Raw genomic sequence first — 55,958 nt, forward strand, 5'->3', positions numbered from 1 at the left:
AGCTGCAAGCCGGGCATGCTAGCACGCGGGTTGCACGCCAGGCAGAAATATTTGGAAATTACGCCGCAGCGGTGAACTAACGCGGAAAAATTCCTATCAGACCTTGGGAAGCAACCTACTCTTGATGAGACCTTAACCCAAGGAGTAATTGGTTATGCGAGTTCCGTCTCTTCTGGCCCTGGCGGCCGCTGGGGCCCTGCTGCTGCCCATGGCTGCGAACGCCGGCAACTTCCCGGCCGGGAAGGAAGCTGCCTACATGACCCAGTGCACGCAAGTGGCTCAAGGCCAAGGCGTTGACGCTGCGACCGCGAAAAAACACTGCGACTGTGGCGCGCAAACCATCAAAAAGAATTTCACCGACGCGGAAATTGCCGACCTCGACAGCAACGATGGCGTGGACGCCAAGCTGATGCAGAAGGCCCAGATGGTCGTGAAACAGGCCTGTGCACCGAAGAGCTGAAACCTTAAAGCCAGAGCAGACCAGCCATTCTTTGAGCTGGATCAACATCCTGCGAAGGTAAAAGGCGCTAGATGCGCAGAATTAGACTATGATGTGTTCCGTGCTCCGTAGCCTCGGCCGCATTGCACCACTGAAAAAACTAAATGTTCTGGAGATTCACCCATGTCCAATCGCCAACAAGGCACCGTCAAATGGTTCAATGATGAGAAAGGCTACGGCTTCATCACCCCAGCAGGCGGCGGCGACGACCTGTTCGTTCACTTCAAGGCCATCGAATCTGACGGCTTCAAGAGCCTGAAAGAAGGCCAGACTGTTTCCTTCGTCGCCGAGCGCGGCCAGAAGGGCATGCAGGCTGCACAGGTTCGTCCGGAGTAATTCGGATAGCTGTAAAAAAACCCGCCCTTGTGGCGGGTTTTTTTATGGGTGCTGCATGGGTTGAAGGGGTTGGCCCATGCGGGCGCGGCTTTTTTTGTGGGAGCGGCCTTGTGTCGCGAAAGGGGCGCGTAGCGGCCCCAGGGTTTCAGCTCTGCAGCCTATAATGCCGGGGCCGCTTTGCGGCCCTTTCGCGACACAAGGCCGCTCCCACAAGGACCGCGTATCAACCGCAGTTGACGCGAACCACCTTGCCCTGCTCGTCCACATTCAGGTTCAAGCGCTCGGAGCGGTACTCCAGGGTAACCACGTCGTGCGGCTTGAGAATGCGGGCCATCTGCGAGCCACTGGCCTTGCGCGCCTGCTCCAGCAGCTCGGCGCTGGCCGGCTTGCCAATGGCGAAATCGGCGCCGCTGGCTTCGCAGCGGCCATCGTTGCCTGCCGGCGTGGCTGGCGCAGCGCCACCAGCAGAATTGCCACCAGTGCTGCAACCAGCCAGGACAGCAGCCACCGCCAGGGTTGCCAGGTAAGCACGGGTACGGAACATGAAGCCTCCTAAATCGGTCCGGGAACTGTCTGATCCGACAGTTCCGCTGATCTTTTGTTGCAAAACCGGTCAAGTCTGCCTGAACTCGCCAGCCGAGGCGAAAACGCAATCGTGACCGGATTTTGCACAACCCGCTGCGTTTGCCATATGCTTAAGCCGCAAGGTCACTGACGCAAAGTCATGATTTAGTGCAAGAAGTGGAGCGCACCCCGCCTCCATCGAACACCAGGGTCAGGTGTTCGCCCCTTCGTCCCGGGCCCCAAGCGAGAGCCTTTCATGAGCAGCCACAGCATCGAAGCCGATATCAAGGTCAAATGGGCCGAAGGCCAGAGCGCGTACAGCCCTGGCACGCCGGAGGAGTTGCTGCTGATTGCCATCGACCTGCTGGTGCGCGATCGCGGCGCCGAGGCGGCACGCAGCTTCTTCGACCAGGTGTTCGAGCGCTACGCGCCGCACACGGCTATTCCAATCGCGCCAAACGGGCGCTGAGCAGGTCGAACAGGCCCTGGGCATCGCCCTCCTCCACCCACATCACGTTGGCGGGCTGCTTGAGCACGCCGTACCAGTCGGCAAGGGTCTGGCCGAAGCTGGGGCCTTCGCGGCTGTCGATGCTCATATGGATGCGCCGGCCGCTGAACAGCTCGGGCTTGAGCAGGTAGGCGATGACGCTGGCGTCGTGCACCGGGCCGCCGGGCATGCCGTACAGGTCCATGTCGTGGGTGATGTAGGCGTTGAGGATATCCACCACCCGTTTGCTGGCCTGGTTGTTCACCGCCGCCAGTTGCTTGAGGCGGGCGTCGCTGGTCAGCAGTTTGTGGGTGACGTCCAGCGGCAGATAGATCAGTTGCACGCCGCTGGCCAGCACCACTTCGGCGGCATGTGGGTCGGCATAGAGGTTGAATTCCGCCGCCGGGGTGATGTTGCCGCCGTTGAAATGGGCACCGCCCATGACCACCACCTGCTTGATGCCTTTGGCGATGTCCGGGCGCTGGATCAGCGCCAGGGCCAGGTTGGTCTGTGGGCCGAGCATGGCGATGGTGATGCTGTGGGGCTTGGCGGTGCCAAGGGTGTCGACCAGGTATTGCACGGCATTGCCTTGGGCCAGCGGCGCTTTCGGTTCGTGGACCTGGATGCCGGTGAGGCCTTCTTCGCCGTGCACGTCGGCGGCGTAGATCGGCTTGCGTACCAGCGGGCGAGCGGCGCCGGCGTACACGGGGATGTCTTCGCGGCCGGCCCATTCGCGGGCCAGGCGGGCGTTGCGCGAGGTCTTTTCCAGGCGCACGTTGCCGGCCACGGTCGTGATGGCGCGGATGTTGAGCTCGTCGGGCGAGGCCATGGCCAGAAACAGCGCGACCACGTCGTCGGCGCCGGGGTCGGTGTCGATGATCAGGTCGATGGGGGCGGCCTGGAGGGTGGTGGCTGCAACCATGAGGGCGATTCCTTGTAGCAGGGGTTTGAGCATGGGTGGCACTCCTGTTGCCTGGATTGGTATTCCTGATACACCGCAAATCCCTGTGGGAGCGGGTTTACCCGCGAAGAAGGCAGCGCGGTGGATGGCACCGGCTTCGCCGGTGTTCGCGGGTGAACCCGCTCCCACAGGGGTTCTGCACTGGCTAGGACGACGAGCTAGAAAGTCACGCCGGAAATCAGCGCGATGTTGCTGTAGGGCTGGCACTCGCCAGTACGCACTACCGCACGGGCACTGCGTGTCAATGCCTTGAAATCTTCATGGCTCAGCCATTCGCGCTTGCCCAGCTTGCCCTTCAGCCGCTCGATCTCGACCAGCGCTGGCGGCACCACTTTCTGCATTTCTTCGGCCAGCACGTGGCGCTCTACCTGCAACTCGCTCAGCACAACCCGCAACACGCTGGCGAAGTCCGGCAGGCCAGGCGTGACGGCCAGGTCGATCAGTTCGACGCCCGGCGGCACCGGCAGCCCGGCATCGCCGATCACCAGGATGTCGCCATGCCCCATGCCGGCGATGGTCCGCGAGAGGGCAACGTTCAGCAGCGGGGTCTTCTTCATGGCGCAAGCTCCGCCAGGTAGGGAATCGACGGCTGGGCGCCGGCGCGGGTAACCGACAGGGCTGCGGCGCGCTGGCCGAAAGCGATGGCTTCGCCCTCCCCCAGGCCGCGCACCAGGCCAGCGGCAAAGCCGCCGATGAAGGTATCGCCGGCTGCCGTGGTGTCCAGCGGCTGTACCACCGGCGCAGGGAAGTGCTGATGGCCCTGCGGGGTGACCAGCAAGGCCCCTTGCGCGCCCAGGGTAATGATCACTTTGCCCGCGCCCAGTTGCAGCAAGCGCTCGCCGGCACGTCGGGCACTGTCCAGGTCAGTCACCGTCACGCCGGTCAGGGCTTCGGCCTCGCTTTCGTTGGGCGTCAGGTAGTCGATGTGGGCGAACCAGTCCGCCGGCAAGGGGCCGGTCGCCGGCGCCGGGTTCAGGATTACCCGCTTGCCCAGCTCGCGCCCTCTGGCCAGGGTCCAGGCCACGGTGTCGGCCGGTACTTCCAGCTGGCAGATGATCACTTCAGCCGCCTGCAGCAGCGCATCGAACCGCTGCACCGACTGCGGCGTCAGCAGGCCGTTGCCACCGGGGATGATGACGATGCAGTTCTGGCTGGCGGCATCCACGGTGATCAGCGCCACCCCGCTGGACACGCCCTGGCAGGTGGTGACGCCCTGGCAGTCGATGCCTTCCACATACAGGGCCCGGTGCAGTTGTCGACCATAGTCATCGTCGCCGACGTTGCCGATCATCGCCACGCTGCCGCCCAGGCGCGCCACGGCCACTGCCTGGTTGGCCCCCTTGCCGCCCGGCACGGTGAAAAAGCTTTCGCCGGGGAGTGTTTCGCCGGCCCGGGGCAGGCGCTGCGCGCGGGCCACCAGGTCCATGTTGAGGCTACCGACTACCACAACCTTGGCATTCATGACATTTCCTTAGCATCAGCGGTAATCGTTGAACAGGTCCGGGCGCGGCCCGGTGGACTCGCGCAGCACAATGCGCGGGGCGACGATGCGTTGCTCTGCCGCGCCCTGCCGGGGGGTGCCGATACGCGCCAGCAACAGCGACGCGGCGCTCTCGCCCAGCTCGCGAATCGACTGGCCCACCGTGGTCAACGGTGGGTACACGTAACGGCTGAGCTCGATGTCGTCGAAACCGATCACCGACAGCTCGCCGGGCACGTTGATATTGCGTTCGGCCGCGGCACGCAGCACACCGAAGCCGATCATGTCGTTGCCGGCAAAAATCGCCGTAGGCCGCTTGCCCTCCAGCAGCCGGCCTGCGGCTGCATGGCCGCCGGGGCTGGTGAAGTCGCAGTGCAGCACGCGGTCGCTGCGCACCGGCACACCGGCTTCGGCCATGGCGCGGCGGAAGCCGCTCAGGCGCAGCTGGGTCACACCGGTCTCGGCGGGGCCGCCGATGTAGGCGATGTCATGGTGACCAAGTTCCAGCAGGTGCTGGGTGGCCAGGAAGGCGCCCTGCTCGTGGTCGATGCGCACCAGGTCGGCATCGACACCGTCCAGTTCGCGGTCGACGATCACCATGGGCGTGCGCACACCAGCCAGGCTTTGCAGCAGGTCGCTGTCCTGCCCTACCGAAGCCACTACCAGGCCGTCGATGCGCTTTTCCAGCAGCACGCGCAGGTAGCTGCGCTGCTTTTGCGGGTTGTCGTCGGAGTTGCACAGGATCACGCAGTAGCCGTTGCGCTCGCAGGCGTCTTCGATGCCCCGCGCCAGCTCGGCGAAGTACGGGTTGACGCTGTTGGGTACCAGCAGGCCGATGGTGGCCGTGCTGCGCGCCTTCAGCGAGCGGGCCACGGCGCTGGGTACGTAGTCGAGTTCGGCGATGGCGGCTTCGACTTTCAACCGCACCTGCTCGCTGACCGGCCGGGTTTTGTTCAGCACATGGGACACGGTGGTGTAGGAAATGCCCGCCAGTGCCGCGACGTCTTTGATGGTTGCCATGTTTTCAGTTCCGCCGGCCTGCACGCCGGCTACGGTAAGTGTCGAGCACCACGGCGATGACAATCACCGCCCCGGTGATGATGCGTTTGGTCGGTTCGCTGGCACCGATCTGCGCCAGCCCTGCAGCCAGCACCGAAATGATCAGCACGCCAAAGAAGGTGCTGATGACCGAGCCGCGCCCGCCCATCAGGCTGGTACCGCCAATCACCACGGCGGCGATCACCTGCAGCTCCAGGCCGGAGCCTGCATTGGGGTCGGCGGCTTCCAGGCGCGAGATCTGGAACAGCGCGGCCAGGCCGGCGAGCAGGCCCATCAGGGCGAACACCAGCACCTTGTACGGGCGCGGGTCGATGCCGGCCAGGCGCACGGCCTCTTCGTTGGTACCGATGCCGATCAGGTAGCGGCCGAACACCGTGCGGGTCAGCACCAACTGGGCCAGCACGATCACCAGCAAGGCGATGATGAACGCCGGCGAGATGCCGAATGCGATGGGGTTGGAGAACCAGGCATAGGCATCGCCGATATAGGCGGTGCGCGAGTCGGTGAACTGGTAGGCCAGGCCGCGGGCCATTTCCAGCACCCCGAGCGAAACGATGAACGACGGAATGCGCCAGGCCACGGTGACGCCGCCGGTGATGCTGCCGGCCAGCGCGGCAACGGCCATGCCCAGCAGGGCCGAAGGCAGCACGCCCCAGCCCCAACCGAGGATCGCCACGCTGACCGTGGAGGCCGCCAGCGCCAGTACCGAGCCCACCGACAGGTCGATGCCGCCGATGATCAGCACGAAGGTCATGCCCACCGCCAGTATCATCAGGTCGGGGATCTGGTTGGCCAGGGTACTGAAGGTGTTGTACGACCAGAAGTGGCTGCTGAGGAACGAGAACAGCACGATCATCGCCAGCAAGGCGCCGGCCAGGCCCAGGTAGGTACCCAGGCCAAGATAGGTGCCACTGCGGCGCACCGGTGCGGCGCTTTGGCTGTCGAGCGGGGTGGTTTTCATGCATCCATCCTGGGAGCTGCTTCATGCAGCAGTGCGTCACGTTTCTGATAACCGGCAAAGGCCGCGGCCAGCAACTGGTCCTGGCTCCAATGGTCCCGCTCGAAGGTGTCGATCAGGCGACCGGCCGACAGCACGGCGATGCGGTCGCATATCAGCATCAGCTCGCGCAGGTCACTGGACACCACCACCAGGGCCTTGCCCTGGCGCGCCAGCTCGGCCAGCAGGCCATAGATGTCGAACTTGGCGCCGACGTCGATGCCACGGGTGGGCTCGTCGAACAGCAGCACCTGGCAGTCGCGCTCCAGCCAGCGGCCGATCACCACCTTCTGCTGGTTGCCGCCAGACAGCTCGCCTACCACCTGCTGCGGGCCGGCACTGCGAATGCGCATGGCCTGGATCTGGCGTTCGGCCAATGCCGCTTCGGCTTCGCCATCGAGCACCCCGGCCCGTGAAACCGCGCCGAGGTTGCCCAGGGCGATATTCGCGCTGATCGACTGCGTCAGCAGCAGGCCCTCGCCTTTGCGGTCTTCGGTGATCAGCGCGATACCGGCCTGCACGGCAGCCTTGGGCGAGTCGATGGTGACAGCCTTGGGCGGCTGGCCGAGGGCGATGCTGCCGCTGTCGGCACGGTCGGCGCCGTAGATCAGGCGCAGCAGTTCGGTACGGCCGGCACCGATCAGGCCGGAAATGCCGAAGATCTCCCCTGCCCTGACCTCGAACGACACTTCACGCACCTTGTCGGCACGGCTGAGCCTGTCGACCTTGAGCAAAGCCGTGCCGATCTGCCGGCGGCCCAGGTCGATATGCTCGCCCAGCTCGCGGCCGACCATCAGGTTGACCAGTTCGGCGCTGCTGTAGCGCTGGATCGGTTCGTCGCACATCAGCTTGCCGTCGCGCAGCACGACGATGCGCTGGGCCACGCGCTGCAGTTCTTCCAGGCGATGGGAGATGTAGACGATGGCCACGCCACGTTGGCGCAGGCGCTCGATCTGGGTGAACAGCAGCTCCACTTCGCGCGCAGTGAGCATGGCAGTGGGCTCGTCGAAGATCAGCACATGGCAGTCGCCAATCAGGTTGCGGGCGATCTCGACCATCTGCTGGCGGCCGATGCCCAGCTCGCCGACCGGGGTGTCCGGATCGATGGCGTCGAGGCCGACCTGGGCCATGGCGGCCGCGGCCAGTTGGCGCAGGCGCTTTTGGCTGATCCAGCCGAAGCGGCCGGGCAGGTTGTCGAGGAACAGGTTTTCCGCGACGGTCAGCGTGGGCAGCAGGTTGAGTTCCTGCATGACCATGCGCACGCCAAGGCGCTCGGCCTCGCTGCGGCTGCCAGGCGCGTAGGCCTGGCCGCGGTAGCGCATGTGCCCGGTGGTGGGGGTTTCCAGGCCACTGATGAGCTTGGACAGGGTGCTTTTGCCCGCGCCGTTCTCGCCGGTCAGGGCCAGCACTTCGCCGGCACGCAGGTTCAGGCTGACCTCGCCGAGCACGGGCTGGGCGTAGGTCTTGCCCAGGCCGCTGGCGGCGAGCACTACTTCGTTGGCCGATGCAGGCATGGCCGTTTCTCCTGCCAGCGATCAGGGTTTGGTGATGAGTTGGACCGGGGTCTGGATGACGTTGTCGGCATCCACGTCGGGTTTCTCGCCCTTGACCATTTTCAGCGCCGCCTGGATGCCGTACACCGCCTGCTGGCTGGCCGCCTGGTCGAGGGTGGCCAGTACACGGCCATCGGCGAGCATCGGCTTGATGGCGTTGATGTTGTCGTAGCCCACCACTTGCACCTGGCCGGTCTTGCCGGCGGCACGCACGGCCGAGACCGCGCCCAGGGCCATGCTGTCGTTGCCGGCCAGCAAGGCTTTCAGGTCGGGGTATTCGTTGAGCATGGAGGCGGCGACGGCGTTGCCTTTGTCGATTTCCCAGTTGCCGCTCTGCACCGAAACGATCTTGATCTGCGCGGCGTCCATGGCGTCCTTGAAGCCGGCGGTACGCTGCTGGGCGTTGGTGGTGGTCGGCACGCCTTCGATGATGCCGACCTGGTCGCCGGCCTTGAGCTTCTCGTTGGCCAGGTAGTCACCGACCAGGCGCGCGCCCTTGCGGTTGTCGGGGCCCACGAAGGGTACGCTGATGCCTTTGCTCTTGAGCAGCGCCGGGTCCAGGCGGTTGTCGATGTTGATCACCACAACGCCCTGGTCCATGGCCTTCTTCACCGCCGATACCAGCGCCTTGGAGTCGGCCGGGGCAATGACCAGGGCCTTGGCGCCCGCGTTGACCATTTGCTCGACGATGCGGATCTGCTCGCCGGTGTCGGTCTCGTTCTTGATGCCGTTGGCGATCAGTTCGAATTCATCGGCGTGGGCTTTCTGGTAGTCCTTGGCGCCGTCTTCCATGGTGCGGAAGAACTCGTTGGCCAGCGACTTCATGACCAGGGCGACCTTGGGCTTGTCTTCGGCATGGGCGGGAGAAAATGGCAGGGCCAGGGACAGCGAGGAAATGACCGCGAGGGCCAGCAGACGACCGGGGAACGGCAGTTTCATGGACGATGACTCCGAATCTTGTGTTTTTTGTCGGATCGCAAACGTTTGCGTTGCCTAACTATGGAAACAGGACCGGGGTTTGTCAAATCCGTTTGGCTGTCGGAGGTCAAGTCGAGCTTGGCGCAGTTTATCCGGATTTTTTCCGAAAAGCCGAACGTCTTTTCCTGCGTTTGTTCGGAATCTCGAATGGAACGCACCTTCATGTGGGGGGCGGCCTTGTGACGCGAAAGGGCCGCAAGGCGGCCCCGGCAATGTGTGTTGTTGCGCCGGAATCCGGGGCCCCTGCGCGCCCCTTTCGCGACACAAGGCCGCTCCCACAAGGGCCGTGCGCGCAACTGGTACGAAACCTGCCTTGCACCCTGTGCGACAAAACAACCATCTCATTAGGAAGAGAGAGAACAATAACGATGAATGCCGCACTGAAAATCTTCGCCCCCAGCGCACTCGCCGTACTGCTGGCCATTCCAGCCACCGTTTCGGCCAAAGAGGCGGAAACCCAGCAGAAGCTGGCCAACGTGGTCATCCTCGCCACCGGCGGCACCATTGCCGGCGCTGGCGCCAGCGCTGCCAACAGCGCCACCTACCAGGCCGCCAAGGTGGGCGTCGACAAGCTGATCGCCGGCGTACCGGAGCTGGCCGACCTGGCCAACGTACGCGGCGAGCAGGTCATGCAGATCGCCTCTGAGAGCATTTCCAACGACGACCTGCTCAAGTTGGGCAAACGCGTTGCCGAACTCGCCGAAAGCAAGGACGTGGACGGTATCGTCATCACCCACGGCACCGACACCCTGGAAGAGACCGCCTACTTCCTCAACCTGGTGGAAAAGACCGACAAGCCGATCGTGGTCGTCGGTTCGATGCGCCCGGGTACCGCCATGTCCGCCGACGGCATGCTCAACCTTTACAACGCCGTGGCCGTGGCCAGCGACAAGCAGTCGCGCGGCAAGGGCGTGCTGGTGACCATGAATGACGAAATCCAGTCCGGGCGCGATGTCAGCAAGGCAGTGAACATCAAGACCGAAGCCTTCAAGAGCGCCTGGGGCCCGATGGGCATGGTGGTGGAAGGCAAGTCGTACTGGTTCCGCCTGCCGGCCAAGCGCCACACGGTCAACTCCGAGTTCGACATCAAGCAGATCAGCAGCCTGCCGCAGGTGGACATCGCCTATGGCTATGGCAACGTCACCGACACCGCCTACAAGGCACTGGCGCAGAATGGCGCCAAGGCACTGATCCATGCCGGTACCGGCAACGGGTCGGTGTCGTCGCGGGTGGTGCCGGCGCTGCAGGAGCTGCGCAAGAACGGCGTGCAGATCATTCGCTCGTCGCACGTCAACCAGGGTGGCTTCGTGCTGCGCAACGCCGAGCAGCCGGATGACAAGAACGACTGGGTCGTGGCCCATGATCTGAACCCACAGAAAGCGCGGATTCTGGCGATGGTAGCGATGACCAGGACCCAGGACAGCAAGGAGCTGCAGCGCATCTTCTGGGAGTACTGATCGCCAGCCGCCCCCTGAAATGCAAACGGCCCCGCTGCCCAGGCGGGGCGTTTGCTGTCTGACTGTTGCGAAATTACTTACAGTGAAATACTGTATGCGCATACAGCAAAAACAAGGAAACACTTGTGTCCAGCACCGCCTCCGCCACCCCAAGCAGCTATGAACAACTGGGTATGCGCATTCAGAAAATCATCAACAGCCCCACCGCCCAGCGCAGCCGTGCGGCGTTGATCTTCCGTCTGGAGCAGGAAACCCCGGAAGATTGGGAAACCCTGCTAGAGGAAATCGCCGAAAACGATAACGTCACCCTCGCCCACCGCGACGATGGCGGCGTGCAGATTTTCTGGACGGTACCGAAGGAAGACTGACTGCATTCAGCCTCAAGCCAAGGCCTGCAGGTAGGCGCTGGCTTCGCGGTAACGCGCCAGCCGCGCCAGGTCGGTGGGGCCTGGGCACGGGATGCGCGAAAGGTCGCTGTTGTCGGCCAGATCGGCCAGCTTGACGGTGCGCGCCAGCGGGTCACCGCCCAGGCGCACCACGAAGTCCTGGTAGGCCTCGCCCTCACGGCGGCTGAGCGCCAGCAAGGCGGCAAGGATTTTCAGCGCGAAACCCTCGCGCGCCAGGTCGGACAGGGTCAGCGGGGTGTCTTCGATCACATCGTGCAGCACCGCGACAATCCGTTGTTCGGTTGTGGAAACCCGCATCATCACGCGTAGCGGGTGGAGGATATAAGCGGCCCCACCCTTGTCGTATTGCCCTTCATGCGCCCTGGCGGCCACGGCAATGGCCCGCTCCAGTGTAGACATGAGGCCCTCCCCGTTCGGCTTCTTCCTGACAAGCATAGCCAAAACTGTGCGGACAATGTCTAGCGCGCGTGTGACTATGCCGTGCCGACCTTGCACAAGCAGCCTTGTGGAAGCCGCTCCCACAAAAGGCCGCGCCTGCAGAAACCGGGTTTATCGCGCTGCGCCGTGCTGAATCACCACCGAATCGGTACCCAGCTTGGCCATCACCTCGGCCTTGCGCGCTTCGGCTTCCTCACGGGTGGGGAATGGCCCCATCAGCACCACCGGCTTGCCGTCGCGGTACTCCACCGAGGACGGGATGCCCTTTTCGATCAGGCGTGCGGTCATGTCGCTGAGCGCGCCCATGTTTGCACCCTGAATCACTTCCACATCCCAGCCTTGCGGGGCCGGCTGGCCAGCCAGGGCCTCGGCGCGGCGCTGCAGCTCGGCGCCGCCGCACATCTCGCGGATGCGCAGGTTGTTGCCGCTGTCGTCGACGATGATTTCGTACTGGCCATCGCGCTTGATGGCCACGTAGCTGCGGTAGGCCTCGTACTGCCCGGCATCATCCTTGCCACGGACCTGGCCACAAATGGTGCCCTGGGTGTCGATCCGAACGTTGCCGAACTTGGCGGTCTTGGGGTTGTGCAGGTGTTCGGCCACCTGTTTGTGCACGCCTTCGACCTCGTTCTCACAGCCCGCCAGGGCGAGCACTGCCATTACCACAGCCAGTTTGCGCACGCGTGTACCTCCAGATTCGAAGGGGCGGATTCTAGCACGCCGGGCAATGCCCCGAACCGCGACCAAACGTTACACGCTGCTTCATGCGCACAGCAAAAAGGGCGATCATTACTGATCGCCCTTTTTCGATTTGGTAGGCACAATTGGACTCGAACCAACGACCCCCACCATGTCAAGGTGGTGCTCTAACCAACTGAGCTATGTGCCTGTCGTGTGGTGCGCATATTAGTGATCAAATGCGTACCTGTAAAGCGTTTTTTTCAGAAAAATCAAAAACTTTGCGAATTCGTGCATAAGGGCCTGCTGCGCAGCACCAGGCCGCGAGAACCCAATGAAAAAAGGGGTGACCCTTGCGGATCACCCCTTCTTCGATTTGGTAGGCACAATTGGACTCGAACCAACGACCCCCACCATGTCAAGGTGGTGCTCTAACCAACTGAGCTATGTGCCTGTCGTGTGGTGCGCATTCTACCCATTCCAAAAACCCTGTCAACACTTTTTTTCGCGCTAACCTACTGAATCTTAAACTCTTTATAGAAAAGTGCGCTGGCGGGGACCGAGTAAAGGATTTTCAACGGACGACTAGCGGGTGTTTATTATTATTGATAGCATCGGTACATTCGTTAAAAATATAAAACACGAGGTTCCTGCAGCATGGCTAACACCCCCTACCCCCAGTCCTACTACGCCGCCTCGGCCAACCCGGTGCCGCCACGTCCGGCGCTGCAGGGTGAGGTGGAAACCGATGTGTGCATCATCGGCGCCGGCTACACCGGTCTGTCCAGCGCCCTGTTCCTGCTGGAGAACGGCTTCAAGGTGAGCATCGTCGAAGCAGCCAAGGTCGGCTTCGGCGCATCGGGCCGCAACGGCGGCCAGATCGTCAACAGCTACAGCCGCGACATCGACGTCATCGAGCGCACCGTCGGCCCCAAGCAGGCCCAGCTGCTGGGCCACATGGCCTTCGAAGGCGGGCGCATCATTCGTGAGCGCGTGGCCAAGTACAACATCCAGTGCGACCTGAAGGACGGTGGCGTGTTCGCTGCCCTCACCAGCAAGCAGATGGGCCACCTGGAGTCGCAAAAGCGCCTGTGGGAACGCTTCGGTCACAACCAGCTGGAGCTGATGGACCAGAAGCGCATCCGCGAAGTGGTCGCCTGCGACAACTATGTGGGCGGCATGCTGGACATGAGCGGCGGCCACATCCACCCGCTGAACCTGGCCCTGGGCGAAGCCGCTGCGGTCGAGTCGCTGGGCGGCATCATCTATGAGCAAACCCCGGCCGTACGCATCGAGCGCGGCGCCAACCCGGTGGTGCACACCCCGCAGGGCAAGGTCCGCGCCAAGTTCATCATCGTCGCCGGCAACGCCTACCTGGGCAACCTGGTGCCGGAGCTGGCCAGCAAGTCCATGCCATGCGGCACCCAGGTGATCACCACCGAACCGCTGGGCGACGAACTGGCGCGCACCCTGCTGCCGCAGGACTACTGCGTCGAGGATTGCAACTACCTGCTCGACTACTACCGCCTGACCAGCGACAAGCGCCTGATCTTCGGTGGTGGCGTGGTGTACGGCGCGCGTGACCCGGCCAACATCGAGGCGATCATCCGTCCGAAGATGCTCAAGGCCTTCCCGCAACTGAAAAACGTGAAGATCGACTACGCCTGGACCGGCAACTTCCTGCTGACCCTGTCGCGCCTGCCACAGGTTGGCCGTATCGGCGACAATATCTACTACTCCCAGGGCTGCTCGGGTCACGGCGTGACCTACACCCACCTGGCGGGCAAGGTGCTGGCCGAGGCCATGCGTGGCCAGGCCGAGCGTTTCGACGCCTTCGCCGGCCTGCCGCACTACCCGTTCCCGGGTGGCCAGATGCTGCGCGTGCCGTTCAGCGCCATTGGCGCCTGGTACTACAGCCTGCGCGATCGCCTGGGCTTCTGATGTAGGCAGGGCTGGCCTCTTCGCGGGTAAACCCGCTCCCACAGGGACATCACTGGACCTGAGGGCAGCGGGTTTCCTGTGGGAGCGGGTTTACCCGCGAAAGAGCCGGTACAGACAAAGCTATTTGTTCAGGCTACTCACAGCCTGCTTCGCCGCAATCTCCTGCCCCGCCCGGGCCAGTTCATCGGCAGCCTGCAACCAGCGCTGGCGGTCCACCTGGGCTGGCAGCTGCCGAGGTGGCTGTACCAGCACCGCCCAGCTCCCAAGCTTCGCCCACGCCGAGGCAAAATCATCGAACGCCATCAACTGCCGCCGGTGCATGCCCGAGCGCAACAGCACCCGCTGCTTGTAGCGGTCGTAGCCGATCAGCACGGCGTAGCGTGGCTCGCTCCACCAGGCCGAACCATCCTCGTAACGCAGCAGCACCGGGTTGCCCGCCGCCACCTGGGTCAACAGCGCGTCCAGCTGCTTGTCCAGCGGATACACCACCATGCCGTAGTCGCGCGCCACCCGTGGGATGCCTGTGTCCAGCGCCTCGGCGCCCTGCGGCAGGTTCAGCGGCTTGTCCAGCAGCCCCGGCGTGATCGGAGCCCCCTGTTGCGACAGCACCGCCGCCAATGCCATGGCCCCGCTGTGGTTGGCGTTGCCACGGTAGAACGGCACGCTGCTGATCTCGACCCGCTGCGGCAGGCCCTTGAGGTTGCCGGAGGGTGCGCTGGCGCAACCGGCCAGGCTGGCTGCAACCAGGCAGGCAGCCAGCAGCCGACGAGGGATGGTCTTGAACGAAGGTTGCTGCATGGACACTCGCTTGCTCCAACGCCGGGCAGGCAGCGCCCGGCTCTGGCCACCGATCATAGGTCGGACAGCGGCGCGGGTATAGTCCGACACCGCTTAGGAGCAAATCGGACCAAGCAATAGACCTTTGGTCAATGGAACGTCACAGGCGAAAGACTAGACTAAAGCAGTGTCTGGAAGGCCAGCGTCGGCGACCGAGCGCGGCCCGTAGAGATGGAGGCACAGATGAGCCTGACCATGGCAATCCTCATGCTGGTTGGCATGTGGCTGAGCGTTGCAGCCGCCATGCTATGGGGTGTACTGCGTATCGTGCGGCGTCATTCCCACCACCACCTGCCACCGCAGCCCCCCGCCAAGCCACAGCCTGTGCGCCGGTCGCGGCGGCATGCCGGGGTGCACTGATTCAGAGATTTCCGAGGCCCATTCGCGGGTGAACCCGCTCCCACAAGGTCCTCCGCTGCCTTCAGAAACGGCGGGGACCTGTGGGAGCGGGTTCACCCGCGAACGGGGCGCAAGCGCCCCGCTTTTTCACATCAACCTTCAGCCGCCTCACGCTTCAACCGTGCCCGACGGGCCAGGATGTTGAGGATCTCGATCGCCGTCGAGAAGGCCATGGCCGCGTACACATAACCCTTCGGTACATGGGCGCCGAAACCTTCGGCGATCAGCGTCATGCCGATCATGATCAGGAAGCCCAGGGCCAGCATCACCACGGTCGGGTTGTCGTTGATGAAGTTGGCCAACGGGTCGGCGGCCACCATCATGACGATCACGGCAGTGATAACGGCAATGATCATGATAGGCAGGTGCTCGGTCATGCCCACGGCGGTGATGATGCTGTCGACCGAGAAGACGATGTCCAGCAGCAGGATCTGGAAGATCGCCGCGGCAAAGCCCAGGGTAACCGTCGACGACACCTTGGCTTCTTCCTTGGCCCCGTGCGGGTCGACGTTCTCGTGGATTTCCTTGGTCGCCTTCCACAGCAGGAACAGGCCACCGGCAATCAGGATCACGTCCTTCCAGGAGAAGGCATTGCCGAACACTTCGAACACCGGGTCGGTCAGCTGGACGATCCAGGCCACCGTGCTGAGCAAGGCCAGGCGCATGACCAGGGCCATGCTGATACCGATACGGCGCGCCTTGGAGCGGTACTCCACCGGCAGCTTGTTGGTCAGGATGGAGATGAAGATCAGGTTGTCGATGCCCAGCACGACTTCCATGGCCACCAGCGTAGCCAGGGCAACCCAGGCGGTAGGGCTAGCGACGAGTTCCAGCAAGTATTCCATTGTTCAAATCCTGCAGCAGCGGTTGGGGGTCAGATTTCCTGGGTGTCTTCTTTCTTGTAGGCGTCCTTGGGCTTGTGCCCTTCGCTGCCGATGGCCTCGCTCAACGCCTGCTGTGCGGCCTTGTTGGTGTCGTCGATGGCCTGCTTGGCCGACTGTGCGGCCTGGTCGAGCATCTGCTGGGCGGATTTCTCGGCCTGCTCGCAACCGGCCAGGGTGAACAGGGCCAAGGCCAGCACCAGCGGCGTGCCGATGGATTTTAGTTGCAGCATGGGTTCCTCGCTTTTCATGTTCCGGCGGCGCACACGGCGCCTGATGGAGTCGCATTCTAAAGAGCGCAACACATCCGGAAAATTCGTATTTTCAGCGGTTATACTTCGGTTTTTACGAATCCGGAACGATACCGATGCTCAACTATCGGCAGTTGCACTACTTCTGGGCCGTGGCCAAGACCGGCAGCATCGCCCGCGCCAGCGAACAGTTGAACCTGACCCCGCAAACCATCAGCGGGCAGATCAGCCTGTTCGAACAGACCTACGGCCTGGAGTTGTTCCAGCGCGTGGGGCGCCAGCTGGAACTGACCGAAACCGGGCGCCAGACGCTGATCTATGCCGAGCAGATGTTCCAGCTGGGAAGCGAACTGGAGGCCATGCTGCGGGCCGGCCCGCAGGAGCAGATCCTGTTCCGCGTGGGTGTGGCGGACGTGGTACCCAAGTCCATCGTCTACCGCCTGCTGGCACCGACCATGGAGCTGGACGACGTGCTGCGCATCAACTGCCGCGAAGACAAGCTCGAACGGCTGCTGGCCGACCTGGCGATCCAGCGCCTGGACCTGGTGATTTCCGACAGCCCCATGCCCAGCCACCTGGACATCAAGGGCTATAGCCAGAAACTGGGCGAATGCGGGTTGAGCTTCTTCGCCACCCCGGCGCTGGCACACCGCCTGGAAGGCCCCTTCCCCGCCTGCCTGCAGGATGCGCCATTGCTTATCCCCGGGCAGGAAACCGTGGTACGCAGCCGCCTGCTGCGCTGGCTGGGTGAGCAGCAGGTGCAGCCACGGATCGTGGGCGAGTTCGATGACAGTGCCTTGATGCAGGCATTCGGGCAGTCGGGCAGCGGCATCTTCGTCGCGCCCAGCGTGATCGCCCAGGAGGTGTGCCGCCAATATGGCGTGGAGCTGATCGGGCAGACCGAGGCGGTGCACGAGTCGTTCTATGCCATTTCGGTGGAGCGCAAGGTCAAGCACCCGGGGATCGTGGCGATTACCGAGGGGGCACGACGAGAGTTGTTCCACTGGTAGCCGGCAGAATTGACGCCCCCGCGTTTCAATGGTCATATGCCCGCCAGTTTCAGGTGCCCTGCGCCGCCGCGCGCAGGGTGAAACGGGAAGCCGGTGCGTCGTGTTGCCCACGACAAGTCCGGCGCTGCCCCCGCAACGGTAAGCGAGCGAACCCTTCGAGATACCACTGTGCACTTGCATGGGAAGGTGAAGGTTTCATGCCCCTCGCAAGCCCGGAGACCGGCCTGGAGCTTCACTTGGCAACCCGCGGTGGGCGGGCGCAGGCCGGTATCCGTGCGTGCGCCTGCGTGCACGGTGCGCCTTTGCGTGTTTTCCACCGGGATCCATTCATTCCTGCAGTAGTGGAACGACATGTCCCGTATCTTCAAGCTTCACCCCTTGGCGGCCTGCCTGGCCGTTTCCCTGCCGGCCCTGGCCGATGACCTCGAGCGACAACCACTGGCCCTGCCTTCCACGGCCATCACCGACACGCTCGACAGCCACGCCATCGACCTGGCCACACCGACCCAGGCTGGTTCGCGCCTGGGCCTCAGCGCCCTGGAGACACCGGCCAGCACCAGCAGCATCAGCGCCGAACAGATCCAGCAGCGCAACAACCTCACCGTGCAGGACGCGGTGACCCGCTCAGCGGGCATCAGCTACATCGGCTCCCCGGGCGACGGCGGCACGGGGTTGTCCGCCCGCGGTTTTACCGGGCACGGCTCGGTGATGACCTTGTTCGACGGCGCACGCCTGTACACCGGTGCCGGCACCCAGACGTTCCCGGTCGACCCGTGGATGGTCGAGCGCATCGATGTCATTCGCGGCCCGGCTTCGGTGCTGTATGGCGAAGGCGCCACCGGGGCGGTGGTCAACGTGATCCCGAAAAAGCCGTTTGCCGGCGAGGTACGCAACCACCTGCGCCTGGGCTACGGTTCGTGGGACCGCCAGCAGCTCGGCCTGGACAGCGGCGGCAGCCTCGGTGAGCGCCTGAGCTACCGCCTGGCCCTGAACCAGCAAACCGGTAACGGTTGGGTCGACCGCACCCCGTCACGCAGCCTGGCGCTGAGCGCCGCGCTGCGCTTCGATGCCAGCGACGACCTCAGCTTCACCCTCGCTCACGACCGCGGCGATGCGCAGCCTGCCAACTACTACGGCACCCCGCTGATCGACGGCCACTACCGCAGCAGCCTGCGCAAGAAGAACTACAACGTGCAGGACGACGTGCAGCATTACGTCGATGAATGGACCCGCCTGAATACCGACTGGACGTTGAACGATCACCTCAGCGCCAGCAATCAGCTGTACTACATCAAGAGCCGCCGTCACTGGCGCAATGCCGAGGAGTACAGCTGGGATGCAGGGCGCCAGCAGCTGCTGCGCGGCAGCTATCTGCAGATCAAGCACAACCAGGAACAGTTCGGCGACCGACAAGCCTTCACCCTCGACCACAGGCTGTTTGGCCTGGCCAGCAAGACCGTGGTCGGCGCCGAGTACAACAAGGTCCGCTTCAACGTCGACAGCAACGCGCCCTACAACGATGTGGGCGGTGACTACGTCGACCCGTGGCAGCCGCAACCAGGCTGGTTCCACAGCGCCTCGCCGTTACGCCCGCAAACGCTGTCCACCACCCACACCTTTGCCCTGTTTGCCGAAAACCGCCTGCAGTTGAGCGATCGCCTGTCGCTGGTCACCGGCGTGCGCCGCGACCAGAACCACATCGACCAGGAAAAACTGACCACCGACAGCCGCAGCGACCGCAGCCTGCAAGGCGGCAACTGGCGTGCCGGGCTGGTGTTTGCGGTCAGCGACGACCTGTCGCTGTATGGCCAGTACTCCACCAGCGAGGATGGGGTCGACAACCTCATCAGCCTCAGCGCCAACCAGATGCACTACGACCTGACCGAGGCCAGGCAGACCGAAGTGGGCCTGAAGCAGCGCTTCTGGGAAGGGCGTGGCGAATGGACATTGGCGGCCTACCACATCGTCAAGAAGAAGCTGCTGGTGGATGACCCGGTCACCCACGAGAAGCAGCAGGCTGGCCAGCAGACGTCCGATGGCCTGGAGGCAACCCTGGAACTGGCGCTGGCGCACCAGTGGCAGGTGTCGGCCAATGCGGCGATCGTGCGCGCAAGGTACGACGACTTCGACGAAATGATCGGTGCCGTGGCGCAGGACCGTGCGGGCAATCGCCCGGCCAATGTCCCGCGGCGTACCGCCAACCTGTGGCTGAGCAAAGGCTTCGGCCAGCGGCTAAAGGCCGGCATTGGCGCGCGTTATGTGGACGAGCGCTATGCCAATACCGCCAACACCCAGAGCGCCCCCGGCTACACCGTGGTGGATGCCGACATCGGCTGGCAGGTGTTGCCGGATGTGCGGCTAGGGTTGCAGTTGAACAACCTGTTCGACCGTGAGTATGTGCAGTCGGCGTTCAGTGGCCAGCAGTGGCTGATGGGGATGCCACGGTCGTACTTTGCGACGGTGGATTACAGCTTCTGATCTGAACTGCCTGCACCGGCCTCTTCGCGGGTAAACCCGCTCCTACAGGGACCTCACCGTATTCGAATTCTGTGATATCCCTGTAGGAGCGGGTTTACCCGCGAAGAGGCCGGCACAGGTAGCACAAAAACATCTACCGTCCCGTCACACTTTAGTTATAAGATAACGTTTCAGTTGACATCCATTCCTATCAGCGACCTCCCATGACAAGCGCCAGTGCCACCCCCACCCTGCTCACCCAGCGCCTGCAGAGCATCGACGCCCTGCGCGGCCTGGTAATCCTGTTCATGCTCCTGGACCACGTTCGTGAAACCTTCTTTCTGCACCGCCAGGTCAGTGACCCGATGGCCATTGATACCACCGAGCCCACGCTGTTCTTCAGCCGCACCCTGGCCCATCTGTGCGCGCCGGTGTTCGTCTTGCTGACCGGCCTTTCAGCCTGGCTGTACGGCGAGAAACACCAGGGCCGCGGCGATGTCTCGGCGTTCCTGTTCAAGCGCGGGCTGTTCCTGGTGGTGCTGGAGTTCACCCTGGTCAATTTCGCCTGGACCTTCCAGCTACCGCCCAGCGTCATCTACCTGCAAGTGATCTGGGCCATCGGCGTGAGCATGATCGCCCTGTCGCTGCTGGTGTGGTTGCCACGTGCCGCCCTGATCGCCGTGGGCGCAATCATCATCGCCGGCCACAACCTGCTCGATGGTCTGCACTTCGGCGTCGAATCCGCCCTGCACGTGCCATGGGCGATCCTGCATGACCGGGGCTGGCTGGAGTTCTCCGAAAGCCTGCGCCTGCGCACCTCCTACCCCGTGCTGCCGTGGATCGGGGTCATCGCCCTGGGCTACGGCCTGGGCCCTTGGTTCGCCCGCGCGAGCGAGGCCGGCCAACGCCAGCATCGCCTGCTGCTGGCCGGGCTGATCGCGCTGCTGGGCTTTGTCGTGTTGCGCCTGGTCAACGGCTACGGCGAGGCGCCATGGAGCGTTTACCCGACCGTCACGCAAACCCTGATGAGCTTCTTCAACATCACCAAGTACCCGCCATCGCTGCTGTTCCTGGCCCTGACCCTGGGCTGTGGCCTGCTGTTGCTGCGCGCCTTCGAACGCGCCGGCCAGGCTCGCTGGATCAGTGCCCTGGCGGTGTTCGGCGCGGCACCGATGTTCTTCTACCTGCTGCACCTGTATGTGCTGAAGCTGCTGTACCTGACCAGCGTGGCGCTGTTCGGCCGCAACCATGGCGACTACTTCGGCTTCGACGGCATCGCCGCCGTGTGGCTGGGGGCAGTGCTGCTGGCGGTTTCGCTGTACCTGCCGGTGCGCTGGTTCGCCCGCCTGAAGGCGCGGCGGCGCGACATCACCTGGCTGAAGTACTTCTGAAAAGCGTTTTCACCCGGCGGCACGATGGTCTACCATGCCGGCCGCCGGTTTCCACCACGGAATCAATAGGGAATCCCAGGCCCGCCAATTCGGGCCAAACGGAACTGCCCCCGCAACTGTAGGTGCCGAGCCTGCTCCATCGATGCCACTGGGCCACGAACCCGGGAAGGCCGGAGCCAGGCCATGACGCACCAGTCAGGAGACCTGCCGGCCTACATTCACCAACCGGCGGGGTGTCCGGGATTGGCCATCAGTGTTGCCCCTGCCGCCAGCGGGGGCTCGGCGATGCCTGTCCGTGCGTTCCTCACCCGAACTGTCCGATAGGAGATCGCCCAGCATGCTGCCCCGTTTTGCCACCCTGCTCGCCGGCCTCGGCCTCACCGGCCTGGCCCAGGCTGCTGCCACCCACTACCCGCTGACGGTCGACAACTGCGGCAAGCCGCAAACCTTCGCCCAGGCGCCGCAACGCGCGGTCACCATTGGCCAGGCCAGTACCGAGATGCTCTACGCGCTGGGGCTGGGCGACAAACTGGCGGCCACCTCGCTGTGGTTCAACAATGTGCTGCCCGAGTATCAGGTGCAGAACGCCAAGGTGCCGCGCCTGGCCGACAACGAGCCCAGCTTCGAGGCGGTAGTGGGCAAGCGCCCGCAACTGGTGACGGTGCAGTTCGAATGGATGGTCGGTGCCCAGGGGGCGGTCGCCACCCGCGAACAGTTCGATGAACTGGGCATCCCCACCTACCTGCTGCCATCGGACTGCGAAGGCAAGGACAACCTGGTGGGTGCCGATGGCACCCGCCTGCAGGCGTTCCAGGTCGACACTATCTACAAGAGCGTCAGCCAGCTGGCGGCAATCTTCGACGTGCAGGACCGTGGCACGGCCCTGAATGCCGAGCTCAGAGGCCGCCTGGACAGTGCCAAGGCGCAACTGGCCGACAACGACCTGTCCGCCACCTCGGCGCTGTTCTGGTTCTCCAGCGCCGATCTGCACATCGACCCCTATGTGGCGGGCCGTCAGGGGGTCGCCGACTTCATGCTGCGCACCCTTGGCGTGCGCAACGTGGTCGAGTCCAGCGAAGAATGGCCGACCGTAGGCTGGGAAACCCTGGCCAAGGCCAACCCCACCTGGCTGATCATTGCCCGCATGGACCGCCGCCGCTACCCCGCCGACGACTACCAGAAGAAGCTGGCATTCCTGCGTAGCGACCCGGTAACGCGCAACATGGACGCGGTGAAGCACGACCGCATCATCATCCTCGACGCCGACGCCATGCAGGCCGGCATTCGCTTGTTCAGCGGCCTGCAGACACTGGCCGCCGCCTTCGCCAGCGGCAAAGCAGCCCAGTGATGATGCGCCTGCTACCCTGCATCGCCGTTGCCCTGGCCGCCCTGTTGGCGGCCCTGCTGGCCGGCACCGCCATCGGCGAAACCAACCTGTCGCCCGGCGTGGTCGGCCAGGTACTGGCCAACCAACTGTGGCAGGCCGGCTACCCGGTCGACCCGATCGACGCCGGCATCGTCTGGAACTACCGCCTGCCCCGCACCCTGGTTGCCGCGGCCTGCGGCGCCGGCCTGGCCACCTGCGGCGTGATCCTCCAGGCACTGTTGCGCAACCCGTTGGCCGAGCCTTACCTGCTGGGGCTGTCTGCCGGCGCCTCGACCGGTGCGGTGCTGGTGGGCCTGCTGGGCTTCGGCAGCCTGGCGCTGAGCATGTCCGGCGGCGCGTTCATCGGTGCCCTGGCAGCGTTCGCTTTGGTACTGTTGCTGGCCCGGGCAGCCGGCCCCAGCAGCAACAATGCCCAGGTGATCCTTGCCGGGATCGCCGGCTCGCAACTGTTCAACGCCCTTACCGCCTTCCTCATCACCATGTCGGCCACCGCCGAGCAGGCGCGCGGCATCCTGTTCTGGCTGCTGGGTAACCTCAGTGGCGTACGTTGGCCTTCGGTGTGGCTGGCCGTGCCAGTTGTACTGTTCGGGCTGTTGGTGTGCCTGTGGCATCGCCGTGCCTTGGATGCCTTCACCTTCGGTGCCGACTCGGCGGCGTCGCTGGGCATCCCGGTGCGGCGTACCCAGTTGCTGCTGATCAGCTGCGCGGCGCTGGTGACCGCGGTGATGGTGTCCATCGTCGGCGCCATCGGTTTTGTCGGGCTGGTGATCCCCCATGCCCTGCGCCTGCTGCTCGGCCCCGGGCACAGCCGCCTGCTGCCCGCCAGCGCACTGGGCGGAGCACTGTTCCTGATTACCGCCGACATCCTGTCGCGCATCTTGATCCCTGGCCAGGTGATCCCCGTGGGCGTAGTCACGGCTCTGCTCGGCGCACCGGTCTTCGCGCTGATCCTGGTCAGCCGCCGGGGGCGCCCATGACGGTCATGACGGCGCTACAGCTGGCCCCCTTGAGTTGCCAGAACCTGGGGCTGCAACTGGCCGGCAATACCGTGCTCAGCGATATCGAACTGAGCGTTGTCGCCGGTGAAACCCTGGGCATCGTCGGCCCCAACGGTTCCGGCAAGTCCTCGCTGCTGAAGGTGCTGGCCGGGCTGCGCAAGCCAGGCAACGGCAGCGTGCAGTTGCTGGGCGAACCGCTGGCACAGTTGCCCCGCCGCCGTGTAGCCCAGGCCTTGGCGCTGGTCGAACAGCAGGCCGACACCCTCGATGCGATCAGCGTGTTCGATGCCGTTGCCCTGGGCCGCACCCCCTGGCTGTCGGTGCTGGCGCCGTTCTCCCGGGAAGACCGCGCGATCGTCGAGCAGGCCCTGGCCGACCTCGACGCTTTGCACCTGCGCGCACGCCTTTGGGGGTCGCTGTCCGGGGGCGAGCGCCAGCGGGTGCACATCGCCCGAGCCCTGGCACAGCGGCCGCAGGTGCTGCTGCTGGACGAGCCGACCAACCACCTGGATATCCAGCACCAGCTGAGCCTGTTGCAACAGGTGCAGGCCTTGCCGGTGACCACCCTGGTGGCCCTGCACGACCTCAATCAGGCGCTCACCTGCGACCGCGTAGCGGTGCTCGACAAAGGCCGACTGGTCGCCCTCGGCAAACCGCTCGAGGTGCTCACCCCCGAGCGCCTGCTGAACACTTTCGGCGTGCATGCCCACTACCTCATCGACCCCTTCGACGGCGCGCACATCTTGCGTTTGCGCGCCCCCTGAACAGGAAGTTCTGCCTATGCCGCGCCCTGTCGCCCTGCTGCTCGCCAGCGCCCTGCTCGCGCCCCCTGCGCTGGCCGACTCCGCCCAATCGCAAAGCAACGGTTTTGTCGAGGATGGCCGCTGGAGCCTGCTCAACCGCAGCGTATTCGACCAGCGCGACTACAAGCATGGCGGGCGCAACAGTGCCGGGCGCAACGCCTACAAGCCGCGCGATGAACGTAGCGGCAAGGCCGAGGAATGGGCCTATGGCCTGATGGGCACCTTCCGGTCCGGTTTCACCCAGGGGCTGATCGGTGTCGGGGTCGACGCCCACGCCTACCTGGGCGTGCAACTCGACAGCGGCGGCGGGCGCGTGGGCAAGGCACGCTTGCTCGGGGTGGATAACGAGGGGCACCCGAAGAACGAATACAGCCGTGCCGGCGCAGCATTGAAACTGCGCATGGCCGATACCGTGCTGTCCTACGGTGAGCAACGGGTCAAGACCCCGGTGTTCAGTTCATCCGACAGCCGCCTGCTACCCGAGACAGCGACCGGGTTCTTCCTTGACAGCACCGAGTTCGACGACCTCAGGCTGGTGGCCGGGCACTTCAACGAAAACGCCGACCGCAATGCATCCAGCCACGACCAAGGCTTCGTGGTGAACTACTCCAATGGCCGCCAAGGCAACAGCTTCGACCTGGCCGGCGTGGTGTGGAACCCCGGCGCCGCCTTCAGCGGCAGCCTGTACACCTCACGTTACCAGGACAGCTGGAACCAGCATTACCTGGGCAGCACCCTAAGCCATGCCCTGGATGAGCGCCGCAGCCTCACCCTCGACCTCAACCTTTACCGCACCACCGACACCGGCAAGGCGCTGTCCGGGCGCATCGACAACACCACCTGGAGCCTGGTCTCGCGTTACGACCATGGGCCGCACGGTTTCAGCCTGGGCTGGCAGCAGGTGGACGGCAACACGCCATTCGACTACGTGACGCGAGGGGCGATCTTCATTGCCAACGCGGTGCAGATGTCGGACTTCAACGCGCCGAACGAAAAGTCGTGGCAGGCGCGCTATGACCTGAACATGGGCGCCTACGGCGTGCCGGGGTTGAACCTGACGGCGTTGTACGTGCGCGGGTTCGATATCGACGGTACCCATGTCGACCCTGCGGGAGGGTATGCCTACCTGGGGTATGGCAAGGGGGGCAAGCATTGGGAGCGCGACCTTGAGGCACGCTATGTGGTGCAGAGCGGCAAGGCCAAGGGCACCGCGTTTTCGCTGCGGCATAACGTGCATCGAGGCAATACGGCACAGGCGGAGCTGGATGGGGACCAGATTCGGTTGGCGGTGGAATGGCCGTTGGGGGGTGGGTTCTGATGTTTCGCGTGACCTGAAAAATCCTGGGGCCGCACAGCGGCCCGCAAAATCCATCAGGCGACCACAACTGCCGTATAATCGGCAGCACTCACTGCCCAACCAGGCCACACCATGCCTCGCCTCCAGAAGTTGATGTTGCCCCTGCTGCTGACTGCAGCCCTCACCGCCTGCGACCAGAAACCCTCCCGCGAAGAACAGATCCTGGCCCAGCTTCCGCTGCAGGATGCCTACACGCACAACATCGAGCGCATGGCCGCGCTGCTCGGCCGCACGCACCCGCAGCTGTCGCAGGCGACCATCCAGGGCGTGCTGCGCAAGCACCTGACGGTCGAGGACCAGCGCCAGGACCTGTTCCGCCTGTACAGCGAAAAGAACTTCAGCGATGCCGAGTTCGCCACCATCGTCGAGGCCACCCAGGACCCGGCGAAGGCCCGCGCCCTGGAAGACACCGAGGCCGGCAAACGCCTGAGCGAGAAGCTCACTGCCCTGATGCGCGAATCGGCCCGCGACGCAAAGGCGCAGGCCTTGGCGCAGCAGCGCATGCAACAGGTTGAAGACGAGCTGGACGCGCTGGAAAACGCAGGCTCCTGAACGCAGTTCCCCACTGCGCCCATAACGCGTAATGTTGCCCACATTTCGTAGCCGGTTTTTGATCACTCGAGGTCAGGATTGTCACACACCAAGCACGGATTGCGCCTGGATCTACGCACACTCATTCTGGTGCTTTGCGCCCTTACTGCCGTGGTAATGCTGTGCGCCAGCTATTTCGCCAGCTACCGGGTGCAACGCCAATTGCTGATCGACCACGCCCTGGAAGCCAACCGGGTGTATGCGATGAAGCTGGCCAGCATTACCGAGACTTTTATCGGCAACGCCTTGCAACAGCTGTCGTTCAGCGCGGGCGTGCAAGGCCGCCAGCTGGGTGACGCCGTCGCCCTGCAGGCGGAGGCCGAGCGTGTCCTGAGCCAGAGCATGGCCTTCAATTCCACGTTCGTGATCGATGCCAACGGGGTGCTGCTGGCGGTTTCTCCCGCCCCCTTGCGGCACCTGGTCGGCAAGCACATGCATTCTCCCGGTGTCCAGGAGGCGCTACAGGCGCGCCGCCCACTGGTGTCGACGCCCTACATTTCGGCGGCCAACAACCTGGTGGTGGCGCTGTCGCAACCCATTTACGACAGCAACGGCCGCTACCTGGGGTATGTCGGCGGCAGCCTGTACCTGCGTGAACACAACATTCTCAACAGCCTGCTGGGCGAGCATTTCTACAAGGACGGTTCCTACCTGTACGTGGTCGACCGCAACCGCCGTCTGCTTTACCACCCCGACAGTCAGCGGGTGGGTACGGTGGTTGAGGGCAATGCACTGATCGACCAGCTGGCGGGCCTGGGCAATGGTACCCGGCAATTGACCAACAGCCTCGGCGTGGAAATGCTCGCCGGATACGCCACCGTGCCCAGCGCCGGTTGGGGCGTGGTGGCGCAGCAGCCGCTGACCCAGACGGTGATGCCACTGAGCCATCTGATCCTCAACGTGGTCGGCACCTCCGCGCCGTTGGCACTCGTGGGCAGCATGCTGCTGTGGTGGCTGGCCATGACCATCGCTCGGCCGCTGTGGCAGCTGGCCGCCGGCGCCCGCTCGATGGATCGGGCCGGCACTGCCGAACGCCTGCATCGGGTACCGGCCTGGTATTTCGAGGCGGCCGAGTTGAAGCGCGCGCTGCTGTTCGGGCTGAACCTGCTGCATGAACGCATCGGTCGGCTCAACCGCGACGCCCAGACCGACCCGCTGACCGGCCTGGGCAACCGCCGCAGCCTGGAGTTCAGCCTGTCGTTGCTGGAAGCCGAAGGCCGGCCGTTTGCGGCCATCGTGCTGGATGTCGACCATTTCAAGCGGGTAAACGACTGCCACGGGCACGAGGTGGGTGACCAGGTGTTGCGCCGGTTGGCGGAGCTGATGCGCCGCTGCTGCCGCGAGGGTGACCTGCTGTGCCGCACCGGCGGCGAGGAGTTCCTGATGCTGCTGCCGGGGGCTAGCCTGGACGTTGCGGCAGGGGTGGCCGAGCGGCTGCGGCTAACGGTGCAGGATACGCCGGTGGAGCCGGTGGGCGCGGTGACGGTGTCGCTGGGGGTGGCACATTGGGATGGCGAGGCCGAGAGCGAACCGGGGGATGCGTTCAGCGAGGCTGACCGGGCGCTTTACCGGGCCAAGCAGGAGGGGCGCAATCGGGTGGTTGTTGCCTGAGCGCCCTTGCTTGTCTGTTCCGGCCTCTTCGCGGGTAAACCCGCTCCCACAGGTACCCCGCAGCCCTCAAGGGCGGTGCATAACCTGTAGGAGCGGGTTCACCCGCGAAAGGGCCGGAACACACAATAATGAATGGGCAGGTTGTAACATTCATTGTCATGAAACTGTCTTGTTACAGTCATAGGATTGACCCCAACCTGACATTTTCACTTCATGGATGAACGTCTGATGCGTCGTGTGGTTTTCAATCAGAAAGGTGGCGTCGGCAAGTCCAGCATCGCCTGCAACCTGGCCGCAGCCAGTGCCGCCGAAGGCTACCGGACCTTGCTGGTCGACCTCGACCCGCAGGCCAATGCCACCTACTACCTGACCGGGCTGGTCAATGACGCTATTCCTTCCGGCATCGCCGATTTCTTCCGCCAGACCTTGTCGCCGGTCACCGCTGCCGGCAAGAAGCACCGGGTGGCGATCACCGAGACCCGCTACCGCAACCTGCACCTGGTCACCGCCAGCCCCGACCTCAGCGACCTGCAAGGGAAGCTGGATCGCAAGTTCAAGATCAACAAGCTGCGCAAGCTGCTGGTGGAGCTGGGCGAGGACTACGAGCGGATCTACATCGACACCCCACCGGCGCTCAACTTCTATACCTTCAGCGCGCTGGTAGCGGCCGAGCGGCTGTTGATTCCGTTCGACTGCGACAGTTTCTCGCGCCAGGCCCTGCACAACGTCATGGCCGAGGTTGAAGAACTGCGCCAGGACCACAACCCGGCGTTGCAGGTGGAAGGTGTGGTGGTCAACCAGTTCGCCGGGCGCACCGCACTGCACCAGACCCTGGTCGAGCAATTGCGCAGCGAGGGCATGCCGGTGCTGCCGGTATACCTTAGCCATTCGATCAAGATGCGTGAGTCGCACCATACCTCAGTGCCGCTGGTGCACCTGGCGCCGCGGCACAAATTGGCGCTGGAGTTCGTCGATTTGCTGGATGTACTGGAGCGCGCGGCCTGACAGAACCCCGGGGCGCAAAGCGCCGCAAAATATCAAGGCCGAAGCACTACCCGACCGTTCGTCCGGGTGGTAGATTCGCCGCCATGAAAACCACCCGACACACCCGCACGCTGACCGCCTGGACGCTCTACGCCAGCGTCCTGTTCAGCCTGGTTCTGTGTGGCCTGCACCATGGCCAGATGGGTGGCCTGCGCCTGGCCGGCCTGGAAGGCGGTTTCTGCTCGATCAACAGCGAACACGGCGTAGCCATCGACCTGGAAGGCGCTGGCGGCGACCAGCACATGGCCCAGCTCGATTGCCCGGTGTGCTCCTCGTTCGGCCTGGCCGTGCCGCTCAGCAGCAGCGGCTGGTCGTTCACCCCGGCGCAAGCCGTGGCCACCTCGCCCATCGTGGTGCGCAGCTGGGCGCAACCGCCGCCGCGTTATCAACGCCCCGCCCTCAACCCCCGCGCCTCCCCTGCCACCTTCCCCGCAGCCGTACCTCATTTCGCCTGACCTCAGCCGGGCGCGCCTGACTGTGCGCGTTCGCGGTCAGCCATGACCTTTGCGTGGAAGACACACCAACATGCTTCGCAAAACCTCCCTGGTGCTCCTCATGGGCACCTGCAACCTTGCCTGGGCGGATGCTGCCCCGGTAGAACTGAGCGCCACCACCATCGACGGTGAACGCGACGCCGCCAGCGGCGTGCAACTGGACGAGCCGATCCGCACTGGCTCGCGCCTGGGCCTCACCGCGCGGGAAACGCCAGCCTCGGTCAGCGTCTCGGACCGCCGCCTGATCGAAGAGCGCGGCGCCAAGGACAGCCAGGACGTGATCAACGCCATGACCGGCGTCAACGCCTCGGCCAACCCGGGCTTTGGCGGCTTCGTCGCCTACCGCGGCTTCACCCAGAACCAGGTCACCCAGTTGTACAACGGCATCAACCTGGGCTACAGCAGCGCCACCCGGCCAGTGGATGCCTGGGTACTCGACCGCGTCGAATTGATTGGCGGCCCGTCGTCGTTCCTGCATGGTGCCGGCGCGGTCGGCGGCTCGATCAACTACATCACCAAGTTGGCCAGCCGCGATCAGCAGACCATCGACGGCCGTATCCGCCATGGCAGCTTCGACGACAGCGAAGTGGCGTTCGGCATCAACCAGGCTCTGGCCAGCAACCCCGCCGATGCCCACCACTTCATGCGCCTGGACTTCAGCCGCGGGCATGGCAACGGCTACATCGACCGCAACGAACGGCACACAGACAGCCTGGCTTTTTCGTTGCTGAGCGACCTCACGCCCAACCTCACCCACACCCTGGCCCTGGAATACCAGGAAGACCGCGAAGACAGCCCTTACTGGGGCTCGCCGATCCTGCCCGGGCGCAGCACGATGAAGATCGACAACAGCCGCCGCTTCGAAAACTACAACGTCGGCGACGGCCGCTATGAGCAGCGGGTACGCTGGCTACGCTCGATCCTCGACTACCAGCTCAGCGACAGCACCAGCGTGCAGAACACGCTGTACCACTACAACGCCCAGCGCGACTACCGCAACCTCGAACGCTACAGCTACACCAGCGATGGCAAGGTACGACGCAGCAGCCCTTACCTGCAGCGCCACGACCAGAACCTGCTGGGTGACCGCATCGAGCTGCGCCACGACAACCAGCTGTTCGGCCTGGCCAGCCAGTGGTCGCTGGGGCTGGAGTACTCGCGCATGCGCCAGACCCTCTACCCCACCTCAAGCAGCTGGAGCGACGTGGTCGATGCCGAGCACTTCGCCCCCGGCAGCTTCGACGACATCCCCGGGGTGAATGCCGGCCTGACCAAGCAACGCCGTCACGAGGTGACCAACCGCGCGGTGTTTGCCGAAAACCGCCTGCAACTCACCGAACGCCTGGCCCTGCTGACCGCCCTGCGCTACGACTACCTGGACATGCAGGTGACCAACTACGGCGCGGTGACGCCAACCTCGCCGGCGTTCTTCGAACGCCGCTGGGAACCGCTTTCCGGGCGTATCGGCCTGACTTATGCGCTGACCCCGTCCGCCAGCGTCTATGCGCAGTACAGTACCTCTGCCGACCTGCCGGCAGGCTCGCTGGCGGCGGCGACCTATTCCAACGTCGGGATGTTCGACCTGTCCAAGGGCGAGCAGTGGGAAGTGGGCAGCAAGTTCGACTTTCTCGACGGGCGCGGTGCGGCCACGCTGGCGCTGTACCAGATCGTGCGCAAGGACTTTGCCGTGCGCGACTCCAACGATGCCAACCTCACGGTCCAGGCCGGGCAGCAGACCTCGCGTGGCGTCGAGCTGTCCGGGCGCCTGCAGGTGACGCCGAAGCTGCTGGCCGAGGCCAACTATGCCTATGTCGATGCGCAGTACGACGAGTTCAACGAGGCGGTCAACGGCGTGTCGGTATCGCGCAAGGGCAACGCCCCGGTGAACGTACCGGCCAACGTCGCCAACCTGTGGCTGAACTACAGCCTGACCCCGGCGTGGTCGTTGGGGGCAGACGCGCGCTACGTGGGCTCGGTGTATGCCGACAACGCCAACAGCCTCAAGGCCCCGGCGTACACCCTGTTCGGCGCGTTCGCCCGCTACCGGCTGGATGAACACACCACGCTGACCGGGCGGGTACGTAACCTGACCGACGAGGTGTATGCCAAGCAGGCCTACAACAGCCAGTACTACATGGGGCCGCCGCGCACCTTCGAACTGGCGCTGGACATGCGTTTCTGAGCGCATGGCCTGTCTTGCATGAACATCCCGGCCTGCATTGGCTCTTGTGGGAGCGGCCTTGCGTCGCGAAAGGGCCGCAAAGCGGCCCCGGCGATGTCAGTGGCGAAGCTGCAATCGGGGGGCTGCTGCGCAGCCCTTTCGCGACACAAGGCCGCTCCCACAGTGGACCGTGCCAAGCGAACAGCTCGCGGTTGAATCAGGCATCCCGAGGTCGCCCTCGACAAAGCGTCCTCCAGCACCCGGCGATCTACTGGCAAGCACAACAATGATGGCGCTGCACGACAGCGCCACTTTCATCATGCCTGCCAATGGAACCGGAGAGCACTCGCATGCCCACACCTCACGAGGTATCCCCCGCCACCCTGCGCCGGGTAATCGCCGCCTCGGCCATCGGCAATTTCGTCGAATGGTTCGACTTCGCCGTCTACGGCTTTCTCGCAACCCTGATCGCCAGCCAGTTCTTCGCCAGCGAAGACGCCAGCGTGGCCTTGCTCAAGACCTTTGCGGTGTTCGCCGTGGCCTTCGCCCTGCGCCCGCTGGGCGGCATCGTGTTCGGCGCGCTGGGTGACCGCCTGGGGCGCAAGCGCATCCTGTCGCTGACCATCCTGCTGATGGCCGGCTCCACTACCCTCATCGGCCTGCTGCCGACCTACGCCAGCATCGGCCTGGCAGCCCCCGCGCTGCTGACCCTGGCGCGCTGCCTGCAGGGCTTTTCTGCCGGAGGCGAGTATGCCGGGGCCTGCGCCTACCTGATGGAGCACGCGCCCAACGACAAGCGCGCCTTCTATGGCAGCTTCGTGCCGGTGTCGACCTTTTCCGCCTTTGCCTGCGCGGCAGTGATCGCCTATGGCCTGGAAGCCAGCCTGTCGGCCGAGGCGATGAACGCCTGGGGCTGGCGCATCCCGTTCTTGATCGCCGCGCCGCTGGGGTTGGTCGGCCTGTACCTGCGCTGGCGCATGGAAGAAACCCCGGCGTTCCGCGAAGCCATCGCCCAGGACAAGGAGCATGAACATTCGCCACTCAAGGAAACCCTGCGCAACCATGGCCGGGCGATCCGCAACCTGGGGGCCTTCATCTCGCTGACCGCGCTGTCGTTCTACATGTTCACCACCTACTTCGCCACCTACCTGCAACTGGTCGGCAACCTGACCCGCGCGCAATCGCTGCTGGTAACCACCGTGGCCTTGCTGTTCGCCGCGGTCGGCTGCCCGCTGGCCGGGGCGTTCTCGGACCGCGTCGGCCGGCGCAAGACCATCGGCTTCACCTGCCTGTGGGTGATGCTGTGCGTGTTCCCGGCGTACTGGCTGGCCAGCTCCGGCTCGATGTCCGGCGCGCTGCTGGGGGTGATCCTGCTGGCGGTGGGGGCGTTGTGCAGTGGTGTTGTCACGGCGGCATTGCTCTCGGAAAGCTTCCCTACCCGCACCCGCTATACCGCTTCGGCAATTACCTACAACGTGGCCTATACGCTGTTTGGCGGTACCGCGCCGCTGGTTGCAACCTGGCTGATCGGGCAGACCGGCAGCAGCCTGGCACCTGCGTTCTACCTGGTGGTGATTGCGCTGGTGGCCTTGGTGGGAGGGTTGGCGTTGCCGGAGACTTCGCGGATTTCGTTGCATGATGAGGCTGGAGGCAACGATGCGAGGGCTGGGGCTCGTCGTACTGTTTGATACTTTGGGGCTGCTTTGCAGCCCATCGCGACACAAGGCCGCTCCTACAGGGGAACGCGTATACCTGTAGGAGCGGCCTTGTGTCGCGATGGGCCGCAAAGCGGCCCCGGGGTCTCAACCCTCCTGCACCTCTTCGCGCCGATACGCCCACTGATACAACGCCGGCAACACCAGCAAAGTCAGTGCGGTGGACGACAGAATCCCGCCAATCACCACGGTCGCCAGCGGCCTTTGCACCTCGGCCCCGGTCCCGGTAGCCAAGGCCATCGGGATGAACCCCAGCGACGCCACCAGTGCCGTCATCAGCACCGGCCGCAAGCGCGTCAGCGCGCCCTCCTCGACCGCTGCCCGCAGCGTGCGCCCCTCCTCCCGCAAGCTACGGATAAAGGCGATCATCACCAGCCCGTTGAGCACCGCCACCCCTGACAAGGCAATGAACCCCACGCCAGCGGATATGGACAACGGAATGTCCCGCAACCACAGCGCCAGCACCCCACCGGTAAGGGCGAACGGGATGCCGGTGAACACCAGCAGGCCATCCCTGAGGTTGTTGAACATCATCAGCAACAGCGCCATGACCAACAGCAAGGCCACCGGCACCACCACCTGCAGGCGCTCGGCCGCCGACTGCAGCTGCTCGAACTGGCCGCCCCAGCGGGTCCAGTAACCCGGCGGTATCTGCACCTGCTGGATCAGCGTCTGTTCTGCCTCCTCGACGAACGAGCCCAGGTCACGCCCGCGCACGTTGGCACTGACCACCACCACCCGCTTGCCGTCCTCGCGGCTGACCTGGTTCGGTCCCAGCTGCAGGTTCAGCGTGGCCACCTGCGACAGCGGAATGAAGCCGATTTGCCCGGCACCCGCAGCAGCACTGGCCGGCACCGGAATCAGCAGGCTGGCCAGCCCGTCGACATCGGTGCGCAGGGTTTCCGACAGGCGCACCACCATGTCGAAACGGCGGTCACCTTCGTACAGCGTGCCGGCCGTGCGACCACCCACGGCAATGGCAATGGCGTCCTGCACATCACCCACGTTAAGGCCATGTCGGGCCGCCTTGTCGCGGTCGATATCGATGGTCAGCACCGGCAGGCCGGTAGTCTGCTCGACCTTTACCTCGGACGCGCCCGGCACGCCTTGCAGGCTGCTGGCGATCTGCGCTGCGGTGCGGTTGAGCACGTCCATGTCATCACCGAACAGCTTCACCGCTACATCGCTGCGCACACCGGAAATCAGCTCGTTGAAGCGCAGCTGGATCGGCTGCGACAGCTCGTGGTTGCTGCCCGGCACGCTGGCGGCGGCGCGTTGTACCTCGGCGATCAGCTCATCACGCGGCTTGCCCGGGTCGGCCCATTGCTCACGCGGGCGCAGCATCACATAGGCGTCGGAAATGTTCGGCGGCATCGGGTCGGAGGCGATCTCGGCGGTGCCGGTGCGGGCGAACACCCGTTCCACTTCCGGCACCTGGGCGATGATCGCCTGTTCCAGGCGCTGCTGCATGTCGACCGACTGCGACAGGCTGGTGCCCGGGACGCGCAGGGCCTGCAGGGCAAAGTCGCCTTCGCTGAGGCTGGGGATGAACTCGCTACCCATGCGGCTGGCCATCACCCCGGACAACAACACCAAGGTAGCGGCGGCAGCAAATGCCAGCTTGCGCCGGCCCAGCACCCAGGCCAGCACCGGGGCATAGCGCTGACGCGCCGTGCGCATTACCAGGCCTTCCTCTTCCTTGACCTTGCCGGTGACGAACAGGGCAATGGCCGCCGGCACGAAGGTAACCGAGAGGATCATGGCACCAAGCAGGGCGATGACCACGGTAAAGGCCATAGGGTGGAACATCTTGCCCTCCACCCCGGTCAGGGCAAAGATCGGCAGGTACACCACCATGATGATCAGCTGGCCGTAGATCAGCGGCCGGCGCGCCTCACGGGCGGCAGCGAACACTTCATGGAAGCGCTCGGTGCGGGTCAGCATGCGGCCATGGCGTTGCTGGGCGTGGGCCAGGCGGCGGATGGCGTTTTCCACGATCACCACCGCGCCGTCGACGATGATGCCGAAGTCCAGTGCGCCCAGGCTCATCAGGTTGGCGCTGACCTTGTTGCTGAACATGCCGGTGAAGGTAAACAGCATCGACAACGGAATGACCATGGCGGTGATCAATGCAGCGCGGATGTTGCCCAGGAACAGGAACAACACGGCGATGACCAGGATGGCGCCTTCGACCAGGTTCTTCTTCACCGTGGCGATGGCCTTTTCCACCAGGTTGGTGCGGTCGTACACCGTCACCGCGACCACGCCCTTGGGCAGGTTGCGGTTGATCTCGACCAGCTTGGCGGCGACCGCCTGGGCCACCGTGCGGCTGTTCTCGCCAATCAGCATGAACACCGTGCCCAGCACCACTTCCCGGCCGTTTTCGGTGGCCGCGCCCGAGCGCAGCTCTTCGCCCAGGCCAACCTGAGCAACATGGCTGACGCGGATTGGCGTGCCATCGACACTGGAGATGACGATGTTGGCGATGTCTTCGGCCGAGGCCACCTGGCCTGGCGCGCGAATCAGCAACTGCTCGCCATTGCGCTCGATGTAGCCGGCGCCGACGTTGGCGTTGTTGCGCTCCAGCGCCGCGATCAGGTCGTTGAAGGTGAGTTTGTAGGCCGCCAGGCGCTTGGGCTCCGGTGCAATCAGGTATTGCCTGGCATGGCCGCCGATGCTGTTGACCTCGGCGACCCCGGGCACGTTGCGCAGCTGCGGCTTGATGATCCAGTCCTGGATTACCCGCAAGTCGGACGGGGTGTAGGGCGTGCCGTCTTCCTTCAGCGCGTCCTGCTCGGCTTCCACCGTCCACAGGAAGATTTCACCCAGCCCGGTGGAAATCGGCCCCATGCCCGCTTCGATGCCGCCGGGCAACTGCTCACGCGCCACTTGCAGGCGCTCGTTGACCAGTTGGCGGGCGAAGAACAGGTCGGTGCCGTCGTCGAAAATGACCGTGACCTGCGACAGGCCCGAGCGCGACAGCGAGCGGGTTTGCTTGAGCCCGGGCAGGCCGGCCATGGCGGTCTCGATGGCGAAGGTGATGCGCTGCTCGGTCTCCAGCGGCGAATAGCCGGGCGCGGCGGTATTGATCTGCACCTGGACGTTGGTGATGTCCGGTACAGCGTCGATCGGCAGTTTCTGGTAGCTGTGGATACCCACCGCGGCCATCAGGACCACGGCCAGCATCACCACCAGGCGCTGCTCGATGGCGAATTGGATCAGGCGTTCGAACATGCAGGCGTTCCCGTGATCAATGGCTGTGCTCGGCCGAGCCCTTGCCCAGCTCGGACTTGAGGACAAAGCTGCCGGCAGCGGCCACCTGCGTACCGGCGGCAAGGCCGGTGGTGATTTCCACCTGGCCGGCATCGCGGCGGCCGGTCGTTACCGGGCGGGCCTCGAAACCTTCCTCGGTACGGGCAAACACCACGGTCTGCTCCTCCCAGGTTTGCAGTGCGCTTTGCGGTACTACCACGGCGGCGTTGAAGCGTTCGACGCTGACCGCGACATTGACGAACAGCCCTGGGCGCCAGGCGCCGTTGGGGTTGGCCAGCGTGGCGCGGACAGTGGCAGCACGGTTCTGCTCGCCGAGCAGGCTGCCGACGTAGTTGATCTTGCCCTCGACCCGGGCGCCCAGGTCCGGCGCGCTGACCGTGACGTTGCGGCCGGTTGTCACCTTGTCCAGGTCGCGCGGGGCGACGGCGAAGGTGGCCCAGACCCGGCTCAGGTCAGACAGGGTGAAGGCATTGCTGGTCTCATCGACCACCTCGCCCACGGTCAGATGCTTTTCCACCACCACGGCATCGAACGGCGCGCGCAGTTCATAGCGGTTACCGGCGCCGGCCGGGCCCACGGCGGCGACCTTCTGCCGGGCGTTGGCCAAGGCAATCTCCGCGTCCTGCAACGCCTGGCGGGCCTGCAGGTAATCCTGCTCGGCGCTGATGCGTTCCTGCCACAGTTGCTGTTCGCGCTGGAAGGTCAGGCGCGCCAGTTCCAGGCGGCGCTGGGCAGCCTGCTGTTCGCTGCGCAGGTCGGAAATCTGCTGGCTGGCAATTACCGCCAGCACCTGACCACGCTTGACCGCCTGGCCCAGTTCGGCTTGCACTGACTCGACCACACCGGGCACGCGTGGCACGACGTGGGCAGTGCGGTCCTCGTCGAAGCGGATTTCACCCGGGAAGCTGATGGCGGTGCCCAGTTCACGAGGGCCGGCATCGGCCAGTTGCACACCGGCAGCTTCGATCTGGGCGATGGACAGGTGCAGCTTGCCCGCCTCTTCTTCGTGATCTTCACCGGCCTGCTCCTCGCCGTGGCCATGGGTGTCTTCGCCGTGGTCGTCGTGCCGGGCTTCAGTGCTCGATGCGTTGCCGAGGTTGCCGGTCCAGGCCAGGCCACCCAGGCCAAGCGCGGCAATGGCGGCAGCCAGAAGGGCTATCTTGCGTGGATTAGTCATTGTTGCTCCTGCTGTTCAATTTGTTGCTCAGCCCATCGAGGTCGCCATAGATCCGCTCGACCTGTGCCCGCGCGTCGGTCGCCGAGGCCAGCGCCTCGAGGTACAGCCCGCGTGCCTCGATCAGCGTGCGCTGGGCGTCGAGTACATCGAGAAAAGCGAACTTGCCCATTTCGAAACCGCGTGTGGCGGTGTCCACGGCCTGCTGGGCAGAAGGCAGGATGGTGCGGTCATAGGCCTGCACTTCCTGCATGGCCGTGGTCCACTGGCTGACGGCACTGCGGGTTTCACTGCGCAGGCGCAGCTCCACGGCGTTGCGCAGGTCACGCGCCCGGTCGGCACGACGGGCTGCGGCCAGCACGTTGCCCTGGTTGCGGTCGAACAGCGGCAAGGGCATCGACAGGCCCACCACATTGACCCGCTCGCGGTCTTCGCGGCTGTACTGGCTGCCAAGGCTGACGGTGAGGTTGGGAATACGCAGGGCCTTTTCCGATCCCAGGGACGCTTCGCCGCGCTCGACCTGGGCGGCGGCCAGGCGCCATTCGGCCGTTTGCTCGACCTGGTCGAGCAGGGCATCGGCGCTAGGCGCATCACCCGGGGACAGGTTGGCTGCCTGCAACTGTTCGAACCTTGCCAGCGGGCTGCCGGTCAACCGTGCCAGGGCCTGGTAGGCCACACTGCGCTGGGTTTGCGCACGGCGCACTTCAGCCTGGGCCTGGGCCAACTGCACCTGGGCCCGGGTGGCCTCAACGGGCGATGACTGGCCAGCGGTCACCCGCCCCTGCACCACTCGCAGCCCACGCTCGGTCAACGCCTGCGATTGCTGCGCCAAATCCAGCGCGGTCTGTGCGCGCAGGGCCGCGTGGAAGGCCTGTATCACATCGGCGCGCAGGCCGTTGCGCTGGCGTTCCAGGCCCAGCTGGGCAATGGCCTGGCCAGCACCGGCCACGGCGACACGTGCGCCGCGCTTGCCGCCCAGCTCCAGCGGTTGGCTAAGGGTGACCGTGGTGGTGCTGGTGTCATGGCGAGTGTCCTCGACCTCCCAGGACAGCTCCGGGTTGGGGATGAGCCCGGCCTGGCGCCGTTCGCCATCGGCAATGCCGATTTCCCGTCCGGCTGCGGCCAGCTCCGGGTTCTGGGCAAAGGCTGCGTCTAGCGCCTGGGGCAGGCTCAGGCCCTGGCTGGCCTGGGCAGTGCCGGCGCCAGCCAGCAACAGGCAGAGCAAGGCGGTCTTGCGGGGGATGGGCACGAAACAGGTCCTCGTCGGCGAGATTTGCCGAGGGACTGTAGAAAGCCGCGCTTATCGGGGCGGTGGCGGGAGAATTACAATTTTGTAATCCAGTCTGAGTTGCTGAGGGTTCGATAATCGCCCACTTTCCGGGTACAGCGGTTTAGTCCAATTGACTAAACTAACCAGGCGGTACAAAACTAGGAAGCATCCAACAACAACAAAGCGATGCCCGTCATGAAGCCCCTTATTCTCGTACTCAACGGCCCCAACCTGAACATGCTGGGCACCCGCGAGCCTGCCCAGTACGGCCACGAAACCCTCGCCGACCTGGCCCAGGGTTGTGCCGACACCGCCCATTCCCTCGGCCTGGAAATCGAATTCCGCCAAACCAACCACGAAGGCGAACTGATCGACTGGATCCATGCCGCCCGTGGCCGCTGCGCCGGCATCGTGATCAACCCCGGCGCCTGGACCCACACCTCGGTGGCCATCCGCGATGCCCTGGTGGCCGGCGAAGTGCCGGTTATCGAAGTGCACCTGTCCAACGTGCACAAGCGCGAACCGTTCCGTCACCTGTCGTTCATATCGTCCATCGCCGTCGGGGTCATCTGCGGCCTGGGCAGCCATGGCTATCGCATGGCCATCAGCCACTTTGCCGAAATGTTGCAGGAGCGCAGCGCATGAGCCAGCAAGCCATCCTCGCCGGCCTGATCGGCCGCGGCATCCAGCTGTCGCGCACCCCTGCCCTGCACGAACACGAAGGTGATGCCCAGGCGCTGCGCTACCTGTACCGGCTGATCGATGCCGACCAGCTGCAACTGGATGACAGCGCCCTGCCCGGCCTGCTCGATGCCGCCCAGCACACCGGTTTCACCGGGCTCAACATCACCTACCCGTTCAAGCAGGCGATCCTGCCGCTGCTCGACGAACTGTCGGACGAAGCCCGCGGCATCGGTGCGGTGAACACCGTGGTGCTCAAGGACGGCAAGCGGGTGGGTCATAACACCGATTGCCTGGGCTTTGCCGAAGGCTTGCGCCGTGGCCTGCCGGATGTGGCACGGCGCCAGGTGGTGCAGATGGGTGCCGGTGGCGCAGGTTCGGCCGTGGCCCATGCCCTGCTGGGTGAAGGGGTCGAGCGGCTGGTACTGTTCGAAGTGGACGTGGCCCGTGCACAGGCCCTGGTGGACAACCTGAATGCCCATTTCGGTGCCGGGCGCGCCGTTGTCGGCACCGACCTGGCCACGGCCCTGGCCGAGGCGGACGGGCTGGTCAACACCACGCCGGTGGGCATGGCCAAGCTGCCGGGCACACCGCTGCCGGTGGAGCTGCTGCATGCTCGCCTGTGGGTGGCGGAGATCATCTACTTCCCGCTGGAGACCGAACTGCTGCGCGCCGCCCGGGCACTGGGCTGCCGCACCCTGGATGGCAGCAACATGGCCGTGTTCCAGGCGGTGAAGGCGTTCGAGCTGTTCAGCGGGCGCCAAGCGGATGCGGCGCGGATGCAGGCGCACTTTGCCAGTTTCACCTGACAGACAGGTGTCGGCTTCTTCGCGGGCTTGCCCGCTCCCACAGGTGCTGCGCAAATTTCACTGATTACGCACATCCCTGTGGGAGCGGGCAAGCCCGCGAAGAGGCCGGCACAGACAACTCACCCTTTTTCATCCAGCAACGCCTGTATCACCTGCTCCTGCCCACCATAATCCCCCTCGCCAAAGTGCACATGGCGCACCTGCCCCTTGCGGTCGACAAAGTAATGCGCCGGCCAGAACTGGTTGCCCCAGGCATTCCACACCTTGTAGTCGTTATCCACCGCCACCGGATAAGCGATCCCCAGGCTGGCCACCTTGTCACGCAAGGTGCCTACATCGTGCTCGTAGTCGTACTCCGGGGTGTGCACACCGACCACCACCAGGCCCTGGTCGGCATAGCGCCGCGCCCATTCGTTCACATGCGGCAGGCTTCGCCGGCAGTTGATGCAGTCCCAGGTCCAGAAGTCCACCAGCACCACCTTGCCCTTGAGCCCGGGGCCATCCAGCGGCGCCGAGTTAAGCCACTGGCTGGCGCCGGACAGCGACGGCATGGCACCGTAGCTGTCGCGGGCCATCAGGTGCCCGCCCAGCCCCAGGCCCGCCAGCGCCAGGGCAATGCCGCCAACCTTCAACAACAAGCGGCGATCAATTCTCATGGCAACCGCCGGTGGCATAGGTGCGGTACTGCACGCTCTGTTGCTGGCCCTTGGAGTCGAGGTAGTCCATGCGGGTGTTCACCAGGCCGCAGGCGTCGCTCTGGTCATCCTGTATCGACAGCACTTTCTTCACATCCAGGTGGTCACCGTAGCGGTACTGCATGACCCCGCTGTTGTCCATCGGCATGGTGGAGGCCTGGGCGGCAATGGCGCCGAAGCTGAGCACGGCGAACAGGCTGGCACGGGCGAAGGTATTGAAGTTCATGGCATCTCTCCTGTGTAACGCTTGAGGGTGGGGAGTTGTGCTCCCCGGTCGAGAGCCATTTCACGCCGGCCAGGTATCCCGTATGTGTCGCCCGAAGCTGTGATGTGCTTCCTCCTGTGTCTGTACACCTGCCAGATACACTGCAATACAAACCCCCGCAGGCAAGCGCGAACGCGCTCGGTACACTGCGCCCATCCCCTCTTGCACAGGAACGCAGCGCATGGAACACGTCGATCACATCCTGATCGTCGACGACGACCGCGAAATCCGTGAACTGGTCGGCAACTACCTGAAGAAGAACGGCCTGCGCACCAGCATCGTCGCCGACGGCCGGCAGATGCGCGCCTTTCTCGAAGCCCACAGCGTCGACCTGATCGTCCTGGACATCATGATGCCCGGCGACGACGGCCTGCTGTTGTGCCGCGAGCTGCGCGCCGGCAAGCACCGCAATACCCCGGTGCTGATGCTGACCGCCCGCAACGACGAAACCGACCGCATCATCGGCCTGGAAATGGGCGCCGACGACTACCTGACCAAGCCGTTCTCGGCCCGCGAACTGTTGGCCCGCATCAACGCCGTGCTGCGCCGCACGCGCATGCTGCCGCCCAACCTGACCATCAGCGAAAGCAGCCGCCTGCTCGGCTTCGGCCAGTGGCGGCTGGACACCACCGCGCGCCACCTGCTCGACAGCGAAGGCACCCTGGTAGCCCTGAGCGGTGCCGAATACCGCCTGCTGCGGGTGTTTCTCGACCACCCGCAGCGGGTGCTCAGCCGTGAGCAGTTGCTCAACCTGACCCAGGGCCGCGAAGCCGACATCTTCGACCGCTCCATCGACCTGCTGGTCAGCCGCCTGCGCCAGCGCCTGGGTGACGACGCCCGCGAACCCAGCTGCATCAAGACCGTGCGCAGCGAGGGCTACGTGTTCTCGCTGCCGGTGCAACTGCTCGAGTCGCCATCATGAAGTGGCCACGTACCCTGGCCTCGCGCTTGGCACTGATCTTCTTCACCGGCCTGGTGCTGGCCTACGGCCTGTCGTTCGGCCTGCAAGCGTACGAGCGCTACATCAGCAGCCGCTCGATGATGCTCAGCACCCTGGAGCAGGACGTGGCCACCTCGGTGGCCATCCTCGACCGCCTGCCCGCGGCCGAGCGCGCCGCCTGGCTGCCGCGTCTGGAGCGGCGTACCTACCGCTACCGGCTGGACCAGGGCCTGGCGGGCGAAGCCATGCCGACCAGCGACCCGCCCATGGCCGCCGACTCGATCGTCAAGGCCATTGGTGCCGACTATCGGCTTTCCTTCCAGGAAATCCCCGGCCCGAATGCGCACTTCCAGGCACACCTGACCCTGGCCGATGGCGCACCGCTGACCATCGACGTTACCCCATCGCCGGTCCCGGTGGCACGTTGGCTACCCGTGGTGTTGCTGATCCAGTTGGCCGTGCTGTTGCTATGCACCTGGCTGGCGGTACGACTGGCGATCGGCCCGCTGACCCGCCTGGCCCGTGCGGTGGACAACCTCGACCCGGACAAGCCTGGCGTGCAGCTGGATGAAAGCGGCCCGCGCGAGGTGCGCTACGCCGCCGTGGCCTTCAACGCCCTGCAGGCGCGCATCGCAGCCTACCTCAAGGAACGTATGCAGTTGCTGGCGGCCATTTCCCACGACCTGCAAACACCGATCACGCGCATGAAGCTGCGTGTCGAAGTGATGGACGAAGGGGTGGAAAAGGACAAGCTGTGGAGCGACCTGGGTGAAATGGAACACCTGGTGCGCGAAGGCGTGGCTTATGCCCGCAGCATGGACACCAGCACCGAGGCCCCGTGCCGGGTCAACCTCGATGCCTTTCTCGACAGCCTGGTGTTCGACTACCAGGACAGTGGCGCCCAGGTCGAGCGCCATGGCAGCAGCGGCAGCCTGCTGGAAACCCGCCCGCATGCCCTGCGCCGGGTGCTGGTGAACCTGGTGGACAATGCCCTCAAGTTTGCCGGTGCTGCCGAACTGGAGGTGTGCCGCGAGGGCGACAGCACCGTGATCCGCGTGCTCGACAACGGGCCAGGCATACCCGGCGGCGAACTGGATGAAGTGCTCAAGCCGTTCTATCGCGTGGAAGGTTCACGCAACCGCAGCACCGGCGGCACCGGGCTGGGATTGGCGATTGCCCACCAGCTGATCCAGGCCATGGGCGGCCGACTGACCCTGAGCAACCGCGCAGGCGGTGGGCTGTGCGCGCAGATCGAGCTCAAATGACAGTTTGTGGGAGCGGCCTTGCGTCGCGATAGGGCTGCGCAGCAGCCCCAGGTTTTCAGCTTCGTCGCATGAATTGCCGGGGCCGCTTTGCGGCCCTTTCGCGACGCAAGGCCGCTCCCACAAAAAGCAGGTGGCGCTTGAGGTATCAGTACACTCCGATACACAACCCCACCACCGCCGACACACTGCAGATACCCCACCCCGACACACTCCCGGTCACACAACCACACCCGGGAGCCTCCCTGATGAAACCCCTCACCCTTCCCTCCGGCTGGAAGCTGTTCGCCACGCTCGCCGGCCTGACCCTGGCAATGACCGCCGTGGTCCTGGCCAGCCAACCTGATCCGGACGGCCTGCGCAGCGCGATCCGTGCCACTGCGCGCAGCTCCTTCGCGCTATTCCTGCTGGCCTTTCTGGCCTCGTCGCTGGTGACCTTGCTGCCTGGCACCAGCAGCCGCCGCATCCTCCAGGAACGGCGCTATCTGGGGTTGGCATTCGCCTTTTCCCACACCGTGCACGGCGTACTGATCTACCGCTATGCCCAGCAATTCCCCGAGCTGTTCTGGGCCGGCCGCACGTTCACTTCCAGCCTGCCCGGCACCCTCGGCTACCTGTTCCTGCTGCTGCTCACCATCACCTCGTTCAAGGCCCCGATGCGCCTATTGGGTGGCCGTGCCTGGCAGGCCCTGCACAGTACCGGCATGTGGGTACTGGCCGCGGTGTTCTGCCTGTCGTTCTACAAACGCATCCCCATGGGCGGCTGGTACCCGCTGGCGTTCGCCCTGATGTTCAGCGCCATCGCCGTCAAGCTCACCGCCAAGCTGGCCCGTCAGCAACGCCGTAACGCCCGTGCCCTTTCCTGAAGAGAGAAACCAGCATGACCACCTTGACCCGCACCCTGACCACCTTCGACCGCTTCGGTACCTGGAGCGCCGACCTGCCGTTGCGGCTGTTTCTGGCCTGGGAGTTTTTCGAATCCGGCTGGGAGAAATTCAATGGCAGCAACTGGTTCGCCGACCTGCAGGCGAACTTCCCGTTCCCCTTCAACCTGCTGCCTGCAGAGCTGAACTGGCAGCTGTCGATGTGGGCGGAGCTGATCCTGCCGTTACTGCTGTTGTTGGGGCTAGGTACCCGGCTGGCCTCGTTGGGGCTGATGGTGGTGACCGTGGTGGCGATTGCCGCGGTGCATTGGCCGGCGCACTGGTCGAGCCTGGCCGAACTGGCCCAAGGGTATGCGATTACCGACCAAGGCTTTGGCAACTTCAAGTTGCCGCTGATCTACCTGGTGGCGTTGCTGCCACTGCTGCTGAACGGGGCTGGGCGGTTGAGCCTGGATCACTGGCTCAGAGGGCGGTTCTGCAGGTGATATTGCCGGGGCTGCCTTGCAGCCCATCGCGACACAAGGCCGCTCCCACAGGGGATCGCGTACCTCTGTAGGAGCGGCCTTGTGTCGCGATAGGGGCGCAAGGCGCCCCCCGTACCCGCACTCAACATGTACCGATGATGACTCCCTGCTCGCGCAGCCCCTCCAGCAAGGCCAACCCCTCTCCCACAGCACCGCCCAACGCCTGCAACCGCGCCCGCCCACTGCCCTGCTCCAGCGCCAGCAACCGGTACGCCAGCGGCGCCAGGCGCGCGAAGCGCACCTTCAGCCCTGCATCGCGATAAACCAGTAACAAGGTCGGCGCCTCTGGCGCCACCGCTGGCTGGTAATCCGCCCCGATCCGCTCCACCGGCCAGCGATAGGCCAACACCCGCGCCACACACGACAACAGTGGCTCCCCTTCCAGCAGGTCGCCTGCCGGGTCATGGGCCGGGTCCTGCGCATCGCTCAGATACAACTGCGCCTCGACCCACTCATAGTGCGCCAGCTCCAGCTGCCAGGGCGCATCCAGCTCGACACCCTGCAGGTAGTCGACGAACGCCTCGGCAATCTCGGTGAACAACGGTGTCTGGCTGCGATAGTTGGCATAGAAGTCTCGCACTCGGGCATGCCAGCGCGGTTCGCCCAACGCCTGGCGCATCACCGGAAAACTGCCGGCCAGCAAACCTTCGATAGCACCATAGAAAAGCTCGCGGTAAACCTTCAGGCGCCGGGCCTCCACGCCCGGCGGCGGTGCATGGCGCTGCGGGTCACGCAGGTGTCGGGCCAAGGTGTACTGCTGCTCACGCAAGGTCTCATTCATCTGCATGCCCTCCAGAAGCACGCTGCACAGTACGGATGCGCGCCGTTTCGGCGAGCAGTTCGACCAGCGGCGGGTAGTTGAAATCACGCTCGAGTACCGTCGGTTGCACACCGAAACGCTTACAGGCGACCGCGTACAGCGCCCACACATCCTCCTTCACCGCAGCCCCATGGGTGTCTACCTTGAGGTCCGGCGCTTCATCGTAATGGCCAGCCACGTGCATGCCGGTCACCCGCGCCTGGGGCAAGCCCGCAAGGAACTCGCGGGCGTCGTAGCCGTGATTGCAGGCATTGACGAAGACGTTGTTGACGTCCAGCAGCAGGTCGCAGTCGGCCTCATCGAGTACCGCGCGGATGAACTCGAGTTCACTCATCGCCTGGTACGGTGCGGCGTAGTAGCTGATGTTTTCCACGGCAATGCGCCGCTCCAGGTATTCCTGGGCCTGGCGAATCCGCGCGGCCACATGGCGCACCGCTTCGTCGGTGAATGGAATGGGCATCAGGTCGTACAGGTGCCCGTCATCACTGCAGTAGCTCAGGTGCTCGCTGTACAGGCGCACCTGGTGGCGATCGAGAAACTGGCGGGTGTGGCCAAGGAAATGGCGGTCCAGCGGCTCGCTGCCACCCAGCGACAACGACAGCCCGTGGCAGGTAATGGCAAAACGCTCGGCCAACTGCGCCAGGCCCTTGCCGTAGGCACCGCCCACGGCAACCCAGTTTTCCGGTGCGCATTCCAGGAAGTCCACGGCGCCAGCCTCCATGGCCAGCAGTTCCGGCAGCAGGCCGCGACGCAGGCCTAGCCCTGCCTCTAAAGGTACAGGGGACAAAGATGTGGGGTGCATGAAAAGGTCTCCGCAACAGGCACAACGCCCCGCCTGACCAGCAGGAGGGGCGTTGCGCGGTTCATGGGGCAGAAGGTCAGGACTTGCCGGTCAGGTGGCTGAACAAGCCTTCGGGCATGGCCTTGCCATTAGCCTGGTAGATCGCCTTGAGGTGATCCGCCGCCTCCTGTTCGGAGATGAAGCCATCATGGTTGCTGTCGATCTTGTCGAAGTCGCCGGCACGGTCCTTGGCCACCGCCAGGAACTCGTCGCGCGAGACCTTGCCGTCGTGGTTGCTGTCGGTCTTGGCGAACGAGGCATCACCACACTTGCCCTCGCCACACTTGCCTTCGGCACCGGCCTTGGCGCTGGCGCCGCACTTGCCCTCACCGCATTTGCCTTCTCCCTGGGTGGCCTTGGCGCTGCCACCACATTTGCCTTCACCACACTTGCCCTCGCCGGCCACCTTGGCCGAAGCCAGCTGGTAACCCTGGGCCAACGGCTCGACGGCAAAGGCGCTGCTGCTCAATGCCATGCTGCCGATCAGGGCAGCGCCGAGCAGGCCGAGGGTGTTTCGTACTTGAGTCATGGTGTCGCTCCACTGTGGTTGGAATGTGGAGCCATTAGGCCGTTGCGGTATGTCGTGGATGTATCGCGCGGGGGGCGGTTTTGTATGGGAATGGGTCTGCAGCGTGGGCAGATACAGTGGGATACACGACGGCCCCAAGGTGCCTCGGGGCCGTCGTGCAGGGTCAGTCCTCCAGCGGCTTGGGCGGCGCGGCAGGTTTGGCGGGCTTGGCGGGCTTGGCGGGCTTGCTGTCCTTGGCCTTGGGTTCCGGTGCCGCCGCTGCCACAGGCTCCGGCGCCGACACGGCTTTTTCGCTGGCGGGCAGATCATCGACCGCCTTGAGGATCACTTGCGGGTCGATAGCCCCTCCCTCTTCGTCGTCCTTGAGCATGTGCCGCTCACCGTCCTTGCCCACCAGGATCACCTTGGTGCCTTTGCTGGCACCCAGCTTCAACTCGCGGATCAGGGCCATGGTGGTCTGCTGCTCGAGGTTCTTGTCCTCACGCTTGCCCATCATGTTGGCAACGCTGTACACCACCAGGTTGCGCTCTTTGAAGGCGGCCTGGGTGGCCGGGTCCTTGAGGGCCTCGTTCAACCCACGCAAGGTCGGGTCGGCGCTGCTGGGCGCAATGACGACCAAGGGCCTGGCCTTGCCCAGTTCCTTGGCCAGCGGCGCGTCACTGTCGGCAGCAAACACAGGGCCGACGAGCGCGAGCAAGGTGGCGAGGGTCAGTGACCGGACGAGCATGCGTATCTCCTTATTCTCTCGATAAACCAGAAGACTACAGATCAGGGCGAAAGATCCGACGGGCGAGCGTAAACCAGCACGAGGCCTCCATGTTTGAATGAACAGTAACCGGCGGTTACCAAGTGCGCTCATTCCCTGTCCCGAGCCCCCAAAATACGTCTATCACGCGTAAATTGAGCATAGTCCAATGCGCCCTTGTCATACCCACCGTCGCAGAGCCTCGTTGGTCAGTTGGAGTTCGGTTTGTTCCGTCCACTCATTGACCTGCGCCTGCAACCTTTCGGAGGACTTTGCATCAGCATCTTCCGCCAACTGGTCGTAAAAACGCTGCGGCACTTCCAGTTCGCGTACATAACGTCGCTCGAGATAATTTTTCCAGAACGGTTGCTGGGCCATCCACACCGGCAGCGATCCAGGCTCGTTAAGTCTTACCTGCTCAGCGGCGCGCATGACCGAAGCGTCATCCAGGTGCGGGATCGCGGGGTGGAGCATGCTTCGCGCGTTGTCAAGCAGGTCCAGCCTCTCGCGCAAGCGGATCGAGTAGGCAAGCACCCACTCGATGGACTCGCTCGCCCAACCAGCAGCCTCAGCCTCGCGCAAAGCGATGAAGTCAAGTTCCCTTTGCCTCCACAACTGCCGCGCCAGTTTCACCAGGACTTGTTCCTTGTTGCCAGAAGGGGCAGCCTGCTCGGCTTCCCACACATAGTATCGAATTTCAAGCTGCTGGAAGACAACCGTGGCATTGTCGGGGCAGTTCTCAACCAGTGCAAAGGGGAAAATTTCATTGGCCAGTGCTGGAGAGTTGTCCACCTTTTCCATCATGGTCAGAACGCGTGAGGCCAGCAATTCCCCATATCGAGGATGGGTGAAGTCTCGCGAGCGCGTGAGCTGTTTCAGCAGTCGCATGAAGTTCGTCACTCCATCCATTTGCTCGATACTGCTCCACAGGATACCCAGAATTTCGCGCCTATCGTCTTGCAGGCGGTTCAGGGGGTCCAGGGGGTGCAGGCGGTCCATCCACATAAACTTTTGAGGAACTGAACTATCCTCCGGAATTTTCCAGGCCGCCTGCGCATCTTCAGCCTGTTGCAGAAGCACAGAATTGCCTGACAGCGCCACGTAACCGTGTCGCCACAACGTGGACAGGATGAAGTTAGGGGGCAACAGAGAGATGGAATTGTGGGAAGCATCGAGCATGTACAACGTCTGACAATCCGTGATGCCCTCTGGCAGCAATACCAACCCGGCATTGCGCAGACGCAGTTCGGCCAACTGGCTCATCCCCGCCACAGAAAAGGTCATGTTCAAGCGGTTGTCCGAAAGGTTCAGGTAACGTAACCGGCTGCAGAGCCCAAGCGCTCGAGCCTGGGGTTCGTCCAGTGAGATGCGATTGCTGGACAAGTCGAGTATGCGCAGGTCATTGAGCAACGACAGGCTCTCTGGTAGACGTCGCAATTGGTTGTAACTCAGTTCCAGCGAGGTCAGATTGGGGAATGAAAGCAGGAATTGCTCTGGCACTTCTTTCAGCAACAGGCTACGCAGGGAAAGTTCGGTAATATGCGGGAAGCTGAAGAGTGGGCCCAATTCAGGCAATGAGCACAGGTCGCGCGGTTCGTAATGCCACACCAAAGCCGGACGTTCATCTTCAGGTGCAACTAGACCGGGTACCCGTTCCCGCCAGCATTGCATGAGTGCTTTGCGAAACCGCTTGCGCTCGGTTCGTTCGCCGACCAGCAACCCTCGCCGCTCCCAGCTTTTCAGGTGCTCGCTCAAACGGCGGGCCTGCTCTTCGAGCACACCGAGCTGGGTGTCGGTATCATGTCCCAAAACATGCAAGTTGGTCAGCCAGGCTTCGATCTGCTCGTCACTGTACGCTGGGTAAAGGTCGCGCAGACGCGCCTCGAACGCCCGGGGTCGGGACGCAGGCCGGGCAAAGCGTCCCTGGCTGCCGCCCAGCGGGTAGCCGACCCTGCCATCCTCCAGGCGCAGCGGCGCCAGCATCCATGGCTGTCGAGGGTTTTTGCCCAACACCTGAGCGAGTACCCTGCTGTGCCCGGGCATTTGCCGGGCCAACACTGCTCTCAAACCCGGGGCGTAGGGTTCAGTGATACCGAGTGCAGCATGATCGGCCGGGGCAAACGCAGCCGCCAAGGTCTCGAACAGCTCGCCGGGGCCGCGCAGCTCGATGCCTAGCGCATCTTCAAGCTCGAACTGCCCGTCGTCATGCAAAAGCCTGTAGTTCTGCCCGTCGCCAGCAGTAGTCATTATCGGCTGCGGGCTATCACCATCGTACAGCCGCCAGCGCGGCCTGGCCTCCCTGACATCCAGAGTCTCCAGCAGCGTCAGCGCGACCTTGGCCTGGTCCAGGGTTTGGGGCGTCTCGATGAACAGCGCCTCGCAGGCACGCGCAACACGTATGCGCAGTACGCTCAGCCTGGCCCTTTCGACCAGCCGAAACGGCACCGTGCCGCTGACCAGTGCCTGAAACTCCGCACCTTCTGCCGAAAGCTCACCCACAAGCTCGCGCGCCGCTCGGCGATGCAGGCTCGGGAATGCCTTGCGCAAGGTTGCCACCGCCGCATCGTCTGGCTCCTGCTGCCCGTCATACACCTGTTGAAACAGCTGGCGCCGCTTTGCCGAGACCTGCGCCGCCAATGCTGGCCCGCCCTGCTCGGTGACGCCAGGCAAGGCGCGGGCCTTCGCCAGCAACGGCGCGTCCTCCGGCACCCGCCCAAGCTTCAGATCGTCCAGCAGGGTTTGCAGCCGGCGGTCGATCAGTAGGCGCTCTACGGTATCGACCAGCTCGGCCTCAGGTGGCCGGCCGTACACATGCAGCGCCCGAAGATGGTCTGCATCCAGGGCATGGACGGCCATGGCCTGGTCAATCTGTTCATCATCCAGGCGAGCGAAACGCTCACCAAGGCGACGGAACATCCGGTGCTTGTCTGTCCAGCTGGCCGGTTGCTCGGTCCATAGCCGCCAGGCACCGGCGTCATTGTGACGCAACAAAGGCCCATGACCATCTCGTGGTGCCAGTTGCCACTCTTCATCTGCGCGCTGGACGATTTCATAGTTGTGGCCGTCCATGGTCATCCAGCTTCTGTCCTGGGCACGGTAGATGCCCATTTCATCGGCCACTTCCCCAGCGGGAGGTGCAGCGCTGCGAAACGGCACCAGGTCTCCATTCCAGAGCTTCTCGCTGCCGTCTTCCAGGCGCGCTGGCACCCACTGGTCCAATGCGGCCCAGGCCCGGCTCGCTTCCCGCCATACCACAGCGGTTACTCCGATCACGGCCAGGTCTTTGGTCACGTTGAGTACATGGTCCATTGCGGCGCTGGTATCGCCCTCGCGCCAGTCTTCCACGGCCTGGAACAACTCGCCCAGCAGGTCCCAGACCATTACCGCCAGCAGCAGTGCATTGAGTGCGGGGATGAACACGCCCGCCACGGTGGCCAGTGTCCAACCCTCGGCAACCAACCTTTGTTGATGGGCTTCCTGGGCCTTGCGATCCAGTTCTGACACCGGCGTGGCAATCAGCGCAGCATCGTCCTTGATATGGGCAATGCGCTCGTCGGCAAGGTGGGCGAACAAGGGTAGCGGGTAGTCCCGTATGTGCTGGTCCATTTCCCGGGTTGCCCAATCGGCGACGCTCACCAGGTCCTTGGCAACCCTGGAGAAGAACTGCTGGCTGTCGCGCCGGCGTACGAAGCGTTTGAAGAAATCCTGATAGCGCTTGTCTCGCAGACGCTTGCCCAAGACCTTACGGGTGAAGCTTTCCAGGTCGCGGCTTGCGGTCCAGGGACCGTGGGGGTCATCGGGAATGTAGACAAGGATCTTGCGGCTGACTTTGTCATGAAATAGATCGAGTATCACGATCTGTTGCAAATCGCAGCCGAACGCCTTGAGTTGCCGGGCCACCACTTTCGACTCGTACAACGTGCCAGGTCTGCCGTGCTTGCATAGCTCTAGCACCAGGTCCAGTTCGGCAGCACTCAGGACTCCATCACCTTTAGCCTTGCAGGCATCGATCAGCATGACCGAGCTGTAAAGCTGGGCAAGTGTCGAAGCCATGCTGCGCCAGCCGCTTGCCTGGCTGCTCGGCGCTTTGAGCACGCTGTCCAGGTGCTGTTGATAGCGCTTGCCCAGATCCAGCTGGCGGCACAAGCGTGCGAAGGCTGGTGCGGTTGGTGAGGCGAGCCGTCGCGACAGGCTGTCGACGATGCAGTTATCCTTGTGCTGCTCGTTCCGCCCCTCGCCCGGCGTGAAGTTGTCCAGTGCCGCCTCGATCAGCGGTACGTCGAAATAGTCCTTTTCCAAAACCGGATAGCGCCCCCACACGGTGCCCTGGCTGGGAGCGGTGTAGGTGTACCAGCGCCTGAAATACAGGCCATCGACATTTTCCCTGGTGCCGAATTCTTCCTGCATGGCGTGTTGCAGCAGCGGCTTGACGAAACGGTCGATGCCCTGGATGCGCGCAAGCTCCTTTTCCAGCCACTGTCGACAGGCCAGGCTGTCTTTCAACGCCTCGCGCAATGCAGCATGCTGCGATTCATACAGACCGTTGGCCGGGATGTTCTGCTCGGTCGGCGATACGATACGCAGCCGGCGAATCCATCTGGGCAGTCGCTTGACGATGAGGTTGTCCTGATAGGCCTGCTCCATGGCCAGCGTATCGGCAGTTGGCGGTTGTTCCTTGCTGGGTGTAGTCACGATGTTGCGCCTCGGGCTGATCAAAAGGCCCGACACTAGACGCAGGCTTGCCAAGCGATCAGCTAGATAGCTACCACCTCTTCAGAACAGCGCCAGCTGCTGGCCGGTCAACCCTTCGAAACTGTCGCCAACGAAAGGCAGGATGGCATCGGCCACCGGCTGCAGCTGCCGCGTCAGGTAATGCTCGTAGTCCACCGGCGCTTGCAGGTTTTCCAGGGGTTCTGGGCCCGCCAGGGTGATCAGATAGCTGATCCAGCCGCCGCGCTGGTATTGCAACGGGCGGCCAAGGCGGCGGTTGTAGTCATCGGCCAGCCGGGCCGCACGCACGTGCGGCGGCACATTGCGCTGGTAATCGGCTAGCGGCCGGCGCAAACGCTTGCGGTACACCATCAGCTCATTGAGCTCGCCCGCCAGGGTGCGCCGTACATAATCGCGCACATACGCCTGGTAAGGCTCCCCGCGGAATATCCGGCCATAAAGCTCCTGCTGGAACTCCCGGGCCAGCGGCGACCAGTCGGTACGCACCGACTCCAGGCCCTTGTAGACCATCTGCTCGCTGCCATCGGCCCGCTGCGCCAGCCCGGCGTAGCGCTTCTTGCTGCCTTCGTCCGTGCCGCGGATGGTGGGCATCAGGAAGCGCCGGTAATGCACCTCGAACTGCAGCTCCAGCGCACTTTCCAGGTTCATCTGCTCGCGCAGGTGTTCGCACCACCACAGGTTGACCTCGGCCACCAGCTCACGGCCGATGCGCGCTGCAGCCTCCTCGCCGTGGGCGCCCTTGAGCCAGACGAAGGTGGAGTCGGTATCGCCATAGATCACCTCGTAGCCCCTGGCCTCGATCAGCGCGCGGGTCTGGCGCATGATCTGGTGGCCGCGCATGGTGATCGACGAAGCCAGGCGCGGGTCGAAGAAGCGGCAGCCGCTCGAACCCAGCACCCCGTAGAAGGCATTCATGATGATCTTCAGCGCCTGCGACAGCGGCGCATTGCCCTCGCGCTTGGCTGCTTCCCGGCCCTGCCATACCCGCTCGACGATGGCCGGCAGGCAATGCTCGCTACGGGAAAAACGCCCACCGCGGAAGCCTTCCACTGAGTGTTCATCGTCGGGCAGGCGCAAGCCTTCGACCAGCCCCACCGGGTCGATCAGGAAGGTACGTATGATCGACGGGTACAGGCTCTTGTAGTCCAGCACCAACACCGAGTCGTACAGGCCCGGGCGCGAATCCATGACGAAGCCACCGGGGCTGGCTTCGTCGGGGCGGCTGCCGAGGTTGGGGGCGACGAAGCCCAGGCGGTGCATCTGCGGGATGTACAAGTGGCAGAACGCGGCCACCGAACCACCGCTGCGGTCCACCGCAAGGCCGGTGACCGAAGACCGCTCCAGCAGGAATTCGAGCAGGCGGGTGTGGGCAAAGATGCGCGTCACCAGCTCGCAATCCTTGAGGTTGTAGCGCGCCAACGCCGGCTTGTCCTCGGCAAAGCGGCGGTTGATTTCATCCATGCGCTGGTACGGCGTGTCGATGGCCTTGCCTTCTCCGAGCAAGGTCTGGGCGACACTTTCGAGGCTGAACGACGGGAAGCTCCAGGTCGCCGAGCGCAGCGCCTCGATGCCGTCGATCAGCAGCCGCCCCGGGGCATCGGCGAACACGTGGCCACCACCGGCATGGCTGCGCAAGGTCATCGGCGCGCCATTGCGCCCCAGTGCCAGCGGTACCTGCAGCAGCTTGGCGTGCTCGTGCAGCAGGCGCAGGTCGAACTGGATCAGGTTCCAGCCGATGATTGCATCCGGGTCGTGCTCGGCCATCCACTGGTTGAGGCAGGCCAGGATGTCGGCGCGGTCGGCGCAGTAGTGCAGGTCGAAGTCCAGGCCATCAGCCGTGCCGTTGGCCGGCCCGAGCATGTACACCTGGCGCTGGCCACAGCCTTCCAGGGCAATGCTGTACAGCTCGCCCCGCTCGCTGGTCTCGATGTCCAGCGACACCAGGCGCAGCGGCGGGCGATAACCCGGCAGGGGCTTGAGCTGGGCATCGCAGAGCACGCCTTGGGCATCCGGTTGGCCGGTGAACTGCACCGGGGCGGTGATGAAGCGCTCCATCAGGTAGCGCTCGGGCGGGCGAATATCGGCTTCGAACACCTCGATACCGGCCGTGCGCAGGCGTTGCTCCAGCTGCATCAGTTGCCGGTGCTGGCGGCAGTACAGGCCCAGCACCGGGCGCTGGTCAAAGTCCTTCAGCTGCAGCGGCCGCAACTCGACACCGGCTTCGTTGGCCAGCAGCACCCGCGCGTGTGCCTCCTGCGCCTGGGAGATGAATGCCACCGATACCTGCGGCGCCAGGCGCAGCTGCCGTGGCCCCTGGTCGGTGGCCAGCCAGAATTCCACGCAGGTGCCTTCGGGCGTGTCATGCCAATGTCGGGTCAGGACAAAGCCCTGCTGCAACTCCACCGCGTCGACCTCTGAATCGTTTGTTGAGCTGATTGCGGCGATTCTACCGCTGACGCACCGTCGCAGCGCATTTTTGTAGGAGAACGTCCAACCCATGGGGGTGCGCTGGCGCGCAGGTAACACCAATTGGCAAACGCGACGCGGCCACTGTGGGAGCGGGCATGCCCGCGAAGAATGCGACTCGATGGATGGCACCGGCTGCGCCGGTGTTCGCGGGCACGCCCGCTCCCACAGAGACCCTGCTAAATCAATCAGTTATGTGCAGTTATATGAGAGAACGTCCAGCCTTTTGGGTGCGCTGGCGCGCAGGTAACACCAATTGGCAAACGCGATGCGGCCCCTGTGGGAGCGGGCATGCCCGCGAAGAATGCGACTCGATGGATGGCACCGGCTGCGCCGGTGTTCGCGGGCACGCCCGCTCCCACAGAGACCCTGCTAAATCAATCAGTTACTTGCAATTCCCTAAGGCGCTCCACCGCCGGGCGTTTGCTCGAACGCGTATTCAACCGTACAGGTAATTGATGTCCTTGCAGGCCAGCGGTGGCACCTGGCCAAGCAGGAACTCGCGCAGCTTGTGCATCTGCCGCGCCTTGGGGCTGGCCTTGAGCCAGGTCATGTAATAGCCGTCGCCGGTGGCCACCGCGTGCTTGAACGGCGTGACCAGGCGCCCGGCCAACAGGTCGGCGCTGGCCAGCACCAGGTCGACCACCGATATACCCAGGCCTTGCTGTGCGGCCGAGATGCCCTGGTCGAGGGTATCGAACACTTGCCCGTGATCGATGCTGATGTCCAGCGCATCCATGCGAGCCAGCCAGCGCCGCCAGTCTCGTCGGTCAGGGGACGGGTGCAGGAATTCGCACTGGGCCAGGTCGGCAAGGTCCGGTTGTGCC

The 55,958-nt window shown here is 64.3% G+C and carries 51 protein-coding genes, 2 tRNA genes and 2 riboswitches (1 of these 55 only partly in view); of the genes, 26 read left to right on the top strand and 27 right to left on the bottom strand.

Features of this window, described 5'->3' with window-relative positions; translation table 11 throughout:
• Nucleotides 1–154 precede the first annotated feature (154 nt).
• Both MJ643_RS11435 and MJ643_RS11440 read left to right on the top strand, forming a co-directional pair.
• Nucleotides 155–460 carry a hypothetical protein gene (locus MJ643_RS11435; protein WP_013972003.1) on the top strand — a complete coding sequence of 102 codons (306 nt, stop codon included), beginning with the start codon at nt 155–157 and terminating at the stop codon, nt 458–460.
• Nucleotides 461–622: 162 nt separating this feature from the next.
• A complete protein-coding gene (locus tag MJ643_RS11440) occupies nt 623–835 on the top strand; it encodes a cold-shock protein (protein WP_003250656.1) in 213 nt (70 codons plus the stop codon).
• 223 nt (nt 836–1,058) lie between these two features.
• On the opposite strand, the gene MJ643_RS11445 is transcribed toward MJ643_RS11440, so the two are convergent.
• The gene (locus tag MJ643_RS11445) at nt 1,059–1,379 is read right to left on the bottom strand and encodes an I78 family peptidase inhibitor (protein WP_003260961.1); all 321 of its coding nucleotides are present in this window, start codon (nt 1,377–1,379) and stop codon (nt 1,059–1,061) included.
• A 276-nt stretch (nt 1,380–1,655) separates the two neighbouring features.
• Here MJ643_RS11445 and MJ643_RS11450 point away from each other — a divergent pair, with 276 nt between their 5' ends.
• A complete protein-coding gene (locus MJ643_RS11450) occupies nt 1,656–1,868 on the top strand; it encodes a hypothetical protein (RefSeq protein WP_003260960.1) in 213 nt (70 codons plus the stop codon).
• On the opposite strand, the gene MJ643_RS11455 is transcribed toward MJ643_RS11450, so the two are convergent.
• From MJ643_RS11455 to MJ643_RS11485, 7 genes are all read right to left on the bottom strand, one after another.
• Nucleotides 1,840–2,841: a nucleoside hydrolase gene (locus MJ643_RS11455; protein ID WP_044046957.1), complete on the bottom strand. Its 1,002-nt coding sequence runs from the start codon at nt 2,839–2,841 to the stop codon at nt 1,840–1,842. The two genes, MJ643_RS11450 and MJ643_RS11455, sit on opposite strands and share 29 nt — an antisense overlap.
• A 164-nt stretch (nt 2,842–3,005) precedes the next feature.
• Complete coding sequence (gene rbsD / locus MJ643_RS11460; RefSeq protein WP_024086739.1) at nt 3,006–3,404, bottom strand: D-ribose pyranase; 399 nt, start codon at nt 3,402–3,404, stop codon at nt 3,006–3,008.
• Entirely contained in the window at nt 3,401–4,309 is a 909-nt protein-coding gene (gene rbsK / locus MJ643_RS11465; RefSeq protein ID WP_024086738.1) for a ribokinase, read from the bottom strand. Before rbsK ends, rbsD begins: the two co-directional genes overlap by 4 nt.
• Nucleotides 4,310–4,324: 15 nt before the next feature.
• Nucleotides 4,325–5,347: a LacI family DNA-binding transcriptional regulator gene (locus MJ643_RS11470; protein WP_024086737.1), complete on the bottom strand. Its 1,023-nt coding sequence runs from the start codon at nt 5,345–5,347 to the stop codon at nt 4,325–4,327.
• A gap of 4 nt (nt 5,348–5,351) precedes the next feature.
• On the bottom strand, nt 5,352–6,347 hold the full coding sequence (locus MJ643_RS11475; RefSeq protein ID WP_024086736.1) for an ABC transporter permease: 996 nt from the start codon (nt 6,345–6,347) through the stop codon (nt 5,352–5,354).
• On the bottom strand, nt 6,344–7,897 hold the full coding sequence (locus MJ643_RS11480; protein WP_196185062.1) for a sugar ABC transporter ATP-binding protein: 1,554 nt from the start codon (nt 7,895–7,897) through the stop codon (nt 6,344–6,346). Before MJ643_RS11480 ends, MJ643_RS11475 begins: the two co-directional genes overlap by 4 nt.
• Before the next feature lie 21 nt (nt 7,898–7,918).
• Nucleotides 7,919–8,875 carry a sugar ABC transporter substrate-binding protein gene (locus MJ643_RS11485; RefSeq protein ID WP_024086734.1) on the bottom strand — a complete coding sequence of 319 codons (957 nt, stop codon included), beginning with the start codon at nt 8,873–8,875 and terminating at the stop codon, nt 7,919–7,921.
• 407 nt (nt 8,876–9,282) lie between these two features.
• Here MJ643_RS11485 and MJ643_RS11490 point away from each other — a divergent pair, with 407 nt between their 5' ends.
• Together MJ643_RS11490 and MJ643_RS11495 are read left to right on the top strand one after the other, a co-directional pair.
• Nucleotides 9,283–10,371 carry an asparaginase gene (locus tag MJ643_RS11490; protein WP_024086733.1) on the top strand — a complete coding sequence of 363 codons (1,089 nt, stop codon included), beginning with the start codon at nt 9,283–9,285 and terminating at the stop codon, nt 10,369–10,371.
• 125 nt (nt 10,372–10,496) lie between these two features.
• Nucleotides 10,497–10,739: a DUF1654 domain-containing protein gene (locus tag MJ643_RS11495; protein WP_003260955.1), complete on the top strand. Its 243-nt coding sequence runs from the start codon at nt 10,497–10,499 to the stop codon at nt 10,737–10,739.
• 12 nt (nt 10,740–10,751) lie between these two features.
• On the opposite strand, the gene MJ643_RS11500 is transcribed toward MJ643_RS11495, so the two are convergent.
• The 4 genes from MJ643_RS11500 to MJ643_RS11515 form a co-directional block, all read right to left on the bottom strand.
• Nucleotides 10,752–11,177, bottom strand: coding sequence for an HD domain-containing protein (locus MJ643_RS11500; RefSeq protein WP_003260953.1), 426 nt, complete (start codon nt 11,175–11,177; stop codon nt 10,752–10,754).
• Between the two features lie 150 nt (nt 11,178–11,327).
• The gene (locus tag MJ643_RS11505; protein ID WP_003260952.1) at nt 11,328–11,897 is read right to left on the bottom strand and encodes an SPOR domain-containing protein; all 570 of its coding nucleotides are present in this window, start codon (nt 11,895–11,897) and stop codon (nt 11,328–11,330) included.
• A 131-nt stretch (nt 11,898–12,028) separates the two neighbouring features.
• A tRNA-Val gene (locus MJ643_RS11510) sits at nt 12,029–12,105 on the bottom strand.
• 166 nt (nt 12,106–12,271) lie between these two features.
• Nucleotides 12,272–12,348: transfer RNA gene (locus MJ643_RS11515), tRNA-Val, on the bottom strand.
• 203 nt (nt 12,349–12,551) lie between these two features.
• On the opposite strand from MJ643_RS11515, the gene MJ643_RS11520 reads away from it, so the two are divergent.
• Nucleotides 12,552–13,835, top strand: coding sequence for an FAD-binding oxidoreductase (locus MJ643_RS11520; protein ID WP_013971994.1), 1,284 nt, complete (start codon nt 12,552–12,554; stop codon nt 13,833–13,835).
• Nucleotides 13,836–13,955: 120 nt separating this feature from the next.
• Here MJ643_RS11520 and MJ643_RS11525 read toward each other — a convergent pair whose 3' ends face one another.
• Complete coding sequence (locus tag MJ643_RS11525) at nt 13,956–14,690, bottom strand: peptidase C39 family protein (RefSeq protein WP_013971993.1); 735 nt, start codon at nt 14,688–14,690, stop codon at nt 13,956–13,958.
• A gap of 165 nt (nt 14,691–14,855) precedes the next feature.
• On the opposite strand from MJ643_RS11525, the gene MJ643_RS11530 reads away from it, so the two are divergent.
• Entirely contained in the window at nt 14,856–15,032 is a 177-nt protein-coding gene (locus MJ643_RS11530; RefSeq protein ID WP_196184729.1) for a hypothetical protein, read from the top strand.
• 131 nt (nt 15,033–15,163) lie between these two features.
• On the opposite strand, the gene MJ643_RS11535 is transcribed toward MJ643_RS11530, so the two are convergent.
• Nucleotides 15,164–15,916, bottom strand: coding sequence for a TerC family protein (locus MJ643_RS11535; protein ID WP_003260907.1), 753 nt, complete (start codon nt 15,914–15,916; stop codon nt 15,164–15,166).
• Nucleotides 15,917–15,945: 29 nt separating this feature from the next.
• Nucleotides 15,946–16,185, bottom strand: a complete 240-nt coding sequence (locus MJ643_RS11540) for a hypothetical protein (RefSeq protein WP_013971991.1) — start codon at nt 16,183–16,185, stop codon at nt 15,946–15,948.
• A gap of 134 nt (nt 16,186–16,319) precedes the next feature.
• On the opposite strand from MJ643_RS11540, the gene nhaR reads away from it, so the two are divergent.
• The 13 genes from nhaR to MJ643_RS11605 all read left to right on the top strand — a co-directional run bounded on the left by nhaR (nt 16,320) and on the right by MJ643_RS11605 (nt 33,195).
• Nucleotides 16,320–17,213, top strand: a complete 894-nt coding sequence (gene nhaR / locus MJ643_RS11545) for a transcriptional activator NhaR (RefSeq protein WP_024086677.1) — start codon at nt 16,320–16,322, stop codon at nt 17,211–17,213.
• 34 nt (nt 17,214–17,247) lie between these two features.
• Nucleotides 17,248–17,456, top strand: a riboswitch (cobalamin riboswitch).
• 108 nt (nt 17,457–17,564) lie between these two features.
• Nucleotides 17,565–19,691, top strand: a complete 2,127-nt coding sequence (locus MJ643_RS11550) for a TonB-dependent receptor (protein ID WP_024086676.1) — start codon at nt 17,565–17,567, stop codon at nt 19,689–19,691.
• 203 nt (nt 19,692–19,894) lie between these two features.
• Nucleotides 19,895–21,061 (top strand): DUF1624 domain-containing protein, encoded by a 1,167-nt coding sequence (locus tag MJ643_RS11555; RefSeq protein WP_247726808.1) that lies wholly within the window; start codon nt 19,895–19,897, stop codon nt 21,059–21,061.
• A gap of 28 nt (nt 21,062–21,089) precedes the next feature.
• Nucleotides 21,090–21,288: riboswitch (cobalamin riboswitch) on the top strand.
• Between the two features lie 110 nt (nt 21,289–21,398).
• Complete coding sequence (locus tag MJ643_RS11560) at nt 21,399–22,409, top strand: ABC transporter substrate-binding protein (protein WP_024086675.1); 1,011 nt, start codon at nt 21,399–21,401, stop codon at nt 22,407–22,409.
• On the top strand, nt 22,409–23,425 hold the full coding sequence (locus tag MJ643_RS11565; protein ID WP_196184730.1) for an iron ABC transporter permease: 1,017 nt from the start codon (nt 22,409–22,411) through the stop codon (nt 23,423–23,425). The genes MJ643_RS11560 and MJ643_RS11565 overlap by 1 nt, the downstream gene beginning before the upstream one ends.
• Nucleotides 23,422–24,210, top strand: a complete 789-nt coding sequence (locus tag MJ643_RS11570; RefSeq protein WP_024086673.1) for an ABC transporter ATP-binding protein — start codon at nt 23,422–23,424, stop codon at nt 24,208–24,210. Before MJ643_RS11565 ends, MJ643_RS11570 begins: the two co-directional genes overlap by 4 nt.
• Before the next feature lie 16 nt (nt 24,211–24,226).
• Nucleotides 24,227–25,567: an OprD family porin gene (locus MJ643_RS11575; RefSeq protein ID WP_024086672.1), complete on the top strand. Its 1,341-nt coding sequence runs from the start codon at nt 24,227–24,229 to the stop codon at nt 25,565–25,567.
• A gap of 111 nt (nt 25,568–25,678) precedes the next feature.
• Nucleotides 25,679–26,158 carry a hypothetical protein gene (locus MJ643_RS11580; protein ID WP_247726809.1) on the top strand — a complete coding sequence of 160 codons (480 nt, stop codon included), beginning with the start codon at nt 25,679–25,681 and terminating at the stop codon, nt 26,156–26,158.
• A gap of 78 nt (nt 26,159–26,236) precedes the next feature.
• The gene (locus tag MJ643_RS11585; protein ID WP_024086670.1) at nt 26,237–27,808 is read left to right on the top strand and encodes a sensor domain-containing diguanylate cyclase; all 1,572 of its coding nucleotides are present in this window, start codon (nt 26,237–26,239) and stop codon (nt 27,806–27,808) included.
• Between the two features lie 228 nt (nt 27,809–28,036).
• Nucleotides 28,037–28,813: a ParA family protein gene (locus tag MJ643_RS11590; RefSeq protein WP_024086669.1), complete on the top strand. Its 777-nt coding sequence runs from the start codon at nt 28,037–28,039 to the stop codon at nt 28,811–28,813.
• An 83-nt stretch (nt 28,814–28,896) separates the two neighbouring features.
• A complete protein-coding gene (locus MJ643_RS11595; protein ID WP_013971980.1) occupies nt 28,897–29,307 on the top strand; it encodes a DUF2946 family protein in 411 nt (136 codons plus the stop codon).
• A 70-nt stretch (nt 29,308–29,377) separates the two neighbouring features.
• Nucleotides 29,378–31,528, top strand: a complete 2,151-nt coding sequence (locus MJ643_RS11600; protein WP_024086667.1) for a TonB-dependent receptor — start codon at nt 29,378–29,380, stop codon at nt 31,526–31,528.
• A 329-nt stretch (nt 31,529–31,857) separates the two neighbouring features.
• Nucleotides 31,858–33,195: an MFS transporter gene (locus MJ643_RS11605; RefSeq protein WP_024086666.1), complete on the top strand. Its 1,338-nt coding sequence runs from the start codon at nt 31,858–31,860 to the stop codon at nt 33,193–33,195.
• Nucleotides 33,196–33,309: 114 nt separating this feature from the next.
• On the opposite strand, the gene MJ643_RS11610 is transcribed toward MJ643_RS11605, so the two are convergent.
• From MJ643_RS11610 to MJ643_RS11620, 3 genes are read right to left on the bottom strand one after another with little or no spacing between them, the layout of a single operon-like run.
• Nucleotides 33,310–36,456 (bottom strand): CusA/CzcA family heavy metal efflux RND transporter, encoded by a 3,147-nt coding sequence (locus tag MJ643_RS11610; RefSeq protein ID WP_247726810.1) that lies wholly within the window; start codon nt 36,454–36,456, stop codon nt 33,310–33,312.
• A 16-nt stretch (nt 36,457–36,472) separates the two neighbouring features.
• On the bottom strand, nt 36,473–37,672 hold the full coding sequence (locus MJ643_RS11615; protein ID WP_024086664.1) for an efflux RND transporter periplasmic adaptor subunit: 1,200 nt from the start codon (nt 37,670–37,672) through the stop codon (nt 36,473–36,475).
• Nucleotides 37,665–38,918, bottom strand: coding sequence for a TolC family protein (locus MJ643_RS11620; protein ID WP_196184732.1), 1,254 nt, complete (start codon nt 38,916–38,918; stop codon nt 37,665–37,667). Before MJ643_RS11620 ends, MJ643_RS11615 begins: the two co-directional genes overlap by 8 nt.
• Nucleotides 38,919–39,134: 216 nt before the next feature.
• Here MJ643_RS11620 and aroQ point away from each other — a divergent pair, with 216 nt between their 5' ends.
• Entirely contained in the window at nt 39,135–39,584 is a 450-nt protein-coding gene (aroQ, locus tag MJ643_RS11625) for a type II 3-dehydroquinate dehydratase (RefSeq protein ID WP_013971975.1), read from the top strand.
• Nucleotides 39,581–40,429 (top strand): shikimate dehydrogenase, encoded by an 849-nt coding sequence (locus tag MJ643_RS11630; protein ID WP_015269766.1) that lies wholly within the window; start codon nt 39,581–39,583, stop codon nt 40,427–40,429. The genes aroQ and MJ643_RS11630 overlap by 4 nt, the downstream gene beginning before the upstream one ends.
• Before the next feature lie 119 nt (nt 40,430–40,548).
• On the opposite strand, the gene MJ643_RS11635 is transcribed toward MJ643_RS11630, so the two are convergent.
• Nucleotides 40,549–41,064 carry a thioredoxin family protein gene (locus MJ643_RS11635; protein ID WP_038410389.1) on the bottom strand — a complete coding sequence of 172 codons (516 nt, stop codon included), beginning with the start codon at nt 41,062–41,064 and terminating at the stop codon, nt 40,549–40,551.
• 10 nt (nt 41,065–41,074) lie between these two features.
• Nucleotides 41,075–41,350, bottom strand: coding sequence for a DUF2790 domain-containing protein (locus MJ643_RS11640; RefSeq protein ID WP_024086662.1), 276 nt, complete (start codon nt 41,348–41,350; stop codon nt 41,075–41,077).
• Nucleotides 41,351–41,570: 220 nt separating this feature from the next.
• Here MJ643_RS11640 and MJ643_RS11645 point away from each other — a divergent pair, with 220 nt between their 5' ends.
• The 4 genes from MJ643_RS11645 (at nt 41,571) to MJ643_RS11660 (ending at nt 44,960) form a co-directional block, all read left to right on the top strand.
• Nucleotides 41,571–42,311, top strand: a complete 741-nt coding sequence (locus MJ643_RS11645) for a response regulator (protein WP_196184733.1) — start codon at nt 41,571–41,573, stop codon at nt 42,309–42,311.
• Nucleotides 42,308–43,594 (top strand): HAMP domain-containing sensor histidine kinase, encoded by a 1,287-nt coding sequence (locus tag MJ643_RS11650; RefSeq protein WP_024086661.1) that lies wholly within the window; start codon nt 42,308–42,310, stop codon nt 43,592–43,594. Before MJ643_RS11645 ends, MJ643_RS11650 begins: the two co-directional genes overlap by 4 nt.
• A 245-nt stretch (nt 43,595–43,839) precedes the next feature.
• Nucleotides 43,840–44,457, top strand: coding sequence for a ferric reductase-like transmembrane domain-containing protein (locus MJ643_RS11655; protein WP_013971970.1), 618 nt, complete (start codon nt 43,840–43,842; stop codon nt 44,455–44,457).
• A 14-nt stretch (nt 44,458–44,471) separates the two neighbouring features.
• On the top strand, nt 44,472–44,960 hold the full coding sequence (locus tag MJ643_RS11660) for a DoxX family protein (RefSeq protein ID WP_013971969.1): 489 nt from the start codon (nt 44,472–44,474) through the stop codon (nt 44,958–44,960).
• A 121-nt stretch (nt 44,961–45,081) separates the two neighbouring features.
• On the opposite strand, the gene MJ643_RS11665 is transcribed toward MJ643_RS11660, so the two are convergent.
• The 7 genes from MJ643_RS11665 to MJ643_RS11695 form a co-directional block, all read right to left on the bottom strand.
• Nucleotides 45,082–45,780: a putative DNA-binding domain-containing protein gene (locus MJ643_RS11665; RefSeq protein WP_013971968.1), complete on the bottom strand. Its 699-nt coding sequence runs from the start codon at nt 45,778–45,780 to the stop codon at nt 45,082–45,084.
• The gene (locus tag MJ643_RS11670) at nt 45,773–46,621 is read right to left on the bottom strand and encodes a DUF692 domain-containing protein (protein WP_023663502.1); all 849 of its coding nucleotides are present in this window, start codon (nt 46,619–46,621) and stop codon (nt 45,773–45,775) included. Before MJ643_RS11670 ends, MJ643_RS11665 begins: the two co-directional genes overlap by 8 nt.
• Nucleotides 46,622–46,697: 76 nt before the next feature.
• Nucleotides 46,698–47,189, bottom strand: coding sequence for a hypothetical protein (locus MJ643_RS11675; protein ID WP_013971966.1), 492 nt, complete (start codon nt 47,187–47,189; stop codon nt 46,698–46,700).
• A 163-nt stretch (nt 47,190–47,352) separates the two neighbouring features.
• Nucleotides 47,353–47,916 (bottom strand): DUF4174 domain-containing protein, encoded by a 564-nt coding sequence (locus MJ643_RS11680; RefSeq protein WP_024086659.1) that lies wholly within the window; start codon nt 47,914–47,916, stop codon nt 47,353–47,355.
• Nucleotides 47,917–48,114: 198 nt separating this feature from the next.
• Nucleotides 48,115–52,578 carry an NEL-type E3 ubiquitin ligase domain-containing protein gene (locus MJ643_RS11685; RefSeq protein WP_044039640.1) on the bottom strand — a complete coding sequence of 1,488 codons (4,464 nt, stop codon included), beginning with the start codon at nt 52,576–52,578 and terminating at the stop codon, nt 48,115–48,117.
• 129 nt (nt 52,579–52,707) lie between these two features.
• Nucleotides 52,708–55,068 (bottom strand): DNA polymerase II, encoded by a 2,361-nt coding sequence (locus tag MJ643_RS11690; RefSeq protein WP_024086657.1) that lies wholly within the window; start codon nt 55,066–55,068, stop codon nt 52,708–52,710.
• Nucleotides 55,069–55,570: 502 nt separating this feature from the next.
• Nucleotides 55,571–55,958 carry the 3' end of a LysR substrate-binding domain-containing protein gene (locus tag MJ643_RS11695; RefSeq protein ID WP_024086656.1) on the bottom strand. The gene runs 533 nt beyond the window's last position, so 388 of the gene's 921 nt are visible here — the last part of the coding sequence; its start codon lies beyond the right edge, outside the window; its stop codon occupies nt 55,571–55,573.

It is taken from the genome of Pseudomonas sp. PNPG3 (assembly GCF_023093815.1).
GTDB lineage: Bacteria > Pseudomonadota > Gammaproteobacteria > Pseudomonadales > Pseudomonadaceae > Aquipseudomonas > Aquipseudomonas asiatica.

Excerpts from the sequence above, each read along its gene's own strand:
- MJ643_RS11435 (WP_013972003.1), top strand. The coding sequence starts at position 155 with ATGCGAGTTCCGTCTCTTCTGGCCCTGGCGGCCGCTGGGGCCCTGCTG.
- MJ643_RS11440 (WP_003250656.1), top strand. The coding sequence starts at position 623 with ATGTCCAATCGCCAACAAGGCACCGTCAAATGGTTCAATGATGAGAAA.
- MJ643_RS11445 (WP_003260961.1), bottom strand. The coding sequence starts at position 1,379 with ATGTTCCGTACCCGTGCTTACCTGGCAACCCTGGCGGTGGCTGCTGTC.
- MJ643_RS11450 (WP_003260960.1), top strand. The coding sequence starts at position 1,656 with ATGAGCAGCCACAGCATCGAAGCCGATATCAAGGTCAAATGGGCCGAA.
- MJ643_RS11455 (WP_044046957.1), bottom strand. The coding sequence starts at position 2,841 with ATGCTCAAACCCCTGCTACAAGGAATCGCCCTCATGGTTGCAGCCACC.
- rbsD (WP_024086739.1), bottom strand. The coding sequence starts at position 3,404 with ATGAAGAAGACCCCGCTGCTGAACGTTGCCCTCTCGCGGACCATCGCC.
- rbsK (WP_024086738.1), bottom strand. The coding sequence starts at position 4,309 with ATGAATGCCAAGGTTGTGGTAGTCGGTAGCCTCAACATGGACCTGGTG.
- MJ643_RS11470 (WP_024086737.1), bottom strand. The coding sequence starts at position 5,347 with ATGGCAACCATCAAAGACGTCGCGGCACTGGCGGGCATTTCCTACACC.
- MJ643_RS11475 (WP_024086736.1), bottom strand. The coding sequence starts at position 6,347 with ATGAAAACCACCCCGCTCGACAGCCAAAGCGCCGCACCGGTGCGCCGC.
- MJ643_RS11480 (WP_196185062.1), bottom strand. The coding sequence starts at position 7,897 with ATGCCTGCATCGGCCAACGAAGTAGTGCTCGCCGCCAGCGGCCTGGGC.
- MJ643_RS11485 (WP_024086734.1), bottom strand. The coding sequence starts at position 8,875 with ATGAAACTGCCGTTCCCCGGTCGTCTGCTGGCCCTCGCGGTCATTTCC.
- MJ643_RS11490 (WP_024086733.1), top strand. The coding sequence starts at position 9,283 with ATGAATGCCGCACTGAAAATCTTCGCCCCCAGCGCACTCGCCGTACTG.
- MJ643_RS11500 (WP_003260953.1), bottom strand. The coding sequence starts at position 11,177 with ATGTCTACACTGGAGCGGGCCATTGCCGTGGCCGCCAGGGCGCATGAA.
- MJ643_RS11520 (WP_013971994.1), top strand. The coding sequence starts at position 12,552 with ATGGCTAACACCCCCTACCCCCAGTCCTACTACGCCGCCTCGGCCAAC.
- MJ643_RS11525 (WP_013971993.1), bottom strand. The coding sequence starts at position 14,690 with ATGATCGGTGGCCAGAGCCGGGCGCTGCCTGCCCGGCGTTGGAGCAAG.
- MJ643_RS11530 (WP_196184729.1), top strand. The coding sequence starts at position 14,856 with ATGAGCCTGACCATGGCAATCCTCATGCTGGTTGGCATGTGGCTGAGC.
- MJ643_RS11535 (WP_003260907.1), bottom strand. The coding sequence starts at position 15,916 with ATGGAATACTTGCTGGAACTCGTCGCTAGCCCTACCGCCTGGGTTGCC.
- MJ643_RS11540 (WP_013971991.1), bottom strand. The coding sequence starts at position 16,185 with ATGCTGCAACTAAAATCCATCGGCACGCCGCTGGTGCTGGCCTTGGCC.
- nhaR (WP_024086677.1), top strand. The coding sequence starts at position 16,320 with ATGCTCAACTATCGGCAGTTGCACTACTTCTGGGCCGTGGCCAAGACC.
- MJ643_RS11550 (WP_024086676.1), top strand. The coding sequence starts at position 17,565 with ATGTCCCGTATCTTCAAGCTTCACCCCTTGGCGGCCTGCCTGGCCGTT.
- MJ643_RS11555 (WP_247726808.1), top strand. The coding sequence starts at position 19,895 with ATGACAAGCGCCAGTGCCACCCCCACCCTGCTCACCCAGCGCCTGCAG.
- MJ643_RS11560 (WP_024086675.1), top strand. The coding sequence starts at position 21,399 with ATGCTGCCCCGTTTTGCCACCCTGCTCGCCGGCCTCGGCCTCACCGGC.
- MJ643_RS11565 (WP_196184730.1), top strand. The coding sequence starts at position 22,409 with ATGATGCGCCTGCTACCCTGCATCGCCGTTGCCCTGGCCGCCCTGTTG.
- MJ643_RS11570 (WP_024086673.1), top strand. The coding sequence starts at position 23,422 with ATGACGGTCATGACGGCGCTACAGCTGGCCCCCTTGAGTTGCCAGAAC.
- MJ643_RS11575 (WP_024086672.1), top strand. The coding sequence starts at position 24,227 with ATGCCGCGCCCTGTCGCCCTGCTGCTCGCCAGCGCCCTGCTCGCGCCC.
- MJ643_RS11580 (WP_247726809.1), top strand. The coding sequence starts at position 25,679 with ATGCCTCGCCTCCAGAAGTTGATGTTGCCCCTGCTGCTGACTGCAGCC.
- MJ643_RS11590 (WP_024086669.1), top strand. The coding sequence starts at position 28,037 with ATGCGTCGTGTGGTTTTCAATCAGAAAGGTGGCGTCGGCAAGTCCAGC.
- MJ643_RS11595 (WP_013971980.1), top strand. The coding sequence starts at position 28,897 with ATGAAAACCACCCGACACACCCGCACGCTGACCGCCTGGACGCTCTAC.
- MJ643_RS11600 (WP_024086667.1), top strand. The coding sequence starts at position 29,378 with ATGCTTCGCAAAACCTCCCTGGTGCTCCTCATGGGCACCTGCAACCTT.
- MJ643_RS11605 (WP_024086666.1), top strand. The coding sequence starts at position 31,858 with ATGCCCACACCTCACGAGGTATCCCCCGCCACCCTGCGCCGGGTAATC.
- MJ643_RS11610 (WP_247726810.1), bottom strand. The coding sequence starts at position 36,456 with ATGTTCGAACGCCTGATCCAATTCGCCATCGAGCAGCGCCTGGTGGTG.
- MJ643_RS11615 (WP_024086664.1), bottom strand. The coding sequence starts at position 37,672 with ATGACTAATCCACGCAAGATAGCCCTTCTGGCTGCCGCCATTGCCGCG.
- aroQ (WP_013971975.1), top strand. The coding sequence starts at position 39,135 with ATGAAGCCCCTTATTCTCGTACTCAACGGCCCCAACCTGAACATGCTG.
- MJ643_RS11630 (WP_015269766.1), top strand. The coding sequence starts at position 39,581 with ATGAGCCAGCAAGCCATCCTCGCCGGCCTGATCGGCCGCGGCATCCAG.
- MJ643_RS11640 (WP_024086662.1), bottom strand. The coding sequence starts at position 41,350 with ATGAACTTCAATACCTTCGCCCGTGCCAGCCTGTTCGCCGTGCTCAGC.
- MJ643_RS11645 (WP_196184733.1), top strand. The coding sequence starts at position 41,571 with ATGGAACACGTCGATCACATCCTGATCGTCGACGACGACCGCGAAATC.
- MJ643_RS11650 (WP_024086661.1), top strand. The coding sequence starts at position 42,308 with ATGAAGTGGCCACGTACCCTGGCCTCGCGCTTGGCACTGATCTTCTTC.
- MJ643_RS11655 (WP_013971970.1), top strand. The coding sequence starts at position 43,840 with ATGAAACCCCTCACCCTTCCCTCCGGCTGGAAGCTGTTCGCCACGCTC.
- MJ643_RS11660 (WP_013971969.1), top strand. The coding sequence starts at position 44,472 with ATGACCACCTTGACCCGCACCCTGACCACCTTCGACCGCTTCGGTACC.
- MJ643_RS11665 (WP_013971968.1), bottom strand. The coding sequence starts at position 45,780 with ATGAATGAGACCTTGCGTGAGCAGCAGTACACCTTGGCCCGACACCTG.
- MJ643_RS11670 (WP_023663502.1), bottom strand. The coding sequence starts at position 46,621 with ATGCACCCCACATCTTTGTCCCCTGTACCTTTAGAGGCAGGGCTAGGC.
- MJ643_RS11675 (WP_013971966.1), bottom strand. The coding sequence starts at position 47,189 with ATGACTCAAGTACGAAACACCCTCGGCCTGCTCGGCGCTGCCCTGATC.
- MJ643_RS11680 (WP_024086659.1), bottom strand. The coding sequence starts at position 47,916 with ATGCTCGTCCGGTCACTGACCCTCGCCACCTTGCTCGCGCTCGTCGGC.
- MJ643_RS11685 (WP_044039640.1), bottom strand. The coding sequence starts at position 52,578 with ATGGAGCAGGCCTATCAGGACAACCTCATCGTCAAGCGACTGCCCAGA.